General features: G+C 69.9%; 48 protein-coding genes (1 of these 48 running past the window's edge). 36 read left to right on the top strand and 12 right to left on the bottom strand.

Annotated features, from left to right (window positions below):
• The 5 genes in view from ABT001_RS11040 to ABT001_RS11020 are tightly spaced (at most 51 nt apart) and all read left to right on the top strand, a layout consistent with a single transcriptional unit that may run on beyond the window.
• Positions 1–791, top strand: partial view of an ABC transporter permease gene (locus ABT001_RS11040; RefSeq protein ID WP_351275327.1) — the 3' portion only. The gene continues 199 nt to the left of window position 1, outside the view; the window shows 791 of its 990 coding nt (coding positions 200–990); its start codon lies beyond the left edge, outside the window; its stop codon occupies positions 789–791.
• A complete protein-coding gene (locus ABT001_RS11035; protein WP_351275325.1) occupies positions 788–1,888 on the top strand; it encodes an ABC transporter ATP-binding protein in 1,101 nt (366 codons plus the stop codon). Before ABT001_RS11040 ends, ABT001_RS11035 begins: the two co-directional genes overlap by 4 nt.
• Positions 1,885–3,126, top strand: coding sequence for an ABC transporter ATP-binding protein (locus ABT001_RS11030; RefSeq protein WP_351275323.1), 1,242 nt, complete (start codon positions 1,885–1,887; stop codon positions 3,124–3,126). The genes ABT001_RS11035 and ABT001_RS11030 overlap by 4 nt, the downstream gene beginning before the upstream one ends.
• 18 nt (positions 3,127–3,144) lie before the next feature.
• Entirely contained in the window at positions 3,145–3,816 is a 672-nt protein-coding gene (locus ABT001_RS11025) for a trimeric intracellular cation channel family protein (protein WP_351275321.1), read from the top strand.
• A 51-nt stretch (positions 3,817–3,867) separates the two neighbouring features.
• Entirely contained in the window at positions 3,868–4,734 is an 867-nt protein-coding gene (locus tag ABT001_RS11020) for a thioesterase family protein (protein ID WP_351275319.1), read from the top strand.
• 12 nt (positions 4,735–4,746) lie between these two features.
• Here ABT001_RS11020 and ABT001_RS11015 read toward each other — a convergent pair whose 3' ends face one another.
• Both ABT001_RS11015 and ABT001_RS11010 read right to left on the bottom strand, forming a co-directional pair.
• Positions 4,747–5,580 (bottom strand): alpha/beta fold hydrolase, encoded by an 834-nt coding sequence (locus ABT001_RS11015; protein ID WP_351275317.1) that lies wholly within the window; start codon positions 5,578–5,580, stop codon positions 4,747–4,749.
• A gap of 10 nt (positions 5,581–5,590) precedes the next feature.
• Complete coding sequence (locus ABT001_RS11010; RefSeq protein ID WP_351275315.1) at positions 5,591–6,217, bottom strand: TetR family transcriptional regulator; 627 nt, start codon at positions 6,215–6,217, stop codon at positions 5,591–5,593.
• Positions 6,218–6,322: 105 nt separating this feature from the next.
• Between ABT001_RS11010 and ABT001_RS11005 the strand changes: the two genes are divergently transcribed.
• Positions 6,323–6,478, top strand: a complete 156-nt coding sequence (locus ABT001_RS11005; protein WP_351275313.1) for a hypothetical protein — start codon at positions 6,323–6,325, stop codon at positions 6,476–6,478.
• A 15-nt stretch (positions 6,479–6,493) separates the two neighbouring features.
• Complete coding sequence (locus ABT001_RS11000) at positions 6,494–6,784, top strand: DUF4190 domain-containing protein (protein ID WP_351275311.1); 291 nt, start codon at positions 6,494–6,496, stop codon at positions 6,782–6,784.
• Between the two features lie 23 nt (positions 6,785–6,807).
• Here the strand turns inward: ABT001_RS11000 and ABT001_RS10995 are convergent, their stop codons facing one another.
• Complete coding sequence (locus ABT001_RS10995) at positions 6,808–7,401, bottom strand: TetR/AcrR family transcriptional regulator (RefSeq protein ID WP_351275309.1); 594 nt, start codon at positions 7,399–7,401, stop codon at positions 6,808–6,810.
• A gap of 147 nt (positions 7,402–7,548) precedes the next feature.
• On the opposite strand from ABT001_RS10995, the gene ABT001_RS10990 reads away from it, so the two are divergent.
• Entirely contained in the window at positions 7,549–9,369 is a 1,821-nt protein-coding gene (locus tag ABT001_RS10990; protein ID WP_351275307.1) for a serine/threonine-protein kinase, read from the top strand.
• A 132-nt stretch (positions 9,370–9,501) separates the two neighbouring features.
• Positions 9,502–10,671 (top strand): cysteine desulfurase family protein, encoded by a 1,170-nt coding sequence (locus tag ABT001_RS10985; RefSeq protein WP_351275305.1) that lies wholly within the window; start codon positions 9,502–9,504, stop codon positions 10,669–10,671.
• On the opposite strand, the gene ABT001_RS10980 is transcribed toward ABT001_RS10985, so the two are convergent.
• Positions 10,664–11,356: an N-acetylmuramoyl-L-alanine amidase gene (locus ABT001_RS10980; protein WP_351275303.1), complete on the bottom strand. Its 693-nt coding sequence runs from the start codon at positions 11,354–11,356 to the stop codon at positions 10,664–10,666. The genes ABT001_RS10985 and ABT001_RS10980 overlap by 8 nt on opposite strands.
• 61 nt (positions 11,357–11,417) lie before the next feature.
• Here ABT001_RS10980 and mnmA point away from each other — a divergent pair, with 61 nt between their 5' ends.
• The 5 genes from mnmA to ABT001_RS10955 all read left to right on the top strand — a co-directional run bounded on the left by mnmA (position 11,418) and on the right by ABT001_RS10955 (position 18,686).
• Positions 11,418–12,548 carry a tRNA 2-thiouridine(34) synthase MnmA gene (gene mnmA, locus ABT001_RS10975; RefSeq protein ID WP_351275301.1) on the top strand — a complete coding sequence of 377 codons (1,131 nt, stop codon included), beginning with the start codon at positions 11,418–11,420 and terminating at the stop codon, positions 12,546–12,548.
• 112 nt (positions 12,549–12,660) lie between these two features.
• Complete coding sequence (locus ABT001_RS10970; protein WP_351275299.1) at positions 12,661–13,929, top strand: AAA family ATPase; 1,269 nt, start codon at positions 12,661–12,663, stop codon at positions 13,927–13,929.
• On the top strand, positions 13,926–14,759 hold the full coding sequence (locus tag ABT001_RS10965; RefSeq protein WP_351275297.1) for an RloB family protein: 834 nt from the start codon (positions 13,926–13,928) through the stop codon (positions 14,757–14,759). Before ABT001_RS10970 ends, ABT001_RS10965 begins: the two co-directional genes overlap by 4 nt.
• Positions 14,760–14,866: 107 nt before the next feature.
• Entirely contained in the window at positions 14,867–17,467 is a 2,601-nt protein-coding gene (locus tag ABT001_RS10960) for a type I restriction-modification system subunit M (protein ID WP_351275295.1), read from the top strand.
• Positions 17,468–17,885: 418 nt separating this feature from the next.
• Positions 17,886–18,686 (top strand): restriction endonuclease subunit S, encoded by an 801-nt coding sequence (locus ABT001_RS10955; protein WP_351275293.1) that lies wholly within the window; start codon positions 17,886–17,888, stop codon positions 18,684–18,686.
• On the opposite strand, the gene ABT001_RS10950 is transcribed toward ABT001_RS10955, so the two are convergent.
• Together ABT001_RS10950 and ABT001_RS10945 are read right to left on the bottom strand one after the other, a co-directional pair.
• Entirely contained in the window at positions 18,681–18,893 is a 213-nt protein-coding gene (locus ABT001_RS10950) for a DUF397 domain-containing protein (protein ID WP_351275291.1), read from the bottom strand. The two genes, ABT001_RS10955 and ABT001_RS10950, sit on opposite strands and share 6 nt — an antisense overlap.
• A gap of 11 nt (positions 18,894–18,904) precedes the next feature.
• Positions 18,905–19,759: a helix-turn-helix domain-containing protein gene (locus ABT001_RS10945; RefSeq protein WP_351275289.1), complete on the bottom strand. Its 855-nt coding sequence runs from the start codon at positions 19,757–19,759 to the stop codon at positions 18,905–18,907.
• Between the two features lie 282 nt (positions 19,760–20,041).
• Between ABT001_RS10945 and ABT001_RS10940 the strand changes: the two genes are divergently transcribed.
• The 3 genes from ABT001_RS10940 (at position 20,042) to ABT001_RS10930 (ending at position 24,980) form a co-directional block, all read left to right on the top strand.
• Positions 20,042–20,509, top strand: a complete 468-nt coding sequence (locus tag ABT001_RS10940) for an ATP-binding protein (RefSeq protein ID WP_351275287.1) — start codon at positions 20,042–20,044, stop codon at positions 20,507–20,509.
• Positions 20,510–20,636: 127 nt separating this feature from the next.
• Positions 20,637–24,194 (top strand): type I restriction endonuclease subunit R, encoded by a 3,558-nt coding sequence (locus ABT001_RS10935; RefSeq protein ID WP_351275285.1) that lies wholly within the window; start codon positions 20,637–20,639, stop codon positions 24,192–24,194.
• A 51-nt stretch (positions 24,195–24,245) separates the two neighbouring features.
• Positions 24,246–24,980 carry a M48 family metallopeptidase gene (locus tag ABT001_RS10930; RefSeq protein ID WP_351275283.1) on the top strand — a complete coding sequence of 245 codons (735 nt, stop codon included), beginning with the start codon at positions 24,246–24,248 and terminating at the stop codon, positions 24,978–24,980.
• 33 nt (positions 24,981–25,013) lie between these two features.
• Here ABT001_RS10930 and ABT001_RS10925 read toward each other — a convergent pair whose 3' ends face one another.
• The 3 genes from ABT001_RS10925 to ABT001_RS10915 form a co-directional block, all read right to left on the bottom strand.
• On the bottom strand, positions 25,014–27,476 hold the full coding sequence (locus ABT001_RS10925; RefSeq protein WP_351275281.1) for a protein kinase domain-containing protein: 2,463 nt from the start codon (positions 27,474–27,476) through the stop codon (positions 25,014–25,016).
• Positions 27,477–27,735: 259 nt separating this feature from the next.
• On the bottom strand, positions 27,736–28,536 hold the full coding sequence (locus tag ABT001_RS10920; protein WP_351275279.1) for an alpha/beta fold hydrolase: 801 nt from the start codon (positions 28,534–28,536) through the stop codon (positions 27,736–27,738).
• Between the two features lie 61 nt (positions 28,537–28,597).
• Positions 28,598–28,933: a DUF427 domain-containing protein gene (locus ABT001_RS10915; RefSeq protein WP_351275277.1), complete on the bottom strand. Its 336-nt coding sequence runs from the start codon at positions 28,931–28,933 to the stop codon at positions 28,598–28,600.
• A gap of 106 nt (positions 28,934–29,039) precedes the next feature.
• Between ABT001_RS10915 and ABT001_RS10910 the strand changes: the two genes are divergently transcribed.
• The 13 genes from ABT001_RS10910 (at position 29,040) to ABT001_RS10850 (ending at position 45,756) form a co-directional block, all read left to right on the top strand.
• Complete coding sequence (locus ABT001_RS10910; protein WP_351275275.1) at positions 29,040–29,579, top strand: LOG family protein; 540 nt, start codon at positions 29,040–29,042, stop codon at positions 29,577–29,579.
• Between the two features lie 15 nt (positions 29,580–29,594).
• Positions 29,595–30,284, top strand: a complete 690-nt coding sequence (locus ABT001_RS10905) for an SDR family oxidoreductase (protein WP_351275273.1) — start codon at positions 29,595–29,597, stop codon at positions 30,282–30,284.
• Between the two features lie 34 nt (positions 30,285–30,318).
• The gene (locus ABT001_RS10900) at positions 30,319–31,344 is read left to right on the top strand and encodes a methionine synthase (RefSeq protein ID WP_351275271.1); all 1,026 of its coding nucleotides are present in this window, start codon (positions 30,319–30,321) and stop codon (positions 31,342–31,344) included.
• 38 nt (positions 31,345–31,382) lie between these two features.
• Entirely contained in the window at positions 31,383–33,578 is a 2,196-nt protein-coding gene (ligA, locus tag ABT001_RS10895) for an NAD-dependent DNA ligase LigA (RefSeq protein ID WP_351275269.1), read from the top strand.
• Positions 33,579–33,915: 337 nt separating this feature from the next.
• Positions 33,916–36,060 carry a putative bifunctional diguanylate cyclase/phosphodiesterase gene (locus ABT001_RS10890; RefSeq protein ID WP_351275267.1) on the top strand — a complete coding sequence of 715 codons (2,145 nt, stop codon included), beginning with the start codon at positions 33,916–33,918 and terminating at the stop codon, positions 36,058–36,060.
• Between the two features lie 157 nt (positions 36,061–36,217).
• A complete protein-coding gene (gatC, locus tag ABT001_RS10885) occupies positions 36,218–36,514 on the top strand; it encodes an Asp-tRNA(Asn)/Glu-tRNA(Gln) amidotransferase subunit GatC (protein WP_014153935.1) in 297 nt (98 codons plus the stop codon).
• 5 nt (positions 36,515–36,519) lie between these two features.
• Positions 36,520–38,022 (top strand): Asp-tRNA(Asn)/Glu-tRNA(Gln) amidotransferase subunit GatA, encoded by a 1,503-nt coding sequence (gene gatA / locus ABT001_RS10880; protein WP_351275265.1) that lies wholly within the window; start codon positions 36,520–36,522, stop codon positions 38,020–38,022.
• On the top strand, positions 38,019–38,261 hold the full coding sequence (locus ABT001_RS10875) for a hypothetical protein (protein WP_136329351.1): 243 nt from the start codon (positions 38,019–38,021) through the stop codon (positions 38,259–38,261). The genes gatA and ABT001_RS10875 overlap by 4 nt, the downstream gene beginning before the upstream one ends.
• 16 nt (positions 38,262–38,277) lie before the next feature.
• A complete protein-coding gene (gene gatB / locus ABT001_RS10870; protein ID WP_351275263.1) occupies positions 38,278–39,786 on the top strand; it encodes an Asp-tRNA(Asn)/Glu-tRNA(Gln) amidotransferase subunit GatB in 1,509 nt (502 codons plus the stop codon).
• Between the two features lie 171 nt (positions 39,787–39,957).
• Positions 39,958–42,069, top strand: coding sequence for a phosphocholine-specific phospholipase C (locus ABT001_RS10865; RefSeq protein ID WP_351275261.1), 2,112 nt, complete (start codon positions 39,958–39,960; stop codon positions 42,067–42,069).
• 191 nt (positions 42,070–42,260) lie between these two features.
• Positions 42,261–44,480 carry an MMPL family transporter gene (locus ABT001_RS10860; protein ID WP_351275259.1) on the top strand — a complete coding sequence of 740 codons (2,220 nt, stop codon included), beginning with the start codon at positions 42,261–42,263 and terminating at the stop codon, positions 44,478–44,480.
• Between the two features lie 25 nt (positions 44,481–44,505).
• On the top strand, positions 44,506–45,060 hold the full coding sequence (locus ABT001_RS10855) for a GNAT family N-acetyltransferase (RefSeq protein WP_351275257.1): 555 nt from the start codon (positions 44,506–44,508) through the stop codon (positions 45,058–45,060).
• Positions 45,061–45,111: 51 nt separating this feature from the next.
• Positions 45,112–45,756, top strand: coding sequence for a hypothetical protein (locus ABT001_RS10850; RefSeq protein ID WP_351275255.1), 645 nt, complete (start codon positions 45,112–45,114; stop codon positions 45,754–45,756).
• A 110-nt stretch (positions 45,757–45,866) separates the two neighbouring features.
• Here ABT001_RS10850 and ABT001_RS10845 read toward each other — a convergent pair whose 3' ends face one another.
• Positions 45,867–46,223, bottom strand: a complete 357-nt coding sequence (locus tag ABT001_RS10845) for a MerR family transcriptional regulator (RefSeq protein ID WP_351275253.1) — start codon at positions 46,221–46,223, stop codon at positions 45,867–45,869.
• Positions 46,224–46,414: 191 nt separating this feature from the next.
• On the opposite strand from ABT001_RS10845, the gene ABT001_RS10840 reads away from it, so the two are divergent.
• Entirely contained in the window at positions 46,415–47,323 is a 909-nt protein-coding gene (locus tag ABT001_RS10840; RefSeq protein ID WP_351275613.1) for an NADP-dependent oxidoreductase, read from the top strand.
• 46 nt (positions 47,324–47,369) lie between these two features.
• On the opposite strand, the gene ABT001_RS10835 is transcribed toward ABT001_RS10840, so the two are convergent.
• Positions 47,370–48,551: a PQQ-dependent sugar dehydrogenase gene (locus tag ABT001_RS10835; protein ID WP_351275251.1), complete on the bottom strand. Its 1,182-nt coding sequence runs from the start codon at positions 48,549–48,551 to the stop codon at positions 47,370–47,372.
• A gap of 149 nt (positions 48,552–48,700) precedes the next feature.
• Positions 48,701–49,657 carry an aldo/keto reductase gene (locus ABT001_RS10830; protein ID WP_351275611.1) on the bottom strand — a complete coding sequence of 319 codons (957 nt, stop codon included), beginning with the start codon at positions 49,655–49,657 and terminating at the stop codon, positions 48,701–48,703.
• Positions 49,658–49,790: 133 nt separating this feature from the next.
• Here ABT001_RS10830 and ABT001_RS10825 point away from each other — a divergent pair, with 133 nt between their 5' ends.
• The 5 genes from ABT001_RS10825 (at position 49,791) to ilvC (ending at position 57,589) form a co-directional block, all read left to right on the top strand.
• The gene (locus ABT001_RS10825; protein ID WP_351275249.1) at positions 49,791–50,741 is read left to right on the top strand and encodes a 2-hydroxyacid dehydrogenase; all 951 of its coding nucleotides are present in this window, start codon (positions 49,791–49,793) and stop codon (positions 50,739–50,741) included.
• Positions 50,742–51,004: 263 nt separating this feature from the next.
• Complete coding sequence (locus ABT001_RS10820) at positions 51,005–53,860, top strand: putative bifunctional diguanylate cyclase/phosphodiesterase (protein WP_351275247.1); 2,856 nt, start codon at positions 51,005–51,007, stop codon at positions 53,858–53,860.
• Between the two features lie 217 nt (positions 53,861–54,077).
• Positions 54,078–55,934: an acetolactate synthase large subunit gene (locus ABT001_RS10815; protein ID WP_351275245.1), complete on the top strand. Its 1,857-nt coding sequence runs from the start codon at positions 54,078–54,080 to the stop codon at positions 55,932–55,934.
• 22 nt (positions 55,935–55,956) lie between these two features.
• A complete protein-coding gene (ilvN, locus tag ABT001_RS10810; protein WP_099174327.1) occupies positions 55,957–56,484 on the top strand; it encodes an acetolactate synthase small subunit in 528 nt (175 codons plus the stop codon).
• A gap of 103 nt (positions 56,485–56,587) precedes the next feature.
• Positions 56,588–57,589, top strand: coding sequence for a ketol-acid reductoisomerase (gene ilvC / locus ABT001_RS10805; RefSeq protein WP_351275243.1), 1,002 nt, complete (start codon positions 56,588–56,590; stop codon positions 57,587–57,589).
• Positions 57,590–57,671 lie beyond the last annotated feature (82 nt).

Raw genomic sequence — 57,671 nt, 5'->3', positions numbered from 1 at the left:
CCCTCTACCTGCAGTACTGGAACTTCGTCAAGGGCATCGTCGTCGGCGCCGAATACCAGTTCGGCCCCGACCCGGTCACCTGCAACGCCCCGTGCTTCGGTTACTCCTTCAAGACCCACACCGAGATCTGGCCGCAGCTCGTCGACCGCATCCCGGTCACGCTGTCGCTGGCCGTCGGTGCCGCGGTCATCTGGGTCGTCTCCGGTGTCGCGATCGGTGTCCTCTCCGCGCTCAAGCGGGGATCGTTCTTCGACCGCGTCTCCATGGGCGTCGCCCTCGCCGGCGTCTCCCTGCCGATGTTCTTCACCGGTCTCGTCGTCCTGGCGCTGTTCGGCAACGGGGAGTACGTACCGTTCGCCGACAATCCGGTCGCATGGGCGGGCAGTCTCGTCCTGCCCTGGTGCACCCTCGCCCTGCTCTACTCCGCGCTCTACGCCCGGCTCACCCGGGCCGGGATGCTGGAGACGATGGGTGAGGACTACATCAGGACCGCCCGGGCCAAGGGGCTCAAGGAACGCAAGGTCGTCGTCAAGCACGGGCTGCGCTCGGCGCTCACCCCGCTCGTCACGATCTTCGGCATGGACTTCGCGCTGCTGCTCGGCGGCGCGGTCATCACCGAACGGGTCTTCTCCTTCCAGGGCCTGGGTGCCTTCGCCATCCAGGGCGTGACCACCGCCGACCTGCCCAAGGTGATGGGCGTGACCTTGGTCGCCGCCTTCTTCATCGTCATCTGCAACCTGCTGGTGGACCTCGTGTACGCCGCGATCGACCCCCGGGTGAGGCTCTCATGAGCGACGCAATCAAGAAGGACTCCCCGGCGGCGGACGCCGTTCCGGCCCCGCGCTCCGGCGACGGTGACGGCGACGCCAAGGAATTCCTCTCCGTACGCAACCTCAGCGTCCACTTCGACACCGACGACGGTCTGGTCAAGTCCGTCGACGGCGTCAGCTTCGACCTGAAGGCCGGTCAGACCCTCGGCATCGTGGGCGAGTCCGGCTCCGGCAAGTCCGTGACCTCCCTGGGGATCATGGGCCTGCACACCTCGGAGCGCGCACGGATCGGCGGCGAGATCTGGCTCGACGGCGAGGAGCTCATCGGCGCCGGTCCCGAGCGGGTACGCACGCTGCGCGGCCAGAAGATGGCCATGATCTTCCAGGACCCGCTGTCCGCCCTGCACCCGTACTACAGCATCGGCGCGCAGATCGTGGAGGCCCACCGGGTCCACAACAAGGTCGACAAGAAGACCGCGAAGAAGCGCGCGGTCGAGATGCTCGACCGCGTCGGCATCCCCGAGCCGCACCGTCGGTACGACGACTACCCGCACCAGTTCTCCGGCGGTATGCGCCAGCGCGCCATGATCGCGATGGCCCTGGTCAACAACCCGCAGCTGCTCATCGCGGACGAGCCGACGACCGCCCTCGACGTCACCGTCCAGGCGCAGATCCTCGACCTCATCCGCGACCTGCAGAAGGAGTTCGGCTCCGCGGTCGTCATGATCACGCACGACCTCGGCGTCGTCGCCGAGATCGCGGACAACCTGCTCGTGATGTACGCGGGACGCTGCATCGAACGCGGCAGCGCCGAGAAGGTCTTCTACGAGCCCCAGCACCCCTACACCTGGGGCCTGCTCGGCTCGATGCCGCGCATCGACCGGGAGCAGACCGAGCGGCTCATCCCGGTCAAGGGCTCGCCGCCCAGTCTCATCAACGTCCCGTCGGGCTGCGCCTTCCACCCGCGCTGCCCGTACGCCGACGTCCCGCCGGACAACATCACCCGCACCGAGCGCCCGGAGCTGCAGCTGGTCAGCGACGGGCACTACTCCGCGTGCCACATGTCGCGTGAGCAGCGCGACCGGATCTGGACCGAAGAGATTGCGCCGAAGCTGTGACTGATCTGAACAAGAAGACTCCCGCGTCCGCCGCGGCCGGGTCGGACGGGTCCGGGTCCGAGCCGCTCCTCAAGGTCGACGGACTGGTCAAGCACTTCCCGATCACCAAGGGCATCCTGAAGCGCAAGGTCGGTGCGGTCCAGGCCGTGGACGGCCTCACCTTCGAGGTGCGCCCCGGGGAGACCCTGGGCGTCGTCGGTGAGTCGGGCTGCGGGAAGTCGACCATGGGCCGGCTGGTGACCCGTCTGCTGGAGCCGACCGGCGGCAAGGTCGAGTTCCAGGGCCGCGACATCACCCACATGTCGGCCGGGCGCCTGCGTCCGATGCGCCGTGACATCCAGATGATCTTCCAGGACCCGTACGGCTCGCTCAACCCGCGCCACACGGTCGGCGGGATCGTCGGAACCCCCTTCCGGCTCCAGGGCGTCAAGCCCGAGGACGGCGTGAAGGCGGAGGTCCAGCGCCTGCTGGAGCTGGTCGGGCTCAACCCCGAGCACTACAACCGCTACCCGCACGAGTTCTCCGGCGGCCAGCGCCAGCGCATCGGCATCGCGCGGGCGCTCGCCCTGAAGCCGAAGCTGGTCGTCGCGGACGAGCCGGTCTCGGCGCTGGACGTGTCGATCCAGGCGCAGGTGGTGAACCTTCTGGACGACCTCCAGGAGGAGCTCGGCCTGACCTACATGATCATCGCGCACGACCTCTCGGTCATCCGTCACGTCTCGGACCGGATCGCGGTGATGTACCTCGGCAAGATCGTCGAGCTCGCCGACCGCAAGTCGCTGTACGAGGCGCCGATGCACCCGTACACGACGGCGCTGATGTCCGCGGTGCCGGTGCCCGACCCGCGTCGGCGCGGTGCCAAGAGCGAGCGCATCCTGCTCAAGGGCGACGTGCCGTCGCCGATCTCGCCGCCGAGCGGCTGCCGCTTCCACACCCGGTGCTGGAAGGCGACGCAGGTCTGCAAGACGACCGAGCCGCCGCTGCTGCAGCTCAAGACCGGACACCAGGTGGCGTGCCACCACCCGGAGAACGGCGAGGACCAGGCGCCCGGGGACGCACCGCTCGTCGCGGACGTCATCACCGTGAAGTCGACGGTGGCGGCTGCGACGCCGGAGCCCGCCGAGGAGGCCAAGGGTCCCGCCGCGCCGTCCGAGGGCGCGGAGGCCGAGCCGGAGGAGCCGAAGGACAAGCCGGAGGACAAGCCGGAGGACAAGCCGGAGGACAAGCCGGAGGCGTAGGACCGGCACAATTGCCCGGTGCTCAACGAACTCTTCACCCCCTCCGTCCAGCATGCGCTCGACATCGTCGGAATCTTCGTCTTCGCGATCTCGGGCGCCCTGCTCGCCGTACGCAAGAACTTCGATGTCTTCGGCATCGCGGTCCTCGCCGAGGTGACAGCGCTGGGCGGAGGGATTTTCCGTGACGTGATGATCGGCGCGGTTCCTCCGGCCGCCTTCACGGACCTCGGCTACTTCGTGACCCCGCTGTTCGCGGCGGGCCTGGTCTTCTTCCTCCACCCGCACGTGGAGCGCATCCAGGTCGGCGTCAACGTCTTCGACGCGGCGGGGCTGGGGCTCTTCTGCGTATCCGGCACGATCAAGGCGTACGAACACGGCCTCGGCCTCACCTCGTCCGCCGCCCTCGGGCTGGCCACCGCGGTCGGTGGCGGTGTGCTGCGCGACGTCCTGGCCAACGAGGTGCCCTCGCTGCTGCGCTGGGACCGGGACCTGTACGCCGTACCCGCGATCGTCGGCGCCGGCATGGTCGTCCTCTGCATCCGCTTCGAGACCCTCAACGCCTACACCAGCGGCGCCGCCGCGATCACCGCGTTCCTCCTGCGGCTGCTGGCCATGCGCTTCCACTGGCGGGCTCCGCGCGCCTACAACAGGCGCTCGGCCACGGCGGAGGAGACCCCGGCCGTCATCTGACGGCAACATAAAGCTACCGCTCAGTAATACGATCGGTGTACCGTGCATGCCATGGCACAGGCAACAGCGCAGGAGTCGCGCGCGGTACGGGCGACCATCGGTGACAGCGAGTTCGACCGCGACACCGCCGTCACGCTCCGGGAGGAAGGCGTCTACGACGCGAATCTCTCCGCGGGCTGGACGATCATCCACGCGGTCAACGGCGGCTATCTGCTCGCCATGCTCGGCCGCGCGCTCGGCGACGCGCTCCCGCACTCCGACCCCTTCTCGGTCTCCGCGCACTACCTCACGGCCTCCGTCCCCGGCCCCGCCGTGATCCGCACCCAGATCGTCCGCTCCGGCCGCACCCTCTCGACCGGTGAGGCCTCGCTCTTCCAGTTCGCGGAGGACGGCACGGAGATCGAGCGCATCCGGGTGCTGGCCACCTACGGCGACCTGGACGGCCTGACCGGCGAGGTCCGTACGTCGGCCGAGCCGCCGGCCTTCCCGCCCCTGGAGCAGTGCCTCGGGACGAGCGACGGGACGGCGCCGATTCCCGGCAGCTCCGCCATCACCGAACGGCTCGACATCAAGCTCGACCCGGCCACGGTCGGCTGGGCCGTCGGCGCACCGTCGGGCAAGGGTGAGATGCGCGGCTGGTTCGGGCTCGCGGACGGCCGCGACGCGGACCCGCTCTCGCTGCTGCTCACCGTGGACGCGCTGCCCCCGACCTCGTTCGAGCTGGGGCTCAAGGGCTGGACACCGACCATCGAGCTCACCGCGCACATCCGCTGCCGTCCGGCCCCCGGGCCCCTGCGCGTCTCCATCACCACCCGCAACCTCGCCGGCGGCTTCCTGGAGGAGGACGCGGACGTCTGGGACAGTGCGGGCCGCCTCGTCGCCCAGTCCCGCCAGCTGGCGCGCGCACCCCGCGACTGAGCCCCGCCGGGGTCATGGGGCCGTACGCAGGAAGCGCGTGAGGGCCGCGGTGAGCTCGGCGGGGGCGTCCTCCTGGACGAGGTGGCCGGCCCTGCCGATCAGCCGCAGCTCGGCGCCCGGGATCAGCCCCGCCAGCTCATGGCCGCGGGCGACCGGGATCCAGGTGTCCTCCGTGCCCCAGCAGATCAGCACGGGCAGTTCCAGCTCGCCGTAACGGTGCTGGATCTCGTCGGTGAACCGCTGGTCGTTCTGGCTGATCTGCCGGTAGAACGCGGGCTGCCCGGCCTCGGTGCACCAGGGGGCGACGAGCCGGTCCAGCACGGCTGGATGCAGCCCTCGGTGGCTCGCCGAGCCGACGTACTCGGTCACCAGCGCCCGGTGCAGGGCCGGTGACAGCTCACCGAAGACATCGGCCCGGCCGCCGAGCAGACGGTAGGCGGGCGATCCCCACGGGGCCAGCGCCACCGGGTCGACGAGGGCGAGGCGCCGGTAGCGTGCACCGTGCAGGAGGTGGGCGCGCAGGGCGACGCAGCCTCCGAAGTCGTGGGCGACCACAGCCGGTTCCTCCAGCCCCCAGTGGCCGAGGAGTTCGGTGAGCACCCGGGCCTGGGAGCGCAGCGAGACGTCCTGGCCGGCGTGCTGCGCGGAGGCGCCGTAGCCGGGCAGGTCCCATACGTGCACGCGGTGGTCCTGTGCCAGGCCCCGTGCGATCCCGCGCCAGACGTACGAGGAGAAGGGCGTGCCGTGGACCAGGACGACGGGCGGGGCCTGCTCGGGGCCGAGCACGTCCCAGCGCACTTCGCCCGAGGGGCCGGTGAAGGTTCGTTCCAGCGTCCAGTCGCTCATGGCGCCGACCCTACGGCCGGACCTCCCGCCAGTGGGCCCGGCCCAGTGTGACCAGGCGCAGCCGCCGCCGCGCCACCCGTACGACCTCCTGCTCGCCCTCCGGCCCGGCGTCCAGCAGCGCCGACGCGGTCAGCACCATGTGATCGACGTACAGCCCGCCCAGCATCAGCAGGTCCTCCCGCTCCCAGCCGGCCGACTCCGGCTCCCGGCCGAGGGCATGGGCGACCTCGTCCGCGAAGCCGCGCAGCTGGGCGGCGATGGCCTCGCGCACCTGCCGCACGCCGCCGTGCTGTTCGCGGGCGATGAAGCGGAAGTGGGCGGGCTGCGCGGTGACGTGACGGGCTATCAGGCCGACGCTGCGATCCAGTCGTTCCTCGCTGTCCCCCGTCTCGGCGAGGATCGCGCCGATCATGCCGTGCAGGCTCCCCAGGGTCTCCTCGACGAGGGCGACGCCCAGTGCGGCCGTGTCGTCGAAGTGGCGGTAGAAGGCGGTCGGAGCCACCCCCACCGCCCGGGTCACCTCGCGCAGGCCCAGGCTGCTCAGGCTCTGGTGCTCCAGCAGTTCCAGGGCCGCGTCGAGGAGTGCCTGACGCGTCTTCAGCTTCTGGGCCTGGCGGATGCCGGTGGTGTGACTCATGCCATTCAGTAAACAACCGTTCTCCGAGCTGTGGAAGGGAGTGCAGGGTCTAGACTCATGGGTCAGTGAACAGTCGTACTCTCAAAGCTCGCAGAAAGGCCGGACATGTTCGTCCTCGTCGCCGCCCTGCTCCTGCTGGGGGTCGTCCTCGGAGCGGTCGCGCACCTGCCGCTTCCCGCGACCCTGACCGCCGCGGCCGTGATCGGCCTCTGGCTGGCGGTCTTCGGAGTCCGTGAACGCGTCGCCCGCCGCACCCGCTGACGAAGGAGCCGCACCATGACGCTCACCACCGCCCGCCCCGCACCCGCCGTCCGGCGCGGTGCCTCCACGACCAGGGAGGCCGACGGGCTCGCCGTCGCCTCGTTCGTGCTCGGGCTGCTCGGCCTCCTGGTCATGAACATCCTGCTCGGCCCGGCCGCCATCGTCATGGCGGTCCTGGCCCTCGTCCGCTCCACCGCCCGCCGGGGCCGCGCCCTGCTCGGACTGGCCCTCGGCGTGGCCGACCTGGTCGTCCTCGCCGTGCTGGTCACCGGGAACGGCACCGTCTCCTGGAGCCTCGCCGGCTGACCGCCGCCCCGGGCGCGGTCGCCTCAGGCGCCTACCGATCGCCAGATCCGCTCCGGCAGGAGGCGCGCCGCCTCGTCGAGGTCGACGTCGTCGATGCCCGACAGCGACCGGCGGGCCACGGCGACGACGGGGCCCAGGACGAGGGACTCGATCAGCGGCAGGGGGAGCGCGGCGAGCTCCCCGGAATCCGTGTGGAGCTGGATCCAGAGCGCGACTCCCGAGACCCTGGCCTCCTGGGCGTCGCGGACCTCCCTGCCCCGCGCCATGCCCTTGCGGTCGGCGAGCGGCGAGTGCAGGAGCAGGGCGGGGCCGCGGTGCTCCTGGACGAACGCCAGATAGGCCCGCACGGCGGCGGCGATGCCCGCACGCGCGGTGTCCGCGCCCTGGAGGGCTTTCGCCAGCTCGCCCAGCAGCCGGTCCAGCCAACGATGGCTGAGTGCGCCGATGAGGCCGTCCAGGCTGCCGAAGTGGTGGTACAGGCTGCCCAGGCTGACCCCGCTCTCCTGGATGACGGCGTTGACCGTGAGTCCCTGCTCGCCGGAGGTGACGAACACGCGCAGGGCGGCCTCCAGGAGCAGATCGGACGTGACCTCGCCGCGGCGCTGCTTGGGGCTCATCGACTGACCGTCCCTGTGGTTCGTTGGCGGGGCTCTGCCGCGGGTGAATTTCTGGAGTGAGTTTCTAGAAGGAGCTTCCACTTCCAGTATCCACTGGTCAGACTTCCTCCGGAACGTAAAAGGCGTGAACGGGGAGTCGGTGTGGGCGTGTTGGACCTGACAGGCAGTGGAGCCAGGCCGCTGGAAGCGGATGACCCACGGCAGATCGGCGGCATCCCGCTCGCGGGCCGGCTCGGCTCCGGTGGCATGGGACGCGTGTACCTCGGCGTCCACGAGGACCGGTACGTCGCGGTCAAGCAGGTGCTGCCCTCGATCGCCGGCGAGGACCAGGACTTCGTCCGCCGCTTCGGTCACGAGCTGGACAACCTCGCCCGGCTGCCCGCCGAGGCCACCGCACCCCTGCTGGCCAGCGACCGCGACGCACGGCCCCCGTGGCTGGCGACCGCGTACGTTCCCGGCCTCACCCTGAGCAAGGCCATCGAGCTGCACGGGGGCGCCCTGCCCGCCGACACCCTGTGGCTCCTGCTGCGCGAGGCGGCGGCGGGGCTGGTCCCGGTGCACGAGCTGGGCATGGTGCACCGGGACCTCAAACCGTCCAACGTCATGCTGACGGTCGAGGGCGCCACGGTCATCGACTTCGGTGTGGCCCGGGCCACCGAGCAGAGTCAGCTGACCAGGAGCGGCATGGTGGTCGGCACGCCCGCCTACATGGCTCCTGAACAGGCCACGACGAGACGTGACCTGACCGGCGCCGCCGACGTGTTCGCGCTGGGGTCGGTCATCGCCTACGCGGCCTGCGGAACACCGCCCTTCGGCGAGGAGTCCGGCCCCGCCGTGCTGTACCGCATCGTGCACGAGGAGCCCGATCTGGAGGCGGTGCGGGCACTGGACCCCGCGCTCGCCGACCTCGTCGCGGCCTGTCTCGCCAAGGACGCCGATTCACGTCCCACGGCCTCCGATCTGGTGCGGCAGGCGGAGGGGCACGGGCCGTTCACAGCTCCCCTCTGGCCGGATTCCATCAGCGGGAACCTCGCGGAGAAGGCCGCCTTCGCGGCGCACGTCCAGAAGATCGAGCTGCCGGAGCCCGAATCGATCGAGACGGTGCGCCTCGGCGGGAAGGCCCGGCCGGAGCCCCGGGAACGCCGGCGGCGCACCCGCGTCTTCTTCGCCGTCGTCCCGGTCGTCGTGACGGTGGGCGGAGCGACACTCGCCGTCCAGCTCCTGCCCCACACCTTCGGCCCTGACGACCGCGCCGCCGGACCGACCCTCCCGGTCACCGCCCCGGCCTGGCCCGGGGCCTCCCCTTCGGGTGTGAGCCCGTCCGGATCGGCGTCGCCGGTGAAGTCGCCGAGGGCGGAGGAGAAAGACGAGAGGGCCGAGGGGGCCGAGGGGGGAGACAAGGCGAAGGACGGGACTCCGGCACCAGGCCCAGGAGGCGGTGGCGACGCCGGCGCTTCCCAGGACGGCACGGGCGGCTCCGGTGGCTCCGGTGGCAGCCCCGGCGGAAGCGGCTCCAGCGACTCCGGGGGCTCCGGTGCGTCCGGGGGCTCGAGTGCGTCCGGCGGATCCAGCACGTCCGGCGGCACCGGGTCAGGCGGCTCCACCACGCCCTCCGGGACCCACCGCTATCGCAACGGTGACAACAACAAGTGCCTCGTCACCGTGTACAGCGGCACGGACGACGGAGACTGCGCCGACCCGGGCGCCACCTGGACCGTCCGGGCCCTGTCCGGGGGAAGCTTCGAGCTCGTCAACAAGCAGGGTGGGCGGTGTCTGTCCGCGAACATGCTCGGCCAGGCCGTCTTCGTGGGCGCCTGTGACCAGGCCGCCGCACGCCGCTGGCGCGCGGGATCGGGGGGCAGCATCGTGAGCGTCTCCAACGGCGGCTGTCTCGACCTGGCCTTCGGCGGAGGCATCGCCGCGAGCACCTGCGCGGGGGAGGCGTCGCAACGCTGGACGGCGTTGTGACCGGGGCCTCCCGAGAGCTGTCCCGACGCCGGTCCGCGGTGCCGGACATCCCTGCCCGGGAGCGTCCGCGCGGCCCGTGACGCGATGCGCCCGGCACGCGTCGTTCCCCGGACTCGTAGAATCGTCTCCACCATGGCTTACCTCGACCACGCCGCGACCACGCCGATGCTTCCGGAGGCGATCGCGGCGATGACCTCGCAGCTCGCCGTCACCGGCAACGCGTCCTCCCTGCACGCCGCCGGGCGCCGGGCCCGCCGTACCGTCGAGGAGTCCAGAGAGACCCTCGCCGACGCGCTCGGCGCACGCCCCAGCGAGGTGGTCCTGACCTCCGGCGGCACCGAGGCCGACAACCTCGCCGTGAAGGGCCTCTACTGGGCCCGCCGCGACGCCGACCCCCGGCGGACCAGAGTCCTCGCCAGCCCCGTGGAACACCACGCCGTGCTCGACGCCGTGGACTGGCTCGCCGAGCACGAGGGCGCCACCGTCGAATACCTCCCGGTCGACGCGTACGGGCGGGTGCACCCGGAGGCGCTGCGCGAGGCGCTCGCCCGCGACCCCGACGACGTCGCCCTGGTCACGGTGATGTGGGCCAACAACGAGATCGGCACGATCATGCCGGTACGTGAACTCGTCGAGGTGGCGGGCGAGTTCGGTGTGCCCGTGCACGCCGACGCGGTCCAGGCGTTCGGACAGCTGGAGGTCGGCTTCGCCGCGTCGGGACTGGCCGCCATGACCGTCAGCGCGCACAAGATCGGCGGCCCGTTCGGCATCGGCGCACTGCTGCTCGGCCGTGACCAGACCCCCGTACCCGTCCTGCACGGCGGCGGCCAGGAGCGGCAGGTGCGCTCCGGCACCCTCGACGTACCCGCCGTGGCCTCCTTCGCCGTGGCCGGACGGCACGCCGCCGACGGACGCGAGGTCTACGCCCGCGAGATCGGCGCACTCCGCGACGAACTGGCCGAGGCCGTGCTGAAGGCCGTCCCCGACGCCATCCTCGGCGGCGACCCCGCCCCCGGCGGGCGGCTCCCCGCCAACGCCCACTTCACCTTCCCCGGCTGCGAGGGTGACTCTCTCCTGCTGCTGCTCGACGCCCAGGGCATCGCGTGCTCCACCGGTTCGGCGTGCACCGCGGGCATCGCCCAGCCCAGCCACGTGCTCCTGGCCACCGGCACCGACCCCGCGCTGGCCCGGGGCACCCTGCGCTTCTCGCTCGGCCACACCTCCACCCGGCAGGACGTGGAGGCGGTCGCCCGGGCCATCGGCCCCGCGGTCGACCGGGCCAGGACAGCGGGCCTCAGCTAGCTTGCGTCCCCTTGGTTCCCGCCGCCGACGCGGCGCGCACCAGCTTCATGTAGCGGGGCCAGTCCCAGTGCGGCCCGGGATCGGTGTGGTCCGTGCCGGGCACCTCCACGTGCCCGATGATGTGCTCGCGGTCCACCGGAATCCCGTGTCGCTCGCATATCTCGGCCGTCAGCCGCGCGGACGACTCGTACATCTTCGCCGTGAAGTCCTGCGGGCGGTCGACGAAGCCCTCGTGCTCGATGCCGATGCTGCGCTCGTTGAACGAGCGGTTGCCCGCGTGGTACGCCACGTCGAGCTCGCGGATCATCTGGGTCACCCGGCCGTCCTGCCCGACGATGTAATGCGTCGCCGCCTGGTGCGCCGGGTCCTGGAAGACACGGACCGCGCTGTCGAAGCTGCCCTGCGTGACGTGGACGATCACCCGGTCCACGCCGTAGTCGTCGGGGCGGTCGGCGCGCCGCAGATTCGCCTCGGAGGCCGCGACCCACTTCGCCGGGGCGTAGTCCAGCTCGCCCTCCTTGCGGGGCTTCTCCACGCCCGGCACCCGCCACCAGACGCGCTGGATCTCCTCCGCGGCCAGAGCGGCCGTACCCACGGCAGCCACGCCACCGCCGATGAGTAGTGTGCGTCTGCTGACGCCGCGCGATCCGCTTCCGGATCCACCGGCCTTTTTTCTGGTCCCCATGTCGTCGTCAACGCTTATCCGCGCGCATTCGGTTCCCGGGGCCCCGTACTCTGGATGAGCTATGACTCAGACTTCCCAGCGCCCCCTCCGTGTGCTCGCCGCGATGTCGGGCGGAGTCGACTCCGCCGTCGCCGCCGCCCGGGCCGTCGAGGCAGGCCACGACGTGACCGGTGTGCACCTCGCCCTCTCCGCGAACCCGCAGTCCTTCCGTACGGGCGCGCGTGGCTGTTGCACCATCGAGGACTCCCGGGACGCCCGCCGCGCGGCGGACGTCATCGGCATCCCGTTCTACGTCTGGGACCTGGCGGAACGCTTCCGCGAGGACGTCGTGGACGACTTCGTCGCGGAGTACGAGGCGGGGCGCACCCCCAACCCCTGCCTGCGCTGCAACGAGAAGATCAAGTTCGCCGCGCTGCTCGACAAGGCGCTCGCGCTCGGCTTCGACGCCGTCTGCACGGGCCACTACGCCACCGTCGTACTCGCCGAGGACGGCAGCCGGGAGCTGCACCGCGCCTCGGACATGGCCAAGGACCAGAGCTACGTCCTCGGCGTCCTGGACGAGAAGCAGCTCGCCCACGCGATGTTCCCGCTCGGTGACACCCTGACCACCAAGAACGAGATCCGGGCCGAGGCCGAGCGCCGGGGCCTGGCGGTCGCGAAGAAGCCCGACAGCCACGACATCTGCTTCATCGCGGACGGCGACACCCAGGGCTTCCTGGCCGGCCGCCTCGGCGGCCCGGCGGAGGGCGACATCGTCGACGAGTCCGGCGCGAAGGTCGGCACCCACGAGGGCGCCTTCGGCTTCACCATCGGCCAGCGCAAGGGCCTGCGCATCGGCCACCCGGCCCCGGACGGCAAGCCGCGCTACGTCCTGGACATCTCCCCGGTGAACAACACGGTGACGGTCGGCCCGGTCGAAGCCCTGGACGTCACGGCCCTCACCGCGATCAGGCCCCGCTGGTGCGGCACGGCCCCCTCCGGCCCGGGTACGTACACGGCCCAGCTCCGAGCCCACGGCGGCGAGACCGAGGTCACGGCCGAGCTGACGGACGGCACCCTGTCGGTCACCTTCACCGAGCCGGTCCGAGGCGTGGCCCCGGGCCAGGCGGTCGTGCTCTACGACGGGACACGGGTCGTCGGGTCCGCCACGATCGCTACGACGGTGCGCCGGGAGAGGGCGGCGGCCGGCTGACAGGCCGGGGCTGGCACGGCCGGTGCCGACGTCATAGGCTGCGCATGCGGATCGTCCGCAGGCGGTGTACGTACGACGGGGCCAGCCTCCCCGTCCTGTCGGGAGGCCGAGGGTGCTACTGCGTTTCCGGGTGGCCAATCACCGCTCGATCCGCGACGAGTGCGAGCTGTCGCTGATCGGCTCGGAACCCGGCGTGAGCGGTGGCCGTCCGACGGGACTCCGCCATGCGGAGCAAGAGGTGTCGGCGCTGCCGGTGCTGGGCGTCTTCGGCGCCAATGCTGCAGGCAAGAGCAACATGCTCAGCGCCCTGCGTGACATGCGTGCCGCAGTCCGTACCTCGTTCGCCGACTGGGCGAAGACGCCGGGGGTACCCCGGAAGCCGTTCAAGCTATCCCCTGCTTATGCGGAAGAGACCAGTCTCTACGAGGTGGATCTCACCCTGGGACGCAGCCGCACGCGGTTCACATACGGTTTCGAGCTCTCGGACGAGCGTGTCGAGGCCGAGTGGCTGCACGCCTACCCGCAGGGCAGACGCGAGCTCTGGTTCGACCGGGAGGCAGGGCGCCCCGAAGGAGAAGGCGGAGAGTTCGTCTTCGAGGGCGAGGGCTTCAAGGGCCGCCGCGAGGACCTGGTGGCGCTCACCCGCCCCGACGCTCTGTTCCTGTCCACCGCCGCCACACTGAACGATCCGCAACTCTCCGCGCTGCACCGGTGGTTCCTCGACAATCTGTGGCTCGTGACACCCGGCGCGGACGTCGAGCACCGGACCAGGTGGACGCAGGAGCTCATCGAGCAGAGCGCGAACGAGGCGTACCGCGAACGCATCATCAGCTTGCTAGCTGTCGCCGACCTTGGTGTCACCGGCATGGACATCGACCACGAGTCCGGTGCCGTCAGGTTGAGGCACCGTACAGCGGACGGCACGGAGACCTCGCTGGACTTCCTCACCGAGGAGTCCTTCGGCACGCACGCCTGGTTCGCCTTCCTCGGACCGATGCTCACGGTGCTCGACAAGGGGGCGGTGCTGCTCGTGGACGAGCTGGACTCCAGCCTGCACCCGACGCTGGCGGCAGAGGTCGTACGGATCTTCCAGGACCCGAAGGCCAACCCGCGGAACGCACAGCTGATCTTCACGACGCACGACGCCACCCTGCTGGGCAGCGAGGTGCTGGACCGGCCGCTCGGCCGGGACCAGGTCTGGATCGCGGCCAAGGACCGGTCGGGCGCGACGGAGGTGTATCCGCTGACCGCCGCACACCCGAAGGACGGCGAGAACCTGGAGCGCGGCTATCTGCGCGGCCGGTACGGAGGTGTGCCCCGAGTCAGCGCGGGGGAGATCGCCCGCGAACTGTCCTGGCAGGAGGAGAAGGCAACAGCGTGAGCACCAGGGGTGGGCAGCAGCAGGGACAGCACGACGACCGGGGACAGGTGGACGAGCCGCCCCGGCGGAAGCGTAAGAGCCGCAAGGGTGAGGGGAAGTCTCTCGCGCCGCCCGAGCCGCCGCCTCCCGAGGACACACGAGCGCAACGGGTGCTCTACATCGGTTGCGAGGGTGAGTCGACCGAGCCGGACTACCTGAACTACCTCAACGAACGGTTCGGGGACGGCAAGCTCACCGGCGGACGGCGGTTCAAGATCTGGCCGGTGTACACCAACAACGGGTACACACCGGCCAGGGCGGTCGCCGCTGCCCAGGACCGGGCGGGGGAGGACGAGGCCTGGGCCCTGTTCGACCGGGACGGGCACCACGACATCGCCGACGCGGTGAAGCTCGCGACCGAGCAGGGCACGGAGGTCTGCTTCTCGCACCCCTCGTTCGAACTGTGGCTGCTGCTCCACTTCCAGGACTTCAGCGGCCGGCGCAGCGGGAAGAACAAAGATGTGGTCGAGGCGCTGAGAAAGGCCGACCCGGCATACGCGAAGTTCGATGATAGAGGCAACAAGAGCATCAAGGACAAGCGGCGCACGGCACTGGACGACAAGGAGTCGGGTGCCGTCAGCCGGGCACGGCGCATGGTCAAGCAGTGCGAGCACGACAGGTGCGAGGTCAAGTCCACCCGGAAGGACCGCTACCGGTGGCCCGGCGCTCCCGAGCGCCCCGATCCGCTGATTCCGCAGTCGGGCCACGCCCCTGACTGCCCGGTCCTCGACCGTGATCCGTCCACCGATGTCTGGCGCCTGCTGGTGAGCCTGGAGATCGTGGACGCCTGATCGACGGGTAGCGCCCGTTCAGGCCGATCGTCATCGCTGGACCCTCGTGGCGCCTAAACTTCCGTAGCATCCCGATCCCCCTCACCGTACGTACGAAGGAATGGCGCGTGGCCAGAATCACCCTGCCCGAGCTCGAACGGCACCTGTATTCGGCCGCCGACATCCTGCGCGGACGGATGGACGCCTCCGAGTACCGGGACTACATCTTCGGGATGCTGTTCCTGAAGCGGGCCTCCGACGAGTTCCAGCCGGAGTGGGATCGGGTGTACCGCGAGCACCTGGACCGGACGAAGGACGAGACGAAGGCGCTGAAGCGGGCCAACGACCCGGACTCGTACACCGACGTCTTCTACGTGCCGCCCCGTGCACGCTGGTGGAAGGGGCCCCACCGCGACCTGGAGGACCCGGAGAACCCGGCGCCCGGGATCCAGACCCTCACCAGTCGGGTCGGTGAGCGGCTCGACCAGGCGATGGTCGCGCTCAGCGAGGGCAACGACCGCTTGGCCGGCGTCACCACGCACATCAGCTTCAACGAGATCATCGGCACGAAGCCGCGCTTCACCGACGCCGAACTCTCCCAGCTGGTCCGCCACTTCACGCTCTACCGGCTGCGCAACGAGGACTTCGAGTTCCCCGACATGCTCGGCGCGGCCTACGAGTACCTGCTGGGGGAGTTCGCCGATTCCGCAGGGCAGAAGGGCGGGGAGTTCTATACCCCGCGCGCCGTCGTACGCATGATGGTCCGGCTCGTCGATCCGAAGGCCGGGGAGTCCGTCTACGACCCGTGCGCCGGCTCCGGCGGCATGCTGATCGCCGCCCGTGAGCATGTGGAGGAACACGGCGGCGACCCGAGGCACCTGTCGGTCAACGGTCAGGACAAGAACGGCCCCTCCTGGTCCATGGCCAGCATGAACATGGTGCTGCACGGCATCCGGGAGTTCGACCTCCAGCACGGCGACACCCTCACCGAACCGCTGCACTTCCAGCCCGGCACGAAGCAGCTGCGCCGGTTCACCAAGGTTCTCTCGAACCCGCCGTTCTCCCTGAACTACGACGCCTCCCTGGTCGCGAAGGCGGACAAGGACCACGGGGCGCGGATGAAGCACTGGGCGCCGGAGGGCGGCAAGAAGGCCGACCTCATGTTCGTCCAGCACATGGTGGCCGTGCTGGAGGAGCGGGGAGTGGCGGCGATCGTCATGCCGCACGGGGTGCTGTTCCGTGGTGGCAAGGAGCGCGACATCCGCGAGCAGCTCCTCAGGGACGACTGCATCGAGGCGGTCATCGGCCTCGGCCGGAACCTCTTCTACGGGACGGAGATCCCGGCCGGCGTTCTGGTCCTCCGCCGTCCGCATCGCAAGCGCCCTGACCGCGCGAAGAAGGTCTTGTTCATCAACGCCGACCGGGACTATACGGCGGCGGGCCGGAAGAACGAGCTCCGCCCGGAACATGTCGAGAAGATTGTCACCACGTACCAGCAGTGGCGCCAGATCCCGCAGTACTCGCGGGAGGTCGAGGTAGAGGACCTGCTGGCCGCCGAAGCCAACCTCAACATCCGGCGCTGGGTGGATAACTCGCCGCCCGCCGAACCCCAGGACGTGCGGGCGCACCTGTACGGCGGCGTTCCGGTGACCGAGGTCGCGGACCGGGCCGAGCTGTTCCGTTCGTTCGACGTGGACGCGACGGAGCTGTTCGCCGTACGGGACGGCGACCCGGACTACTACGACTTCCTGCTGGAGGGGCCGGAGGTAACGGTACGGCGGATTCCCCTGTTGGCGGCGGAGAAGGAAGCCGAGCTGGACGAGGTGTACCGCGCGTGGTGGAAGACCCACGCGCCGCTCTTTGCCGGGCTGGCGGCCGACCGTGAACTGATGAAGCTGCGGAGCGGGCTCTTGGACTCGTTCAAGAGGGACATCGGCGCGGTGAGGGTGATCGACGAGTTCGCAACGGCTGGCATCATCGCCGACTGGTGGGCCACCAACCGCTACGACATGGAGGCGCTGGCGGCGGGCGGATTCGAGCGCGTGCTGACCGGCTGGGTCGACTCGGTCGAGGCGATTGTCGAGCCCGTGATCCCCGACGGCGACACCACGACGCGTAGGACGACGATCACAGCGGACGACCGCCGCCGCGCCATGGACCAGCCCGTGGTGCGCGTGCTGATCCCGGAGTTCCTGGACGCGGTGGTGGCGGTGGACACGGTGGTCACTCAGGCCGACGTGGCGTACAAGACGGCGATGGAGAAACTGGCCGAGGCGAAGGGGCCGGAGCCGACGGACGGGGACGAGGGCGCGGAGGAGGCTGCGGAGGGCGCGGACGACGCCGAGCCGGAGGAGGACGCCGCGCCGGTGGCCTCCCCGGAAGAGACCGCAGCGCTGACCCGAGACGTCGCGACCCGCAAGAAGGCCCTGGCAGTGGCCCGGAAGAAGCGGAAAGCGCTGGACGAGGTCTTCCTCCGTCAGTTGCGGGCTGCGCGGGATGTGGTGCTGGCGGAGGAGGGCGGCCCGGAGCGGGTGGTGCTGGAGGTCCTGGACACGGACCTGTCGGGGCGCCTGGACTCGGCTACGGCTGCGCGGAGGCGTGAACTGGTGGCGGCGTTCCGGAACTGGGCGGAGAAGTACGCGGTGTCGCTGACGGACCTGGAGGCGGAGAGCGACGGGGCTGCGGGTGAGCTGGGGTCGTGGCTGAAGGAGCTTGGCTATGCACGCTGACGAACGCTCGAAGAGCCCTCGGATCGTGCCTCTCGGGAGTGTGCTGAAACAACGACCGCAGAATGGATACTCACCGAGTGAAGTGCCGAGGTGGACCAGGCTCCAAGCGCTAGGGCTGGGCTGCCTCGAAGCTCATGGATTCTCACCACGCCAGTTGAAGAATGTTCCGGACACGCCGCTTGCTCGCCGCTCCCAGTTGGAGAGCGGTGACTTGCTGATGAGCCGGGCCAATACGCGCGAGCTCGTTGGACTTGTGGGACGGTTCTCTGACGTCGGTACCCCATGCATTTACCCGGATCTCATGATGCGGTTGCGGCCCGATTCCCGCAGGTGCCTGCCCGAGTATTTGGAATTGGTGCTGAGATCAGAGTCAGTGCGTCGGGCAGTGCGAGGTGGCGCCCGAGGTACCAGCGACAGCATGGTGAAAATCAGCGCCCCGCTCGTGGAGGGGCTTCGCATCCCGCTGCCTGCTATCGAGGAGCAGCGCAGGATCGTCGCCGTGCACGCTGCCTTCGAGCGGCGGATCGGTGCGCTGGAGCAGATCCTCAGCAAGTTGCGAGTAGCGCGGGAGGCGCTTTCCGCTCAAGCTCTGAACCGGAGCCCAGAGGCAGGCTGGCGCATTTCATCCCTGGACGAGGTGGCCACCGTGGCAGCGGGGGTAACTCTGGGGTCTGAGCCTGTCGGCGAAGGAACCGTGAAGCTGCCTTATCTCCGCGTGGCGAACGTCCTCGATGGCCGTATCGACACGGCGGACGTCAAGGCGGTCCGCATCCTTCGCTCGCAGTATGCGCGTTTTGCCCTCAGAGAAGGTGACCTGCTCCTTACCGAGGGAGGGGATCTCGACAAGCTGGGGCGAGGAGCGGTCTGGGAGGGGCAGATCAGTGAGTGTCTGCACCAGAACCATGTTTTCCGGGTGCGATGCGGTGAGCAGATGTTGCCGGACTTTCTCGCCCTGTACACCTCGTCAGTGCAAGGCCGGGCCTACTTCCAAAGTGTTGGCAAGCAGACGACTAATCTCGCTTCGATCAACTCAACGCAGGTGAAGCGAATGCCGGTGCCCGTGCCGTCGATCCTGGAACAGGAGCGCATACTGGCTCCGATCCGTGCGACACGCGACCGCACTCGGGCGATCGCGAAACAGGTCGCGAAACTGCGCAAGGTTCAGTCGGGCACCTGCGAGGACTTGTTGGCCGGCAGGTCGAATGCCTTGCGGCTATGACTGTCCTGAGCTACACGGTCCTGCGTGGCTCGCCTTCATGCTGAGCAGTAGTGCACGCAGAGCATGCTTGTTGGTAGCCAGGAAGGTGTCCGGGCACTCGCTCTCGCGTAGCGCGACGCCACTGCCGTCAGCCAGTGCGGTGACCTCAACGCAGTTGTTGCCGCCACCCCCGCAGAAAGACGAGCGCTGCCAGTCATGTTCGGACACAGTGCGGCCTCTCAGAGTTCGCGAGCGATTGACCGGATGAGATCGCGCGACTCATCAGGAGTGAGGGCGGAACTCTCCATCAGGTGGAGAAGGGAACGATAGTTCGTCAACGGCGTCGGCGCATCGATGAAGTGACCTCCGAACGACGTATCGAGTTGGACCGTGTCGAGCTGGGTAACTGGCCCTTCGGTGTACAAGATCGACTGGCCGGCGCCGTGGAAAGCTCCCGCGTGGAACGGGATGACGAGCAAGGTCACATGTGCCAGTTCGGATACTTCTGCGAGGTAGTCGAGCTGTCGACGGGTGACCTCGCGGCCTCCGAACGCAAGCCGAAGCGCGGCCTCGTGGATGATGCCTAGGTAGGGAGTCGGTCTCTCGCCAGTGACAACGGCCTGGCGGCCCATCCGGTGCGCCACGCGTAGCTCGACCTCCAGCCTCGGTAGCCGAGGCACAGCGAACTCGAAGATGGCCCGGGCGTGATCCTCGATCTGGAAGAGGCCGGGCAGGTGCACTGTCTGGGCTGTTCGGATGCGCGTGGCGAAGTGCTCCATCTCGGAGATGTCCAAGTGGCCGTCCGGAAGCTTGCCCCGGTACTCGTCCCACCAGTGCTTGGCGCGGCGACCACCTGCCATCTCCGCAAGAGCGTCGATCAACGCGGAGTCCCCGCAGCCGTAATGGCAGGCGATCTGGCGCACACGGTCCGCGCTGAGACCGGTGCGTCCCGCCTCGATGTTGGAAATCATGGTGCGGTCGGATCCGAGAAGCGTCGCGGCTCCTTGGATCGATACGCCTGCTTGTTCACGCATGCGGCGGACTTCAGTCGCCAAACGACGCTGACGCCCGGTGGGGGCACTCCGTTGGGCCATGGGTCCTCTCTCGTATGCCCGCACAGTCTTGCAGGGCTTGAGTTCTGTGGTCCAACGCGAAATATGCACTCACTCGTTCGTGGAAATCTACTCACATGTGAGTCGAAGTCCTCTAGTTTATGGGCTGCGCCACACGTCGCAGCATGGAAGCGCACCAGTCCACCCTGCCCACCCGGGAGGCAGGCCCGGACAGGCATTGCCACCGTCGCTCGCGGCACAACTCCTCAACCACCCCTGGCGCACGCCCGCTTCATCCGCTCGCACGCACCCCAGGAGGTGCCCGTGAGGACCGAACCCGCGCTCCACGCCCCGTACGAGGACCACCACCCCGCACCCATCCCGTTCGCCGACCCCTGGAGCTACGAACTCTCCTTCCCCCGTGACCCGCGCGGCCCCCGCATCGCCCGTACCACCCTGCGGGCCATCCTCGACGCGCACGAACTCGCCGAACTCAGCTACCGCGCCGAGCTGCTGGCCTCCGAGCTGACCACCAACTCCGTGCGGCACACCCAAGGCCCCGCAGGCGTGCGACTCCAGTGGCGGCACCCCGTGCTCAGGATCAGTGTCTGGGACCTCAGCCCTGACTTGCCCAAGCCGCACACACCGGCCGTCGGGCCGGACGTCGAAGCCGGGCGGGGGCTGGCCATCCTCGAACTCGTCGCCGACCGCTGGGGTGGTTGCGCCATAGGGGAAGGGGAGCTGGGGTCCGGTGGCAAGACCATCTGGTTCGAGCTGGCGCTCACCAGCTGACGGCAGACCCTGCTCAGCCGCCCACCCTTCTGCCCCTGGTCGATCCGGTGCCCACCGGTAGAGTTCCGCGTACACCCATACGGGTGCGGGTGGGACGTACGGTGACGGGCGCGCGGGGAGACCAGGGATGGGTCAGTCGGAGTACGACAGGACCGAGAAGCCGCTGACCGAGCAGCTGGCCGCCATGGGGTGGACGCACCTCCAGGGCGGCCCACCGCACGGCACGGTCACCGACCCGGGCGCGTCCGGGCGGCAGAGCTTCACGCAGGTCGTCTACGCGCAACGGTTCCGGGACGCGGTGGCCCGGATCAACCCGGGGCGTGACGGGAAGTCCTGGCTGTCCGGTGCACAGCTGGACCACCTCCTCGCACGGGTCCAGGGCACGGCGCCGGGGTTCGGGCGCCGAGGACACGGCGTCGCGGGCAACTTGGACGCGACCGAACTCCTGCGCAAGGGGATCAACTCCAAGACCGTCCCGGGCTGGACCAAAGGCGATCCCGAGCACATCAGACTCGTCGACTGGGGTGGCGAGTTCGAGAACGGCAACGACTACCTCGCGGTCTCGCAGTTCCGGGTGGAGCGCAAGAACGCCGGAGACGCCGTCCCGGACGTCGTGCTGTTCGTCAACGGCCTGCCCTGGGTCGTCATCGAGTGCAAGGCCCCCTTGGTCTCCGCCCGGCAGGAACAGTGCGCGGCGCCGGACGCGGCCGTCGAGCAGGTCATCGGCTACGCGGGTGTGGAAGCTCCGGCGCCCGTCGCGGAGTTCGTACGGTTCGCCCAGGTGCTGATCGGGACGGACCGGGACCACGCCGAGCTCGGCACCGTCACCGCCGACTCGCTGCGCTTCGCGCCCTGGCGCACCACGCTGCCCGCCACCGAGGACCAGGTGCGTGAGGAGACCGGCAGGCGCAGCGGCGCCCCGCTGAGCGACCAGGACGTCCTCGTGGCCGGCGTGCTGCGGCCTGCACACCTGCTCGCCCTGGTCAGGGACTTCACCACCCAGGCCGGGAGCGGTCCGCGTACCGTCAAGATCATCGGTCGCTACCCGCAGTTCAAGGCGGTACACAAGCTGTCCGGGCGTCTGCTGGAGCGACGCCGGAAGATCGCGGCGGGGGAGCCGGTCGACCAGCGGGGCGGGGTCGTCTGGCACACCCAGGGGTCGGGCAAGAGCCTCACCATGGCGTTCCTCGTACGCCATCTGCGCAGCACACCCGGGCTCGACGGGCACAAGGTCGTCGTGGTCACGGACCGGCTCGATCTGGAGAAGCAGATCAAGGGGAGTCTGGCCGCGAGCGACCAGAAGATCCACCGGGCGACCAGCGTGGCGCAGGCACGGACCCACCTCGCCGTCGACGTGCCCGACCTCGTGCTTGTCACGTTGCAGAAGGCGCGCAGGGACGACACGGAGTACGACGGCCGGGAAGAGAAGCTCCCCGAAGGGGACGACGGCGAAGGGCATCTACACAACAGTGTCCAGAACCCGAGTCCGGACATCGTCGTCCTGATCGACGAGGCCCACCGGGGCCAGGATCGCTGGCAACACGCGCGGCTGCGCGCCATGCTGCCGAACGCCACGATGGTCGGCTTCACCGGGACCCCGATCCTCAGCAAGCACCGGAAGACCACCGAGGACATCTTCGGCAGCTACGCCGACACGTACACCCTGCGCGACGCCGAGCGGGACGGGGCTGTGGTCCCGGTGCGGTACGAGGCGTACAGCGTCCCGCTGGAAGTCATCGAGAAGGCGGCGCTGGACGCAGAGTTCGACGAGAAGGTGCCCGCGGACCCGGAGCAGCGTGAACGTGTCCTGGAGAAGTTCGCCCGGCGCAAGGAGATCCTCGAAGCGCCCTCGGTGATCGAGGCGAAGGCCGACCACATGCTGCGGCACTGGGCGCGGACGGCGCTGCCGGACCGCTTCGGCGCCCAGCTAGCCGCCGTTTCCCGGCTCGCGGCGGTGCGCTACCGGGATGCCCTCCTCGCGGCGCGTGACCGGCTGGTGGCACGTATCGACGCCCTTCCCCAGGATCTCGTCCACGATCCGATCGCCGCCTTCGAAGCCGAAGGGGAGGAGCGCGAACTGCTGGATCTGGTCGCACACCGGAACGTGCTCAAGTCCATCGACGCCGCCGTGGTGATCTCCGAGGCCCAGCCGAACAGCGGGCGCAAGGACCCCGAGGAGTGGAAGTGCTGGACGTCGAAGTCCCGGCAGGACGACTTCATCGGGCGCTTCCAGAAGGGCATCGGTGATCCGTTGGCCGCTGCCGAGGACCCCGCCTGGGAGGCGGCCACCCACGGGACCTCGGCCTCCGGACTGGGCACGCCCGGCGGGACCGGGGAGGTCTGGCACACGGACGGGCAGGAGCCGGGACAGCCGACAGCCGAGCAGGAGGAGCCCGGCGAGGGACCCATGGCCTTCCTGGTCGTGCAGTCGATGCTGCTCACCGGCTTCGACGCCCCCGTCGAGCAGGTGCTCTACCTCGACCGTGCGCTGTCCGGAGCGGGTCTGCTCCAGGCGGTGGCCCGGACCAACCGCCCGTACCCGGCGAAGCGTTGGGGGCAGGTCGTCGACTTCATCGGCATCGGCCCGGAACTCGCCCGTTCGCTGGGTGAGTACGAGAAGGCGCACCTGCGCGAGCTGTACGGCTACGACATGTCCGTCGACCACCTCGACAGGAAGACGTTCACGGGAGAACAGCCCGTCCGGGGCCGGCTGCTGCTCCAGGCCGACGAGGCGGCCGAGGCCCTGCTCGCAGATCTGCGCACCTGCGTCTCCGACTTCCTGGGAGGTCTGGGCGTCACGTCGCTCACGGTGGAGGAACAGCGCGAGAATCTGCTGGCCACCCTTGAGGACCCGCTGCTGCGCGGGGATTTCGACGAGCTCGCGCGTGACTTCCTCACCGCACTCAACGCCGTACTGCCGAGCCCCGAGGCGCTGCGGTACGAGACGTTCGCCCGTCTGCTCGGCGAAGTCCAGTACCTGGCACGTCGCCGCTACCTCGACGGGCGCGACGACTTCAGCCCGCGCCGCTACGGTGCCAAGATTCGGCAGCTGATGGCGCGGCACCTGCGGGTGACGGAGATCGAGCAGCGGATTCCGCCCGTCGAACTCACGGCCCCCGATTTCATGGAACGGGTTAATGCCAACAGCGACGCGCGTGCCCGGGTCTCCTACATGACCGGTTCGGTCAAGCTCCGGATCGCGGCCGAGATCGGCACGGACCGGGCCCGCTACACCCGGTTCAGCCGACGCCTGGACGAGATCGTGCAGCGCATACGGGACGACTTCGAGAAGGCCGCTTCCGACCTGGCGCAGCTGGTCGGCGTCATGAACGCGAGTGAGGAAGAGGGCCCCGGTGCCGGCGCCGGACTGGATCCGTGGACCGAGCGACCGGTCCACGGACTGCTCGTACAGGAGCTGGAGGGTGGCGCGCCGATCCCGCTGGGTGTCGATCTGATGGCAGCCGCCCGTGCCCTCACCGTGGAGATCGCCGGCCACGTGCGTTCTCCGGACATCGAGCACCTCCAGGACACGCGGGACCGGGTCCGCAAGCTGCTTCGTGCCAGCCTGGAGACGCACGTCGCCCTTGACTGGGAGGACACCGGGCCGCTCGCCGGGCACCTGGTGGAGTTGGCGGTCGAGCGCCGTGCCGAGTTCCTGCGGCACCAGGAGCAGAACGGGCGCTGAGCAGGGGGGTGCCTCGGGGAATCCGAGCCGCGGAGTGGTAGGAATGCCCGCGTGAGTACTCCCGTCCACCAGGCGATCGCGTCGCTCCCCGTGCCGGGGGAGTGGACGTGGCAGGTCGTCGTGCGGCCCCGGCGGCGCACTCTGGGCATCGAGGTGGACGAGAGCGGGGACGTCCTCTTCGCCGTACCGCCAGACGCCGACCCGGCCGCAGTCGCGCGGGCCGTACGGACGCGGCTGCCACGCCTGGCGCGCGAGGTGCGGCTCAGGCGGACCAGGCCGGACGAGCCGGTCAAGGAACTCGTCGGCGGCACTGGCTTCACCTACCTGGGACGACGCCACCGGCTGAAGCTTCTGCCCCAGGAAGAGGGCAGCCGAGTGCGGCTGTACCGGGGCTGGCTGGAACTTCCCCGGCCGCAGACGGCCGGGGAAGGCGCGCACCGGATCGCCCAGTGGTACGAGGCATGCGGCACCCGGTGGCTCGCCGGGCGGATCCCCTCGTACGCGTCACGTGTCGGGCTGCCCACACCCCCGGTCAAGGCCTGCGACCTCGGCTCCAGGTGGGGGGCGCTGGGGCAGGACGGTGGCATCACGGTGCACTGGGCTGTCCTGCAACTTCCGCCGCCCCTGGTGGACCTCGTCCTGGTCCACGAACTCTGCCACCTGCGTGCGGCCGGTCACGGTGCGGCCTTCCGGCGGGAGCTACGGCTCGTGCTGCCGGACGCCGACGCGCGCGAAGAGCTGTTCGCGAGGGTGGAGCCGGGGTTGTGGCGCGGGGCGATCCGGTAGAGGAGTCGGAGCAGTGGACCGCGTAAGGGCTTCCTAGACCGCCTCCCGCGCGACTGTCGGCGTAATGGTTTCGTCTTGCTCCAGTCGCCGCGCTGAACTCAGTGCTTGTGCTGCGGTTGTGAACCGGTCCGCAGGGACAGGTGCCGTCATTTTGGTCAGCAGGGCGGCCAGCCCGGGGTTGAGGTCGCGATGGGCCATCTCTCGCAGATCCGGCACGTTAGTCGGCTGTCCCTCGACGCCCAGTACTGCTTGGAGGACGCTCAAGCCGAGCTGGTATATGTCGAGCTCAGGACTCCAGACGTTGCCGAGGCCTTCAGGCGGCATGTAGCCGTCTGTCATGCTGCGAGTCACGATATCTGTGGCCGCGCGCACGGAGATGTTGAAGTCAATCAGCACGGCACCCCGAGAAGTGATCATGATGTTTTCGGGTTTCACGTCACGGTGGACGAAACCGTGACGTGCCAGTTCCAGTTCGTTCATCTGCTCCTGTGTGATTTCGCTGAGGGCGCGAAGCTGGCGTACGCGATCGTCATCCGGGTGAAACGCGACCATGGCGGAGAGTAGTTGCGTGAGCCAGGTGATGGCTTCGCTCTCCGAAGCTCGGGTCGATCTGGTGCAGAAATCACGTAGGGTGCATCCGGTGAGAAGCTCCATCACCATGAACACCACACCACCATCGCTCGTGCCGTGATCCAGTACCTTGACAACACTGTCATGGTTGATGTCTTGGAGCGGAGCGAGTTCTCTCTGCAGGGCACTGAGAAGGCTGTTCTTGAAAACCTTGAGGGCCACCAGTTCGCCATGGGGGGAGCGTGCCGAGTAGACGCTCGCAAACCCGCCCGGGTGACCGATTATTGCAACTACTTCATAGCCTGAGAGGACCTCTCCGGGGCGCAAGCCATGGGATGCCTGTGGGGAAGCAGCAGCCTTTTGCTTAACCCTGCGTTGAAGGGAGGTCTGAACCAGTTCGATCTCGATCTTTGTGCACTGCTGGGGGGCTTCGCACAGACCGTAGCCCGTCAAGTGCGCGGTGTCGGAGGGGAAGGCCTCGGCATACTCGCGATATTCGCCGAGGCGAGCTTCCGCGAGCAGCTCCAGAAGGAAGTATTCGTTGGGGTACTGCTCCTCGAGGATGGCGACTACCTGGCTCAGGAGCGAACTGCGCTCTGTGAAGAAGCTGTCGACCGCCCCGCGGACGTGCTCTGCCGTGACGATGGCTTCGGCTTCAAGTCGCGGGATGGATCGGTGGACCAGAGAGGCGAGCGCCCGGACCAGCGCAGGGTGCCCGCCCGTTGCGGAGAAGACTCGCTCAACTGCTTCGGAGCGCCAAATCAACCCCATTCTCTGCCCGAGGTCGACCAGGAGACTGCGAACGTCCTCGGCGGGAAGTGGCTTTAGATAGCTGATGGAGAAGTAGTTGTAGACGGGGCTTTCTACACCTTCGATCGAGTTGCGTTCGAAGATGCTGGGGTTCGTGCCAGTGACAAAGAAGCTGAGCCGGTTGGGGTACTGCTGATCCAATCCCCGCAGGAGTCGCCAAGCTCGGACGAAAGCGTTTCCCCATTGCGACCCGGGGGCGATGGGGGACAGCAACTCGATCTCGTCGAACATCAACACCAATTTGCGTTTTCGCTGAGAGAAGAGGAGGCGCATGTCGTGGTCGAAAAGCTCGAATACGTGGGATGCGTCAGGGATGGCTGAGAAAAGGCGGTACTGACCGAACAGTTGAAAGCCTTCGACTCGCCGGATTTGTCGATGTGAGTCGTAGATGGATTCTCCGAGGTTCCATAGAAGGTGCTCGGCTGTTTGTTTGATGGCGTCGATGCGCTCGACGTCGACGTGTGCAACATAGACAGCGTCATCATTGCGTAGCGCGGTCTGCAGGCGATACATCAGAGAGGTTTTGCCAATTTTGCGTAGACCGAAAATTCCAACGTGGCCGCCCCCGCTGCGCAGTCTTGTGACGATCTCCTTTACGATAACCTTTCGGCCGAAGAAGTCTTCTGACCGATGGACGGCGGAAGGCAGGTCGTACAGGTCGCGTGAGTACAGTCGATTTTTCAGCGAAGCGATGAAATCTTTTTCGCCGTAAGGCTTGAACTGTGAAAATTCTGAAACGCTAAAGCCGAGGAAGATGGTGTCAAGGGTTTCGGCGGTCTCCATGGCATGCTGCTGAGTGTTTGGGTCATGTGTGATGACGATCGAGAAATCCTCACACAGGCGAGGCCGCTCCTGCAGGATTACTTCTGCGGCCTGTGTAATGGTGCGTGCCTGGAATTCAGCGGACTGTACCGCCCATACAAGTACCTCTCTCGCTGTACCGAAGGACTGGCGCAGCGTTCCCGGCAGCTTCAAGTACAGGGCCCAGCGGGAGCCGTTGGCCTCTTCTTTCACCCAGACGATGATGAACCCAGCTGTGCGAAGCACGGTTGCGACACGTGACCGTAGGTCGCTCTGCTGCAAGAAGTCGGTGATTCGCTTCTCGTCGATTGCCATGACATCCCCTCACGCCCTCGCGACGGCCTGATGGGCCGTCAGCCCCCACTCAGCTATATACACCCCACCTGAAGGCGATGGTGGCGGTTTGCGAGAAGTGCGTGGCTTTGCTTGCTCCTGGATCCGCTGGCCTGATCGCCGGATGGATCCAGTGTCAAGGCTTCAGGCCTCGGCCCAGAGCAGGCCAGTGCATTGGCCTCGGGCGGGCGTCGCCCCGCCGCGCGTCCGACCCCTGTACGGACGCGGCGGCGAGGCGGGTTCAGGAGGCCCAGCGCAGGAACACGTCCGTGGCGAAGAAATCCGACAGCACCGGCGCGATCACGTGCGGTGCCAGTTCGCGGGTCTGGCCGGTCAGTGTGCGGTGCCTGGCCCGGGGGATCGCGGCCGCGAGCGCGAGGGTCGTCTCGTGCGCCCGCGCCGTGCTGAAGCCGCCGGTCACCACCAGGGTGCGCGCGGTGATCGAGGCGAGCCGGCCGGCCGGGACCGAGCCGTCGCCCAGCAGGGCGTCGTCGTACGCGAGGGTGTGGGCCACCGCTTCCAGGCCGGGCCACAGCGGGGCGCGGCGCATCCGGGTGATCGTCTCCTGCGGTACTCCGGTGCGGGACAGGTAGAGCTCGACGGCGCCGCCCCGGTCGCCGTTCTCCAGCAGCCGGTGCAGCAGCGTGGTGCAGCGGGACTTGTGCAGGAGGCCGTCGGCGCCCGGTGTGTACGGCGGTTCGTAGACCGCGAGCAGGTCCACGGGCAGCCCCGCCGCCGTCGCCTCCAGGGCCAGGGCCCCGCCCGACAGCATGCCGAAGAGCGAGACGCGCTCTCCCGCCGCCGCCGCCACCGCCGTCAGGTCCTCGATCTCGCGACGCGGTGTGTACGGTCCGCCGTGGCCGCTTGCCCCGCGACCCCGGCGGTCGTACGTGACGACCGTGAAACGCGGGGCCAGCAGGGCGGCCAGCGTTGCCTCGTCCGCCGAGGTGCTCAGGGCGCCGCCGACCAGGATCACCGGCGGCCCGTCGCCGCGGCGACGGTACGCGATCGACGTGCCGTCACGGGAGAGAGTCTTGTCCATGTGAGGGTGGACTGCGGTGCCGCCCGGAACTCATCGCTGCGGTGAAAATCTTTTTTGACGGTCAGTCGGGGACGACCTCCGTGGCGTAGAAGCAGAAGTGGTCCTTGATCGCGGCGACGTTCTCCCTGGGCTCCGGATAAGCCCAGACGAGGTCCGCCGCGCCGGGCAGCGACCAGTACGACGCGTCTCCCTTGAAGGGGCAGTGGGTGCGGGTGTCCGAGGCCGTCAGCAGGCCCGTACGGACGTCCTCGGGCGGCAGGTAGTACCGGTCCGGGCAGCCCGTCTCGCGCAGCACCAGCGGGCGGCGGCTCTCGGCGAGCACCTGCCCGTCGAGCACCGCGCGCACATGCACGGCCGTGGGTTCGACGGTGATGGTGTGTCCTGTGGTGGAGGTCATACCCGGTTCAGCGGTGGGGGAGGCCGGTTTCTTCCCGGCCCGTCCTCCGGCCCCGTTCCTCCCGGCCCGCTCCCTTCGACCCCGGGGCCGGTCGTACGGTGTCCGCATGAACATCTGTGTCTTCCTCTCCGCCGCCGACCTCGACGACCGCTACACCGTGCCCGCCCGGGAGTTCGCCGAACTGCTGGGCCGGGGCGGGCACACGCTGGTCTGGGGCGGGTCGGAGAGCGGGCTGATGAAGCTCGTGGCCGACGGCGTGCAGGAGTCCGGCGGGCGGCTGGTCGGGGTGTCGGTGGACTTCCTGGCGGCGAAGGCGCGGACGAACGCCGACGAGATGGTGATCGCCAAGGACCTGGCCGAGCGCAAGGCGCTGCTCCTGGCGAAGTCCGACGCGATCGTGATCATGGTCGGCGGGACGGGCACGCTCGACGAGGCGACGGAGATCCTGGAGCTGAAGAAGCACGGCAAGCACACCAAGCCCGTCGTCCTGCTGAACACCGCCGGTTTCTACGACGGCCTGCGCCAGCAGTTCCAGCGCATGGAGGACGAGGGCTTCCTGCCGGTCCCGCTCACCGAGCTGGTCTTCTTCGCCAAGGACGGCGTCGGGGCGCTGGCCTACCTGGAGGAGTCGGCCGGCCTGCGGTGATGCGAGCATGAGGGCATGCCTACTCATCTCATCACCGGCGCCGGTTCCGGCATCGGCGCGGCCGTCGCCCGCCGTCTGCTGGAACGCGGCGACGAGCTCGTACTGCTGGCCCGGGACGCGGGGCGCGCCAAGGAACTGGCCGCGCTGTACCCCGGGGCCCGCACGGTCGTCGGCGACCTCGGCAACCCCGACCGGCTCTCCTGGGCGTTCGGGCAGCAGCCGATGCCCGAACGGCTCGACTCGCTGCTGCACATCGCGGGCGTCGTCGAGCTCGGCAGGATCGGCGACCTCACCCCGAAGTCCTGGCACCACCAGCTCAACGCCAACCTAGTCGCCCCGGCGGAGCTGACACGCCTGCTGCTGCCGCAGCTGCGCGTCGCCCAGGGCCACGTCGTCTTCGTGAACTCCGGCGCCGGGCTCGTGGCCCACGCCGAATGGGGTGCGTACGCCGCCAGCAAGCACGGGCTCAAGGCACTCGCCGACTCGCTGCGCCACGAGGAGCACGGCAACGGCGTCCGGGTCACCTCCGTCTACCCGGGCCGCACCGCCAGCCCGATGCAGCTCAAGGTCCACCAGCAGGAGGGCAAGGAGTACGACGCCGCCCGCTGGATCGACCCGGAGTCGGTGGCCACCACGATCCTGCTGGGCCTCGACCTGCCGAGGGACGCCGAGATCAACGACCTGACGGTCCGCCCCGGCCGTTGAGGTCCCGCGTCCCCGGGCCCGTAGGCTTTCCCGCGTGAGCGAGAAGAGCGGTTTCAGCGCGAGTGCGGCCACCGGGATCGGTTCCATGCCGGGGGGAGACGCCCGGGAGGCGGCCAAGACCGTCACCGGGTCCTTCGCCGACGGCCAGGGCATGCCGTATCTGGCGGAACTGCCGGCGCGGGGCCCCGGCGCGGACATGATCGGGCGGACCGTCGGTCTGCTCGTCGAGATGTACGGCCATGTCGAGCCGAGCGGCTGGCGGATCAGCGACCGCCCCGGGCGCGACACCCGCCGGGCCCGTTCCTGGCTCGGTGAGGACCTCGACGCGCTGGAGGAGTTCACCCAGGGGTACGAGGGGCTGCTCAAGGTCCAGGCCGTCGGACCCTGGACCCTCGCGGCGGGGCTGGAGCTGCGGGGCGGCGAGGCCATGCTCGGTGACCCGGGTGCCTGCCGCGACCTGGCCGGCTCGCTGGCCGAGGGGCTGCGCTCGCACCTCGCGGAGGTGCGGCGCAGGATCCCCGGCGCCGAGGTGGTGCTGCAGCTCGACGAACCTTCGCTGACCGCCGTACTGCTGGGGCGGGTCAGGTCGGCGAGCGGCTACCGCACCTACCGTGCCGTGGACCGCCAGATCGTGGAGGGGACCCTGCGCGACCTGCTGGCGGTGAACGGCGGCGGCCCGACGGTCGTCCACTCGTGCGCCCCCGAGGTGCCCTACGCGCTGCTGCGGCGCGCCGGGGCGGGAGGGATCTCCTTCGACTTCTCCCTGCTCACCGAGCGTGAGGAGGAGGCGATCGGGGAAGCCGTCGAAGGCGGTACCCAGCTCTTCCTCGGCGTGGTTCCCGGCCTCGACGCCGCCTCGGACGCATTGTCGGACCCGGGCGGTAGCGTCGAAGGGGTCAGGACGTTGTGGAGCAGGCTGGGGCTGAATCCGGGGACTCTCGGCGAGTCGGTCGTGATCACCCCTTCCTGCGGGCTGGCGGGAGCGTCACCCGCGTACGCGCGCGCCGCGCTCGCCCACTGCGCCCGGGCCGCGAGGTCGCTCGCGGACAACCCTGAGTGACGGGTCGAGAGCTGACGGGGCAACGGGAGGAACAGGCGATGGCCGTCGAAGAGCAGGCGCAGCAGCTGACCGGTGTGCCGGTGGAGGTGCGGGAACAGCACGCGCTTCTCGCCGAGCAGATCGAGGAGCACCGCTTCCGGTATTACGTGAAGGACCAGCCGGTCGTCGACGACGCCGAGTTCGACCGGCTGATGCGCGCCCTGGAGGCCATCGAGGACGAGCACCCCGAGCTGCGCACACCGGACTCGCCGACCCAGAAGGTCGCGGGCCCCTACACCACGGATTTCACCTCCGTGGAGCACCGTGAGCGTCTGCTGTCCCTGGACAACGCCTTCGACGACCTGGAGCTCGCGGCCTGGGCCGAGCGGGTGGCCAAGGACGTGGGCGGCGGCGGGTACCACTTCCTGTGCGAGCTCAAGGTCGACGGCCTCGCCGTCAACCTCACCTACGAGCACGGCAGGCTGACCCGCGCGGCGACCCGCGGTGACGGGCGCACGGGGGAGGACATCACCCCCAACGTCCGTACGATCGCGGAGATCCCGCTCCGCCTCAAGGGCGACGACGTCCCCGCGCTCGTCGAGATCCGCGGCGAGGTCTTCTTCCCCATGGAGGCATTCGAGGGACTCAACGCCCGGCTGGTCGAGGCCGGCGACAAGCCCTTCGCCAACCCGCGCAACGCGGCGGCCGGATCGTTGCGGCAGAAGGACCCCAAGGTCACGGCGGGCCGCCCGCTCCACATGGTGGTGCACGGCATCGGTGCCCGGGAGGGCTTCGACATCGACCGGCTCTCCGAGGCGTACGACCTGCTGAGCACCTGGGGCCTGCCGACCGCCAGGCACAACAAGGTGGTCGAGTCCCTCGACGAGGTGCGGGAGTTCATCGCCTACTTCGGCGAGAACCGCCAGTCCGTCGAGCACGAGATCGACGGCGTCGTCGTCAAGCTTGACGAGATCCCGCTCCAGGGCAGGCTCGGTTCCACCTCGCGCGCGCCGCGCTGGGCGATCGCCTGGAAGTACGCGCCCCAGGAGGTCAACACCAAGCTGGTCAACATCCGGGTCGGCGTCGGACGCACCGGACGGGTCACGCCGTACGCCCAGGTCGAACCGGTCGAGGTGGCGGGGTCCGAGGTCGAATTCGCCACCCTGCACAACCAGAACGTGGTGAAGGCCAAGGGGGTCCTCATCGGCGACACCGTGGTGCTCCGCAAGGCGGGTGACGTCATCCCGGAGATCCTGGGACCGGTCGTCGATCTGCGCGACGGCAGCGAGCGGGCGTTCGTCATGCCGTCCGCGTGCCCCGAGTGCGGGACGGCACTGCGCCCCATGAAGGAGGCCGACATCGACCTCCGCTGCCCCAACGCCCGCTCCTGCCCCGCCCAGTTGCGGGAGCGCCTGGCCTATCTCGCCGGCCGTAAGTGCCTGGACATCGACCACTTCGGCTATGTGGCCGCCGCAGCCCTGACCAAGCCGCTGGAGCCCGCCGAGCCACCGCTGCTGGACGAGGGGGACCTCTTCGGCCTGACGGTGGAGCAGCTGCTGCCCATCCGGGCGTACGTCCTGGACGCGGACAGCGGACTGCCCAAGCGCGATCCGAAGACGGGCGAGGAGAAGATCGCCACGGTCTTCGCCAATCAGCAGGGCGAGCCGAAGAAGAACGCGCTCGGCATGCTGGAGGGCATCGCGGCGGCCAGACAGGCCCCGCTCGCCCGGATCCTCACCGGCCTCTCGATCCGGCACGTGGGACCGGTGGCGGCCGTCGAGCTGGCCCGGCAGTTCCGGTCCGTCGACCGGATCGACGAGGCGTCCGAGGAGGAGCTGGCCGCCGCCGACGGGGTGGGCCCCATCATCGCCGCCTCGGTCAAGCAGTGGTTCGCCGAGGACTGGCACCGCGAGATCCTGCGCAAGTGGCGGGAGGCCGGGGTCCGGATGGAGGACGAGGGAGCGGGCGAGGACGAGGGCCCGCGACCGCTGGAGGGACTCACCGTCGTGGTCACCGGCACGCTGACCGCGCACACCAGGGACGGAGCCAAGGACGCGCTCCAGAGCCGTGGGGCGAAGGTCACCGGATCGGTGTCCAAGAAGACCTCCTTCGTGGTGGTGGGCGACAACCCCGGGTCGAAGTACGACAAGGCGATGCAGCTGAAGGTGCCCGTCCTCGACGAGGAGGGCTTCGCCGTACTCCTCGAACAGGGGCCGGACGCGGCCCGGGAGGCCGCTGTCCCCGCCGAGGCGTGAGGGACACAGCTACGAGGCGTGATCGACGCGCGATCGAGACGGTGATGACGCGTGGTCATGCGCGAGGAGGGAAGAAATCGGACGAGGTGGACGGCAAGGGGACCGGGAGACCCGGTCCGGCCCGCCCGCATCACCCGTTCGGCGCTCATCGGACCGCGAGAGGTGCCGGAGCCGCATTCGGGCAGGACCTGCAGAGCGCTGCCCGTGGAGGCCCCTGTCGGCCTAGTGTTGAACGAGCACCTGCCGTGCCCGGCCGCGTGGTGGGATTCGGGTCGTGGTGGCATGGGAGCGGGGGCCGCCACAGGACATCGGCACCGCCGGCTGTGAGAGGGACGGAATGAAACCGACCGAGAACGCCGCACCGGTGTCGCGGCTGCATGGTTTCGTGGGCCTCACGTCCAGAGTGGGCGTCCTCGTCGTGGCGGTCGCGGCGGTCCAGCTCGCGACCGGCTTCTACCGAACGGTCCACGACGGCCACGCGCTCTTCCCCGGCGGCACCGCGGGCTGGTCGCTCGCCCTGCTCACCGGCATCATCGTGGGCCATCTGGTCGCCCTCGGGCGCGACCGTTGGTGGGGCGGCACCGGTTCCGGCGCCGCCCTCACCCTTTCCGTCCTGCTGCTCTACGGCTGGGTGGCCGCCGGTCTGGTCAGCCTCGTCGTCGTGGTGCTCGTCGGCACGGCCAGACGCCACCGGTGGTGGCAGGGGCTGCTGCACGGGGCGGTGGACATCATCGGTATCGGGGCGGCCGCGCTCGTCCTTTCCGCGTTCGGCGAGATGCCGAGCGTCGAGGCACCCTGGCGCCCGCTCCACTGGGGCATCGGCGCCGCGCCTGAGGTGCTGCTCGCCGCGGTCGCGTACCTCCTCGTCACCCGCTTCCTGCTCTGGTACGCACGGGCGTCCCAGAGCGGCGGGCTGCCCTCGATCGCGCGCACCGCACTGCTGCGCCAGGGTCTCGTGGCGGTCGCCCTGCTGGGCATCGCCCCGCTGATATGCGTGGTCGCTTCGGCCAAGCCCGTGCTCCTGCCGCTCTTCGCGGTCCCGCTGATCGCCCTGGACTCCACGCTCTGGATCGCCCGCGCACGCGCCGAGGAACAGCTGAGGGATCCGCTCACCGGCCTGCCGAACCGTCAGTGGCTGCTGGAGAGGACGTGGACGGCGCTGGAGGAGGCCGACAGCACGGGCACCAGGTCCGCGCTCGTCCTCATCGACCTCGACCGTTTCCGGGCCGTCAACGACACCCTCGGTCATCTCGCCGGGGACCGTCTCCTGCTCCAGATAGCGGAGCGGCTGCGGCTCGCCCTGCCGCGCGGCGCGGAGGCCGCGCGGCTCGGCGGCGACGAGTTCGCCGTGCTGCTGCCGACCGCTGACTCGGCCACCAGCGCCCAGCGCATCGCCCGCCATCTGGTCGCCGAACTCTCCTCGCCCCTCGACCTCGACGGGCTCACGCTGGTGCTGGAGGCGAGCGCGGGGGTCGCCGTCCACCCCGATCACGCGCTGGACGCCGAAGGGCTGCTGAGGCGGGCCGACGTGGCGATGTACCAGGCCAAGCGTGACCGCACGGGTGTGGAGGTCTACGAGTCCAAGCGGGACAGCAACACCCCGGACCGGCTCGGCCTGCTGGGCGACCTCCGCAGGGCCCTGGACGCCCGTGAGGTGGAGCTCCACTACCAGCCCAAGGTCCGGTTCGACGGCCAGGTGGCCGGCCTCGAAGCACTGGTGCGCTGGGTGCATCCGGAGCGGGGCAGGGTCCCCCCGGACGAGTTCATCGCGATCGCGGAGTCCTCCGGGCTGATGCCCCACCTCACCGAGTACGTGCTGGAGACCGCGCTGGCCCAGGTGGCCCGGTGGCGGGCGCAGGGGCTGTTCGTCCCCGTCGCGGTCAACGTCTCGCCGCGCGATGTGCACACCCCGGGCTTCGCGGGCAGTGTCGCCGCACGCCTCGCCCGGCACGGCGTCCCGGCCGGTGCGCTGCAACTGGAGATAACCGAGCACGTCCTGCTGGAGGACCCGCAGCGAGCCGCCGACACCCTGGCGGGGCTGACGGGCCACGGCGTGAAGATGTCCCTCGACGACTTCGGCACCGGCTACTCCTCCCTCGTTCACCTGCGGAAGCTGCCGGTCAGTGAACTCAAGATCGACCGGTCCTTCGTGGCCCGGCTGGCCGTGGACCACGAGGACGCCGAGATCGTCCGCTGCACCATCGACCTGGCCCACTCGCTCGGGCTGATCGTCGTCGCCGAAGGCGTCGAGGACGACGAGACCTGGGAGCGGCTGCGGGACCTGCACTGCGACGCCGTCCAGGGGTGGCTCGTCGCCGCCGCGATGCCGCCGCAGGAGACCACCGCGTGGCTGCGGGCGCGGGGCGAGCACGGCTGGCGGCGGCCGGCGGAGCGCGAGGCGGCGGCCGCGCCGGTGGCGGCCCCCGAGCCGGCGCCCAGATCCACGGGCCGCGCGCTGAACCCCGGCACGGCCACGGCCTGAGACACGGTGCGGGCCCGGCAAGGTGCCGGCGACGGACCGCCCGATGGTCGCTTTGTCCGTAATCGGTGACCGTGCTCGATCCACCCGCCCCGGAGGTGTCCGGCGACCCCATAGGATTGGGGGCCGGAACCACACACCAAACCCTGAGGATCGCTGCATGCCTGGCATCACGCGCGAGGAGGTCGCCCACCTCGCCCGGCTGGCGCGTCTGGAGCTGAAGGGCGAAGAGCTCGAACACTTCGCCGGTCAGCTCGACGACATCATCGGCGCGGTCGCCCGCGTCTCCGAGGTCGCCGACCAAGACGTACCACCGACCTCCCACCCGCTGCCGCTGACCAACGTCATGCGCGCGGACGAGGTCCGTCCGTCGCTCACCCCCGAGCAGGCGCTCTCCGGCGCCCCGGCCCAGGAGCAGCAGCGTTTCAAGGTGCCGCAGATCCTGGGGGAGGACTAACAGCCATGACGGACATCAGCACCATCATCAAGCTCACCGCGGCCCAGATCGCCGCGAGGATCGCCTCCGGCGAACTGACGGCCGTCGAGGTCACCGAGGCCCACCTGGCCCGGATCGACGCCGTCGACGAGAAGGTCCACGCCTTCCTGCACATCGACCGCGAGGGCGCGCTCGCGCAGGCCCGCGCCGTCGACGCCAAGCGTGAGGCGGGCGAGAAGCTCGGCCCGCTGGCCGGCGTCCCGCTCGCGCTCAAGGACATCTTCACCACGCAGGACATGCCGACCACGGTCGGTTCGAAGATCCTGGAGGGCTGGGTCCCGCCGTACGACGCGACCCTCACCAGGAAGCTGAAGGCGGCCGACGTCGTCATCCTCGGCAAGACCAACATGGACGAGTTCGCCATGGGGTCCTCCACCGAGAACAGCGCCTACGGCCCCACCGGCAACCCCTGGGACCTCACCCGCATCCCCGGCGGCTCCGGCGGCGGCTCCTCCGCCGCGCTGGCCTCCTTCGAGGCACCGCTCGCCATCGGCACGGACACGGGCGGCTCCATCCGCCAGCCCGCCGCCGTCACCGGCACCGTCGGCGTCAAGCCCACCTACGGCGGCGTCTCCCGCTACGGCATGGTCGCCTTCTCGTCCTCCCTCGACCAGGGCGGCCCCTGCGCCCGTACGGTCCTGGACGCGGCGCTGCTGCACGAGGTCATCGGCGGTCACGACCCGCTCGACTCGACGTCCATCGACGCGCCCGTCCCGCCGGTCGTCGAGGCCGCGCGCAACGGCTCCGTACAGGGCATGCGCGTCGGCGTCGTCAAGCAGTTCTCCGGCGAGGGCTACCAGGCCGGTGTCGTCCAGCGCTTCGAGGAGTCGGTCGAGCTGCTCAAGTCGCTCGGCGCCACGGTCGTCGAGCTGGACTGTCCGTCCTTCGACCTCGCTCTTTCGGCGTACTACCTGATCGCGCCGTCCGAGTGCTCCTCGAACCTGGCACGCTTCGACGCCATGCGGTACGGCCTGCGGGTCGGCGACGACGGCACGCGCTCCGCCGAGGACGTCACCGCCCTGACCCGCGAGGCCGGTTTCGGCGACGAGGTCAAGCGCCGCATCATCCTCGGCACGTACGCGCTCAGCTCCGGCTACTACGACGCGTACTACGGCTCGGCGCAGAAGGTCCGCACCCTCATCACCCAGGACTTCGAGAAGGCGTTCGAGCAGGTGGACGTCATCGTCTCGCCGACGACGCCCACCACCGCCTTCCCGATCGGCGAACGCGCCGACGACCCGATGGCGATGTACCTCGCGGACCTGTGCACCATTCCGACCAACCTCGCCGGCAACTCCGCCATGTCGCTGCCCTGCGGCCTGGCCCCGGAGGACGGCCTGCCGGTCGGGCTGCAGATCATCGCCCCCGCCATGAAGGACGACCGGCTGTACAAGGTCGGAGCAGCCGTCGAGGCCGCTTTCGTGGAAAAGTGGGGGCACCCGCTGCTTGAGGAGGCTCCGTCACTATGAGCGCAATGGCTAAGAAGGCCAAGAACTTCAAGAAGTCCAAGTCCGGCGTCTACGTGTCCCTGGGCACCACCGCCTTCGGCGCGCTCAGCGTCGTCAAGCAGGCGAGGATGGCCCGCCAGGACAACGACACGCTGCGGCTGATCGACGCCGCCGTATCCGCCGCCGCGATCGTGACCGGACTCGCGATCCTCTACCGCGAGCTCAAGCGTCTCGGCGACGACGACGTCCTGCTGGGCTGAGAGGGAAAGTTTCATCGTGACTGTCATCGACCTGGAGTCGTACGAGGATGCCCTCGCGACGTACGACCCCGTCATGGGCCTCGAGGTCCATGTGGAGCTCGGCACCAAGACCAAGATGTTCTGCGGGTGCTCCACCGAGCTCAAGCAGGACGCCAACTCGCAGACCTGCCCGGTCTGCCTCGGACTGCCGGGCGCGCTCCCGGTCGTCAACGAGATCGGCGTCGAGTCCGCCATCAAGATCGGGCTCGCGCTGAACTGCGAGATCGCCGAGTGGTGCCGCTTCGCCCGGAAGAACTACTTCTATCCGGACATGCCGAAGAACTTCCAGACCTCCCAGTACGACGAGCCGATCGCCTTCGACGGCTATCTGGACGTCCAGCTGGAGGACGGCGAGATCTTCCGCGTGCAGATCGAGCGCGCCCACATGGAGGAGGACACCGGCAAGTCGACGCACGTCGGCGGTGCCACCGGCCGCATCCACGGCGCCTCCCACTCGCTGCTCGACTACAACCGCGCGGGCATCCCGCTCATCGAGATCGTCACCAAGCCGATCGAGGGAGCCGGCGCACGCGCCCCCGAGGTCGCCAAGGCGTACGTCGCCGAACTCCGCGAGCTCATCAAGGCGCTCGGCGTCTCGGAGGCCCGGATGGAGATGGGCCAGATGCGCTGCGACGTCAACCTGTCGCTGCGTCCCCACGGCACCGAGAAGTTCGGCACGCGCTCCGAGACGAAGAACGTCAACTCGCTGCGTTCCGTCGAGCGCGCCGCCCGCTTCGAGATCCAGCGTCACGCCGCGGTGCTGAACTCCGGCGGGACGATCGTGCAGGAGACCCGGCACTTCCACGAGGAGGACGGCTCCACCACGGCCGGCCGCATCAAGGACAACGCCGAGGACTACCGCTACTTCCCCGAGCCGGACCTGGTGCCGGTCGCCCCCGCCCGCGACTGGGTCGAGGAGCTCCGCAAGGGGCTTCCCGAGCTGCCCCGGCTGCGCCGCAAGCGGCTGAAGGAGGAGTGGGGTGTCAACGAGCACGACATGCAGTCCATCCTCAACGCGGGCGCGGTCGACCTGATCGTCGCCACGACGGACGAGGGCGCACCCTCCGACCAGGCCCGCAAGTGGTGGATGGGCGAACTCGCCCGCAACGCCAACGAGACCGGCCGCAGCCTGGACGAGCTGCCGGTCACCCCGGCGCAGGTCGCCCGGGTGGCGGAGCTCGTCGCCTCCGGCGACCTCAACGACAAGCTGGCGCGCCAGGTCCTGGAGGGTGTCCTCGCGGGCGAGGGCGACCCGGACACCGTCGTCGAGAAGCGCGGCCTGAAGGTCGTCTCGGACGAGGGCGCGCTGGGCACGGCCGTCGACGAGGCCATCGCGGGCAACGCGGCGATCGCCGACAAGATCCGTGGCGGCAAGGTCGCCGCGGCCGGTGCGCTCGTCGGCGCGGTCATGAAGGCCACCCGAGGCCAGGCCGACGCGGCGCGTGTGCGTGAGCTGATCCTGGAGAAGCTCGGCGTCGAGGGCTGATCCACCCGAGAGGCCCTTGGGGCGGTGCACCCGGTGACCGGGCGCACCGCCCCTTTCCGTGCACCGCGACAGCGGCCCGGAGGACGTTCACCGCCAGTCCGTACGACTGTCTTCCCGTAGTCACCCGGCGTGATTAGTTTCCAGCCGTAGATACGGAATCGGGAGGCTCACTTGACCACGGACATGTCACGGCGGCGGCTCTTCGCGCTCGGGGGCGGTGCCCTCGGCGCCGCTGCGGCGGGGTCGTTCCTGCCCCCGTCGCTCCAGGCGGCGATCGCCGCGCAGCCCGCGGCCGAGCGGTCCGGTGGCGCGGGGCTGGACGCCGTCGAGCACGTGGTGATCCTGATGCAGGAGAACCGTTCCTTCGACCATTACTTCGGGACCCTGCGCGGGGTACGCGGCTTCGGCGACCGCAACGCGATCGAACTCCCCTCCGGCCAACCCGTCTTCGAACAGCCGGGGCCGCTGGGCACGACCGTGCTGCCGTTCCCCGTCCGCGAGGCCGCGGAGACGCAGAAGAAGGACCTGCAGTACATCGGTGACCTCGACCACTCGTGGAGCGGTGGCGCCAGGGCGTGGGCAGGCGGCTGGATGAACGGCTGGGTCACCGCGAAGACCGCCGCGACCATGGCGTACTACGACCGCGGGGACATCCCGCTGCACTACGAACTCGCCGACACCTTCACGGTCTGCGACGCCTACCACTCCTCGATCCACACCTCCACCAGCCCGAACCGCAACCACCTGTGGAGCGGGAAGACGGGCGACGAGCCGAGCGGCAAGCGGGCCGTGGGCAACGACGCGTACAGCGAGGGCACCCACCCCGGATACGACTGGGGCACGTACGCCGAGCGGCTGGAGAAGGCCGGGCGGAGCTGGAAGACGTACACCGAGTGGGAGAACTTCACCGACAACCAGATCGAGTTCTTCACCACCTTCAAGGCCATCGCCCGCAAGGCGCTGGCGAAGACCGACGGCCACACCTACATGGAGTCCTTCTACGCCACCGTGCGCGACGCGGACGATGCCGCCGAGCGCGAGCGGCTGCTCGGCCTGCTCGACGAGGGCGTCGCCGGCCTCACGGCGGCCGAGCGCAGCCTGTTCGAGCGGGGGCTGCGACGGGTCGAGACGGGCACGCTCGCCGACGAGTTCGCGAAGGACGTGGCGGCGGGGACGCTGCCCGAGGTCTCCTACATGGTCCCGTCGGCGGTCGACTCCGAGCACCCGAGCGTCTCCTCGCCGGTGCACAGCGCCACGGTCGTCTACAAGATCCTGGACGCACTCGGCAAGCACCCCGATGTGTGGCGGCGCACCGTCGTCCTCATCAACTACGACGAGAACGACGGCTTCTTCGACCACGTGCCGCCGCCGGTCGCCCCCGAGGAGGTGACCGAGGAGCACTGGGAGGGCAAGCCCACCGGCCTCGGTGTGCGGGTCCCGCTGCTGGTCGTCTCCCCGTGGTCGGTCGGCGGATACGTCTGCTCCGAGGTCTTCGACCACACCTCCGTGATCCGTCTCCTGGAGCGCTGGACGGGCGTGGAGGAACCCAACATCGGTGACTGGCGGCGCCAGGTCACCGGCGACCTCACCTCGGCCTTCGACTTCACCCGTGCGCGGCGGCAGCCCCGGACGGAACAGCCCGCCGCGATCCCGCCGTTCGGCGGACGCTGGCGTCCGGAGCCGCCCGCCGTCCAGCACATGCCCGTCCAGGAGGCGGGCGTCCGCCCGGCACGGCCCCTGCCCTACCAGCCCGACGCGCAGGCGAAGCGCGTGGACGGCGGGCTGCGCCTCGACCTCAGCAACACCGGCAGGTCCTCCGCGCACTTCACGCTCTACCCGTACGCGGGGGAGTACACCACCCCGCAGCACCGGGACGTCAGGGGCGCGGCGCGCTGGACGGTGCCGCTGACCGGTGAGGGGTACCGCTTCACGGTCACCGGCCCGAACGGCTTCCGGCGGGAGTTCGAGGGCGCGTCCGACGGCGGCGCGGAGCTGACCTCCCGTATCGACGCCCACGAGCGGGACGTGCACCTCACGGTGCGCAACACCGGCAGGCGGACGCTGACCTACACCGTGCGGCCCCTCGGCTACGTCGACGAGGACGACCTGCGGAACTGGACCCGGACGGTCAAGGTCAAGCCGGGGCGCAGCCGCACGGTCGTGCATTCGGCGGCCGACGCCCAGGGCTGGTACGACCTGGAGGTGACGGCCGACGAACCGGGCTCCTTCCGGCGCCGGCTGATGGGCCACATCGAGAACGGCAGGGCGAGCGTCTCCGGCTGACGGACGGCGGCCGACGACCGGGAGGCGGGGGCCCGCCGCACGGCGGAAGGGCGGAGCCGAGCCGTGTGACCATGGCCACGAAAGCGACAAAAGGCCATGAACGGCTGACAGAGTGAGCCTCTCAGGTCACGTGACTTCGCGGGATATCCACCTATGTCCCCTGCGGTCCATGAACCCCGGGAGTCCGTCCGTTGGCCGCCATCGCACGCTGGTGCCTCAGGCACCGCCTCGCCACCGTCCTCATCTGGCTGTTCGCCCTCGGGGGAGCGGCCACCGCGGCGGGGCTGGCGGGCTCCGCCTACTCCAACGACTACGAGGTGCCGGGCACCGAGTCGGGCCGTGCGGGAGAGCTCCTCCAGGCAGGGTTCAAGGACCTCGGAGGGGAGACCGGCACCATCGTCTGGCACACCTCCGGCTCCACCGTCCGCGAAGCGGACGTCGAGCGGACGGTGACGAGGACGCTGAACGCCGTCTCCGCCCTGCCCGGTGTCGGTGACGTCACCGGGCCCTACGGAGCGACGGACACCGGGCAGATCAGCGCGGACGGACGCACCGCCTACGCCACCGTCACCTTCGACCACCGGGCCGGCGCGGTCCCGCCGGAGCAGGCGCAGGCCGTGGTCGACACCGCGCAGGGGGCCACGCGTGAAGGTCTCCAGGTCGAACTCGGCGGGACCGCCGTCGCGCTCACCGAGGCGCCGGCCCTCCACATCGGCGAGGCCGTCGGGGTGGTGGTCGCCGCGGTCGTCCTCTTCCTCGCCTTCGGCTCACTCGCCGCGAGCCTGCTGCCCATCGCCACCGCCCTCGTCTCCGTCGGCACGGCGTACGCGGGCATCGTGCTGCTCGGCCACGTCATGACCGTCGCCGACTTCGCGCCGATGCTCGGCATGCTCATCGGACTCGGCGTCGGCATCGACTACGCCCTCTTCATCGTCACCCGGCACCGGCGTGGACTGCGCCGCGGCCTGTCCGTGTCCGAAGCGGCGCAGAACGCGGTCGCGACGACGGGGCGCGCCGTCGTCTTCGCCGGAGCCACCGTCTGCGTCGCCCTGCTCGGCATGCTGGTCCTGCGGCTGGGCTTCCTCAACGGCGTCGCGATCGCCGCGTCCCTCACCGTGGTGCTGACCGTCGCCGCCTCCGTGACCCTGCTGCCCGCGCTCCTCTCGTACATCGGGACGCGGGCCCTGAGCCGGCGCGAGCGCGCGTTCCTCGCCGAGCACGGCCCCCGGGACGACCGGCCCACCGGCTTCGCCGCCCGCTGGTCGGCCGTGGTCGAGCGGCACCCCCGGCTGCTCGGAGCGGTGGCAGCCGCCGTCATGGGCGTACTCGCGGTGCCCATGCTCTCCCTGCACCTGGGCACCTCCGACCAGGGCAACAACCCCACCACGGCCACCACCCGGCAGGCGTACGACCTGCTGGCCGACGGCTTCGGCGCCGGCGTCAACGGGCCGCTGACGATAGCCGCCCGCCTGGACGGAGCGGACGACCGCCCGGCCCTCGACGCCCTGCCCGCGGTCCTGCGGACCACCGACGGCGTCGCCTCCGTGAGTCCGGTGACGTACAACAGCGGCGGCGACATGGCTTTCCTCACCGTCGTCCCCGAGACCTCGCCGCAGTCGCAGCGGACCAGCGAACTCGTCGACCGGCTGCGGCACGACGTCCTGGCGCGGACGGAGGACGCGACCTCGCTCCGGACGTACGTGGGCGGGGTGACGGCCGGTTACGACGACTTCGCCGAGATCATCATCGGCAAGCTGCCGCTCTTCGTCGGGGTGGTCATCGGGCTCGGCTGCCTGCTCCTGCTGCTGGCGTTCCGCTCCCTCGCCATCCCCCTCAAGGCCGCCGTGATGAACGTCGCCGCCGTGGCCGCCTCCTTCGGTGTCGTCGTCGCGATCTTCCAGTGGGGATGGGGAAGCGAACTGCTCGGCCTCGGCAGCGCGGGGCCCATCGAGCCGTTCCTGCCGGTGATCATGGTCTCCGTCCTCTTCGGGCTGTCGATGGACTACCAGGTCTTCCTCGTCGGCCGGATGTACGAGGAGTGGCTGGAGACGGGTGACAACCGTCGCTCCGTGCGGGTCGGCCTCACCGAGACCGGCCGGGTGATCAACTCGGCCGCGGTGATCATGATCTCCGTGTTCCTCGCCTTCGTCCTCAGCGGCGACCGCGTCATCGCGATGTTCGGGATCGCGCTGGCCGCCGCCGTCGCACTCGACGCCTTCGTCCTGCGCACCCTGCTGGTGCCCGCGCTGATGCACCTGCTGGGCGGCGCGAACTGGTGGCTGCCCGACCGGCTGGACCGGCTGCTCCCGCGCATCAGCATCGAGCCGCCGGACCGCACCGCACCGCGTGCGAAAATCCCGGGGGAGCGCACCGACGACGACAGCCGGACCGTCGCCCGGAGCCTCCACTGAGACGGCACGACGACGAGGAGAGCCCGTGTTCACGGTGTCACTGGGGGACGACGGGGCGCAGCTCCGCCCGATCGAGCCCTGGCAGGCCGAGGAGTTCCTGGCCCACATGGACCGGGCGCGCGCCCTGGTCGACCCCTGGATCCCGTTCGCCGCGGCGGCCACCGACCTCACCTCCGCACGGGCACTGCTCCAGCGGTACGCCGACAAGCAGGCGGCCGACACCGGCCGGCTCTACGGAATCTGGCTGGACGGCACGCTGGTCGGCGGCGTCCTGTTCCGGATATTCGAGGCGGAGGCCGGCAACTGCGAGATCGGCTGCTGGCTGGAGCCCGCGGCGGAGGGCCGGGGCCTGGTGACCCGGGCAGCACGGAAGCTGATCGACTGGGCCTTCGGCGTACGCGGCATGCACCGGGTGGAGTGGATCGCGTCCTCCGGGAACACCCGCAGTGTCGCGGTGGCCGAGCGGCTCGGCATGACCCGCGAAGGTGTGCTGCGCGAGGCGTATCCGTACCGCGGCAGGCGTCACGACACGGAGATCTGGGCCGTCCTGGCCCCCGAGTGGGGCAAGGGGCGGGGCTGAGGCGCCCGGTGTTAAGGAGGTTCTCATGCGGGCCCCCTAGCGTGACGGCGCATGAAGACCTCCCCCACAACCGCGACCACTGACGAGACCGAGAAGAAGGCGGCCGAGGGAACCGCCACCGAGCCGGACACGACGCAGCAGGCGGACGCCACGGACGACGCCGCGCCGGGCGTGATCACGCCGGACGTGACCGCGATGGACGTGGCCGCGACCGACGCGGCGGCGGAGGACGGCCTGGAGACCGATCTGGAGCCCGACCCCTACGACGAGGCCGAGGCCGCCGCGGCCGCCGGGGTCGGAACGGGAGCCGCGGCCGTCGTGGCCGCCGCGCTCGGCGTCGTCTCCCTCTCGGGCGCGTGGACCGGCCGCGTCGTCGCCGAGCGCGAGACCCTGCTCGGCCAGATCAAGACCTCCGCGGGCGGTGGCGGAGCCTCCCAGCAGATCGCCGAGATCTACGGCGACGCCTGGCACAGCACGGCCCTCGTCAACGGCATCTTCGCGCTGCTGGCCCTGCTCGTCGGCGTCTTCGTCCTGGTCCGGCCCTCCTTCGGCGCCCCCTCCCTCCTGCCCCAGGCCGGCTGGGTCCGCTCCGTCGCGGTGGCGGGCATCGCGCTGGGGGCGCTCGGACTGCTGATCTCCGTGGGCATGTACTTCGACCTCTTCCTCGCGATGCCGTCCGCGACAGCCGGGGGCTGAGCACCCCGAAGACGGGACCCGCGGAGTGGGGGGCACGGCGGCGAGCCGTGCCCCCACTGGCGTTCCGCACGGGAGAGCGGGCGCCGGCTCGGGAGCGGCGGGCGGGCTGATCAGTCCCGCACCACACTCGCCGCGGTCACGTTCTCGATCACGCGGCCGAGTTTGGTCTCCGCCCGGGTCAGGTCCTGGATGCGTGCGGCGATGCGGTCGCGTTCGGTGATGAGCTGGTCGAGCATGGCGGGGGTCGCGACGCCGGTGCTCACGCACGGCAGGAGTTCGACGACCGTACGGCTGGAGAGGCCGGCCGCGAACAGGTCCTGGATGAGCTGGACCCGCTCCAGCGCTTCGTCGGGGTAGTCACGCTGCCCACCGGGCGTCCGGGCCGATTCCAGGAGGCGCTGCTCCTCGTAGTAGCGCAGGGCCCGCACGCTGACCCCTGACCGCCTGGCGAGCTGTCCTATGCGCATGGCGCAGGTCACTCTCTTCCCACTCGTACCTCATGTCGACGTCGGATCCAGGCTAGCGCCGCGGCAGTCCGTACCGGCTCCGGGCCGGCCTGGCCCACTGCCGACTTGCACCTCACGTCAACGTCAGGTTCTAGAGTGGCGAGCGCCGGACGAACACGTCATTCCGGCCCGTCGAGGTAAGGCAGAGCATGATGCGCGCAGCCCGGTTCCACGCATACGGCGCAGCGGAGATCCTGGTGATCGAGCAGGCCCCCGACCCCCACCCCGGACCCGGTGAGATCCGCGTCCGCGTCGCCGCGGCCGGCGTCAATCCCATCGACTGGAAGCTGCGCTCCGGCGCCCTGCGCCAGGTCTTCCCCCTGGATCTGCCCGGTATCCCCGGGCGCGACGGCGCCGGTGTGGTCGACGAGATCGGCGACGGGGTGCGGGGGGTGAGCATCGGCGACCGGGTCTTCGGACTGGGCGGTGTCACCGGGGCGACCGCGGAGCTGCTCGTCCTCTCGGCCTGGGCGCACACCCCCGCCGCGTGGAGCGACGAGCAGGCCGCCGGTGCCGGTCTCGCGTCAGTGACCGCGCTGGGCGGACTGAACGCGCTCGGCTCCCTCGACGGGCGCACCCTCCTCGTCGAGGGAGCCGCCGGAGGCGTGGGCAGCGCGGCGGTCGAGATCGCCCTGGCACGAGGTGCTGCCACCGTGATCGGGACGGCGAGCGAACGCAACCACGAGTTCCTCGCCTCTCTCGGCGCCGTTCCCACGACCTACGGCCCCGGCCTCGCCGAGCGCCTCACCGCCCTCGCACCGCACGGCGTCGACGCCGTGCTCGACACCGCGGCCTCCGGCTCCCTGGCCGACCTCGTCGCGATCGCGGGCGACCCGGAGCGCGTCGCGACGGTCGCCGACCATGCGGGCGGGCAGCGCCTGGGTACGCATGTGGCCAACGCGGTGAACGACTCCGGCCTCCTGTCCGTGGCGGCGGAATTGGGCGGGCAAGGCCGCTACACACCCCGTATCGAACAGACCTACCCCCTGGAACGGATCGCCGACGCCCACGCGAACGCCGAGCGCGGACGCACCCGCGGAAAGATCGTGATCCGCATCTGAGACCGGGCCCGACCTCGCGGGAGACGGTGAGCCGTGGCGGGGGCCGTCAGCGCACCTTCAGGAGCAGGATCCTGTCGTCGCCCGGCTTGGCGGAGCCACGGCCGTCCGTGTTGCTCGTGACCAGCCACAGCCTGTCGCCACCCGCGGCGAGCACCGTGCGCAGCCGGCCGTACTTCCCTTCCAGGAACGCCTGGGGGTCGGCCGACGGCTCCCCGTCCGCCTTGCCCGACAGCGGGATCCGCCAGAGCCGCTCACCCCGCAGTCCGGCCATCCAGACCGACCCCTCCGCGTACGCGATACCGCTCGGCGAGGCCTCGGAGGTCTTCCACTGGGCCACCGGGTCGACGAACCCCGCTTCGCCTTCCCTGCCCTCGACGTCGGGCCAGCCGTAGTTCTTTCCCGGCTCGATCAGATTCAGCTCGTCCCAGGTGTTCTGGCCGAATTCCGCCGCCCGGAGCCGCTTCCCGCCGTCCCAGGCAAGACCCTGCACATTGCGGTGCCCGTACGAATAGACCAGGGAGTCGGCCTCGGGGTTGCCGTGCACCGGCTCGCCGTCGGGCGTCATCCGAAGGATCTTGCCCGCGAGCGAGGACCTGTCCTGGGCGAGACCGGTGTCACCCGTCTCGCCCGTGCCCGCGTACAGCATGCGGTCGGGCCCGAACGCGATCCGCCCGCCGTTGTGGATGGAGCCCTTCGGGATGCCCCGCAGGATGGTGTCCGGGGCTCCCAGCTGCCGGCCCGCGGGTTTGTCCTCGTCGTACTGGAGGCGGGCGATGCGGTTGTCCGACTCGGTGGTGAAGTACGCGTAGACCAGATGGTCCGCCCCGTAGGTCGGCGCCACGGCGAGGCCGAGCAGACCGCCCTCACCCGCCGGCGCGACCCCTGGCACCGAGCCCAGCAGGGTCTTCTTGCCGCTCTCGCCGTCCACGCGGGTGATCGTCGCCTCGTCACGGGAGGCGACGAGCAGATCGCCGCCCGGCAGCGCCGCGAGCCCCCAGGGGGACGCGAGACCGTCCGTGAGCGTCTTCACCACCTCGACGGAGCCCTTCGCCGGGGGCGGGTCCGCCGTCGGACCCGCCGGGGCCGGGGAGGAGGACGTGGCGTCCGCCGGGGGCGATGAGGCGCCCTCACCCGCCGCCGGGCCGACGTCGGACGAGCAGGCGGACAGCAGGAGCGAGGCCGAGGCGAGCAGGGCCACCACCCCCTTGCGCAGCACGGGAGTTTGCACAGCACCGATCCTTTCGACGGTCGCACGCCTACTGTTCCTACGCCGCCGCACGGCAACGGGTTCCCGATCTCCGCCCATTGTCCCGCCGAGGGGTCAGCCACGAGCGGTCAGCCACGAGGGTTCAGCCACGAGCGGTCACCCGGGTGGGGTCAGTCCCACGACCCGCGGGCCCGCGGCAGTCCGGCCACCTCGGCCATGTCCTGGTCCGTGAGCACCAGCCCCGCGGCGCCCGCGTTCTCCACGGCCCACTCCTCGCGCTTCGCGCCTGGCACCGGCACCACGTGGCGTCCCTGCCGCAGGACCCACGCCAGAGCCACCTGGGCCGGGGTGGCGCCGTGCCGCTCCGCGATCCTGCGCAGCCCCGACACCACCGGCTGGTTGGCCGCCATCATCTCCGCGGTGAAACGGGGGTGCCTGGCCCTCGGATCGTCCGGCTCGAAGCCCTGGCCCGGCTTGAGGGTGCCCGTGAGGTAGCCGTTGCCCAGCGGCATCGCCGCCAGGACACCCACGCCACGGGCCGCGCACCACGGCAGAAGGTCCTCCAGCGCCTGGGGCGACCACACGGAGAGTTCCGCCTCGACCGCGCTGACGGGGAAGACCTGCTGTATCCGCTCCAGCTGCCGGATGGTCCCGTCGTGCATCCGCGCCCCCGGCCTGCGGCCCGCCCGGGCGCCCACCGCGCACAGCCCGAGCGCCCGGACCTTGCCCGCGGTCACCAGGTCCGCCATCGCGCCCCAGGTCTCCTCGACCGGGATCTCGGGATCCGCCCGGTGCAGCTGGTAGAGATCGATCACGTCGGTCTGGAGCCTTCGCAGAGAGGCGTCACAGGCCCGGCGCACATAGCCGGGGCGGCCGTTGGCCACGACGTGCTGATCGCCCACCAGCAGCCCGCACTTCGTGGAGAGGAAGGCTTCGGACCGGCGGCCCTTGAGCGCCCGCCCGACGAGCAGCTCATTGGTGAAGGGCCCGTACATGTCGGCGGTGTCGAGCAGTTGGACGCCCGCGTCCAGCGCGGCGTGCACGGTCCGCACCGAGCGGTCACCGCGCTGCTGCGACGTGCTGTAGGCCCAGCTCATCGGCATGCACCCCAGCCCGACCGCACCCACGGCGAGCGCCGCCGCACCGATAGTCCTGCGCTCCAACTCCCCGAACCCTCCCTCGGCCCCGTGATCAACGGAGCCCACCAGCACCCCCAAAGTAACCTCTGCCGCTCCATGCCCTTCGCATAGCCTCCTGACCATGACTTCTACATCCACTGCCGACGTGTGGCTGCCGTTTCCCGCCGATGAGATCGACGGCCTCCCCGAGGGTCTCAACTACCGTCTCTGGGACGGTGACCGGGACTACCCGGCGGACCCCTCCGACTGTGCGTTCTATGTCGTTCCGTACATGAAGGGCCCGGAAATCGCGGTCCGTCCGCTCAAGGAGATGCGGTTGGTCCAGGTCGTCCAGACCCTCTCCGCGGGCATCGACCACGTGGAGCCCGCGCTCGGTCTGCTGCCCTCGGGGGTGCGGCTGTGCAACGCCAAGGGTGTGCACGAGGCGTCGACCGCCGAGCTCGCACTCGCCCTGATCCTCGCCTCGCTCCGCGGCTTTCCCGGGTTCACGCACGGCCAGGACAAGGAGGAGTGGCGGTCCGGCTTCTATCCGGCGCTCGCCGACAAGTCCGTCCTCGTGGTGGGCTACGGATCGATCGGCGCGGCCATAGAAGACCGGCTCGCGCCCTTCGAGTGCGCGCGGGTGGTGCGCGTCGCGCGCTCCGCACGGACAACCGCACGCGGCCCCGTACGCGCGATCGACGAGCTTCCCGCCCTGCTCCCCGAGGCCGACATCGTCATCCTGTCCACCCCGCTGAACCCGTCCACGCAAGGGCTGGTGGGCCCCCGTTTCCTCGCCGCCATGCGGGACGGCGCGCTCCTCGTGAACGTCGCGCGGGGCGCCGTCGTCGACACCGGGGCCCTGCTGTCCGAACTCGAGTCCGGGCGGCTGCGTGCGGCGCTCGACGTGACCGATCCCGAACCGCTGCCCGCCGGCCACCCCCTCTGGCATGCTCCCCACACGCTGATCACTCCGCATGTGGGCGGCAGCACCTCCGCGTTCCTGCCCCGGGCCAAGCGGCTGCTGGCGGGACAGCTCACCCGGTTCGCCGCGGGAGAGCCGGTGGGCAACCTCGTACGCACCACCGGCTGACCACGTTCCGGAGCGCCGCGGACGCACCGTGTTCCGACAACACCCCAGGTCGTCACGGAGAGTAGAGAACTTATGGCCCTGCGTGACGACTCTGGTGTATCGTCCACAAGAGGGCTGCGCCGTGGAAAGGACGGCGCCGGGGAGGAAGTGCAACGCGAGGGGGCGACGGGCATGTTCGGGCAGGGGAGAGACGATCCGAGGCAGCGGCGCGGGCAGGTGAGGCCGGCGGCGAGGGCTCCCGGTTCAGACGGTGGAGCCCTCCGGTGAGCGCCCTCGGGGCCTTGCTCGCCCGGCAGCCGGCCGTGGGGCGGACGGCGGGGCGGGCCGTGGGGCTGCGCTCGCAGCTCGCCCTCGCCGCCCTCTGCGCCGGATACGCGGTGGGCGCCGCCTTCGGCTGGGGATCGCCCGAGGTCGCCCTGTTCATGGGGGACTTCGGCCTCAGCGTCGCCGCGATGATCGCCGCGGTCTCGTGCTTCCTGCACGCCCGCACGAGCGGAAGCCCCTTCAGATCCGCATGGCTCCTCTTCGCGCTCTCCTCGGCCATGGCCGCCGGAGGCAACGCCGTCTGGGGGTGGTACGAGGTGGTGCTGCGGCGCGAGGTCCCCACCCCCTCCCTCGCGGACCTCTTCTTCCTCTGCTTCGCGCCGCCCGTCGTCGTCGGGATGCTCGTCCTGGCCAAGCGGCCCGTCACCCGGGCCGGCTGGGTCTGCCTGGCGCTCGACGCGTGGCTGATCGGCGGATCCCTGCTGACACTCTCCTGGAGCCTCGCGCTCGCCAACACCGCGCACACCGCGAACGCCGCGGGGGAGAGCGTGGCCAGGGCGGCGCTCTCGCTGGCCTACCCACTGCTCGACATCGTGCTGGTCTCCATGATCCTGGCACTCCACTTCCGGCGGTCCGGCATGAACCGCTCCGCGGTCAACACCGCCATCGCCGGCCTCGCCCTGACGGTGCTGTGCGACGCACTTTTCACCGCCCCGCTGCTGCGCTCGGCGTACCGGTCGGGCCAGCTGCTGGACGCCGGCTGGTTCGCCGGTTCCCTGCTCCTCGCGTACGCCCCCTGGGCCGCCCGTCGCTATCAGGACAACGCTGTCGAGGCCCCGTGCCCGGCACAGCGGACCACGAGCCGGCCGATCGCCGGGTCCCTCGCCGCGCTCACGCCCTACCTGGCCGCGGCGGTCTGCACCCTCGGCATCCTGTACAACGTGGTGGAGGGGCGCAGGGTCGACCGTGTCGTGGTCCTCACCGGTGTCACGGTCGTGCTCGCCCTGGTCCTCCGGCAGGCCATCATGCTCCTCGACAACGTCGCGCTCACCCAGGAACTGGCCCAGAAGGAGAACCACTTCCGCTCCTTGGTGCAGGGGTCCAGCGACGTCATCATGATCGCCGAACCCAGCGGAGCGCTCCGATACGTCAGTCCCGCGGCGGCCGGTGTCTACGGGCGCGACGCCGAGGACATGGTCGGTGCGGAGCTGTCGTCGATCATCCATCCCGACGACCTCGGGGGAGTCATCCACGAACTCCGGCGCTTCCTCGCCGCGCCGTCCCGCGAGGAGCCCACCACCCGGATCGAGTGCCGCTTCAGATCGGGTACGGGTGACTGGCTCCACGTCGAGTCCACCGTCAACCGTCACCAGGGCGGCCTGCTCCTCAACAGCCGAGACGTCACCGAGAGGGTCAGGCTGCAGGCGCAGCTCCAGCACAACGCCGAGCACGACCCCCTCACCGACCTGCCGAACCGCGCCCTCTTCACCACCCGTGTCGGCCAGGCCCTCGGGGGCCGCCGGGCCGGGGACCCGGGCACGGCCGTGCTCTTCGTCGACCTCGACGGCTTCAAAGCGGTCAACGACTCCATCGGGCACCAGGCGGGCGACGAACTCCTCGTCCAGGCCGCACGCCGCCTCCAGGAGTCCGTGCGCGCCTCGGACACCGCCGCACGCCTCGGGGGCGACGAGTTCGCCGCCCTCATCGTCGGCGACGGCACCCGCGACCAGGCCGCACGGGAGGACCAGGTCCATCAGATCGCCGACCGGCTGCGCCTCAGACTCTCCCAGCCGTACCGGATCGGTACCGGCGAGGTCCGGGTGGCCGCCTCCATCGGGGTCGCCTTCGCCGAGCCCTCCATCACGCCGAAGGACCTCATGCGCAACGCCGACCTCGCCATGTACCGTGCGAAGGCGGGCGGCAAAAACCGGGTCGAGCTCTACGCCCCCCAGATGCAGGCCGACGTCGTGCGCCGCTCCGAACTCGCAGCCCGGCTCCGCACGGCCCTGCGCGACGGCGAGTTCGCCCTGCTCCACCAGCCCGTCGTCCACCTGGCGAGCGGCACGGTCGCCGCGGTCGCCGCCCAGGCCCGCTGGCGCTCGTCCCAGGGCATCCTCTTCACCCCCGCCGAGTTCCTCCGCGTCTCCGAGGGCAACGACCGTGCCGCCGAGCTCAGCACCTGGCTGCTGGAGAAGGCCGTCGAGCAGGCAGCCGACCGGGCCAGGGCCGGGCACCCGGTCACCGTCTCCGTCCGCGTGTCGGCCGCCCGGCTGCTGGACCGGGCGCTGCCTCCGCGGTCCGTGGAAGCGGTCCTGACCCGTCACGGGCTGCCCTCCGGCGCCCTGATGATCGACGTGGCCGACAACGACCCCAGGATCCCCTTCGACGAGCTGGAACAGCGGCTGGTCGCGCTGCGCCGGCTCGGCGTCCGGATCGCACTCGACGGCTTCGGCAGCGGGTACGCCGCGCTCAACGCCCTGCGCCGGCTCCCCATCGACGTACTGAAGCTGGACCGGTGTCTGGTGGAGGGCGTCGTCGAGTCGGCGAGGCTGCACAAGATCACCAGCGGGCTGCTGCGCATCGCCGGGGACCTCGGTATGCAGTCGGTTGCCGACGGGGTGGACGTGCCCGAACAGGTGCGCGCACTGCGCGCCATGGGGTGCACCCACGGTCAGGGGATGGCCTTCGCCGGACCGCTCGACGAATACCGGCTGCGGCGCACCCTGATCCGGGGGAACTACCCCGTTCCGGGACCCGTCCCGGGCCTCGTCCCGGCCGGCCGGCCGGTGCTCGCGGGCAGCACGGTCCCGCTCCAGGGGCGCTCACATGATGAGACGCCCGTCCCACCCACTTGACACCGAATGCGTGCCGGAGAGAGGGTCAATGCCATGCGCACCCGAATTCTCGTACTTGGAAAGCGCGTCGGCTGAAGCAGGGTCACTCATGGACACCCCGCAGACCGCACCGGCGCGCTCCCCTCGCTTGCCTCACGGCACGAGGGGTTTTTTGTTGCACCGGGACCTTGCAAAACACCATAAAAACACCGCATAAACCCTCAGCTTCGAGAAGAGAATGCCGATGACCGAGCAGGCAACCGGGGCCCCGCACCCGCAGCCGCGGGCCCGTAACGGCGGACCGTCCTCCGCCTCCGTTGAGCACCTCACGGGCGCGCAGTCCCTCATCCGTTCTCTCGAGGAAGTCGGCGCCGACACCGTATTCGGCCTCCCGGGTGGCTGCATCCTCCCGGCGTACGACCCGCTGATGGACTCCACCCGGGTCCGCCACATCCTGGTCCGTCACGAGCAGGGTGCCGGCCACGCCGCCACCGGTTACGCGCAGGCGACCGGCAAGGTCGGTGTCTGCATGGTCACCTCGGGCCCCGGTGCCACCAACCTGGTCACCCCGATCGCCGACGCGGCCATGGACTCCGTGCCGATGGTCGCGATCACCGGCCAGGTCGCCTCGGCGGCCATCGGCACGGACGCCTTCCAGGAAGCAGACATCTGCGGCATCACGATGCCGATCACCAAGCACAACTTCCTGGTCACCCGCGCCGAGGACATCGCGCACACGATCGCCGAGGCCTTCCACATCGCCTCCACCGGCCGCCCCGGACCGGTCCTCGTCGACATCGCCAAGGACGCGCTGCAGTCGAAGACCACCTTCAGCTGGCCGCCTACGATGGACCTGCCCGGCTACCGCCCGGTCACCAAGCCGCACGCCAAGCAGATCCGCGAGGCCGCCAAGCTGATCACCCAGGCCAAGCGCCCGGTGCTCTACGTCGGCGGCGGCGTCATGAAGTCCGGCGCCACCGCCGAGCTGAAGGTCCTGGCAGAGCTCACCGGGGCGCCCGTCACCACCACCCTGATGGCGCTCGGTTCCTTCCCCGACAGCCACCCGCAGCACGTGGGAATGCCCGGCATGCACGGTTCGGTCACCGCCGTCACCGCGCTGCAGAAGGCCGATCTGATCGTCGCGCTCGGAGCCAGGTTCGACGACCGCGTCACCGGCAAGCTGGACAGCTTCGCCCCGTACGCCAAGATCGTCCACGCGGACATCGACCCGGCGGAGATCGGCAAGAACCGCGCCGCCGACGTCCCGATCGTCGGCGACGCCCGCGAGGTCATCGCCGACCTCGTCCAGGCGGTCCAGGCCGAGCACACCGAGGGCAACACCGGTGACTACGCCTCCTGGTGGAAGGACCTCAACCGCTGGCGCGAGACCTACCCGGTCGGCTACGACCTGCCGGAGGACGGCAGCCTCTCACCGCAGCAGGTCATCCAGCGCATCGGCGAACTCGCCCCCGAGGGCACGATCTTCGCGGCGGGCGTCGGCCAGCACCAGATGTGGGCCTCGCACTTCATCCAGTACGAGCAGCCCGCCACCTGGCTCAACTCCGGCGGCGCCGGGACCATGGGTTACGCCGTCCCGGCCGCCATGGGCGCCAAGGCCGGCATGCCCGAGCGCGCGGTCTGGGCGATCGACGGCGACGGCTGCTTCCAGATGACCAACCAGGAACTCACCACCTGCGCGCTCAACAACATCCCGATCAAGGTCGCCATCATCAACAACGGCGCGCTCGGGATGGTCCGCCAGTGGCAGACCCTGTTCTACAACCAGCGGTACTCCAACACCGTGCTGCACTCCGGCCCTGACGCGGACGGCAACGCAGCCAAGGGCACCCGCGTGCCGGACTTCGTCAAGCTGTCCGAGGCCATGGGCTGCTACGCGATCCGCTGCGAGGACCCGGCCGACCTGGACAAGGTCATTGCCGAGGCCAACGCGATCAACGACCGCCCGGTCGTCATCGACTTCATCGTCCACGAGGACGCCATGGTCTGGCCGATGGTCGCCGCCGGCACCTCCAACGACGAGGTCATGGCGGCGCGCGGTGTCCGCCCCGACTTCGGCGACAACGAAGACGACTGAGAGACAGAGAGAGACCGACTCCATGTCCACCAAGCACACGCTCTCCGTCCTGGTCGAGAACAAGCCGGGTGTACTCGCCCGTATCACTGCCCTGTTCTCCCGGCGCGGCTTCAACATCGACTCGCTCGCGGTCGGTACCACCGAACATCCCGACATCTCACGCATCACCATTGTCGTGAATGTCGAGGGTCTGCCCCTGGAGCAGGTGACCAAGCAGCTCAACAAGCTGGTCAACGTCCTGAAGATCGTCGAACTCGAGCCCGCCGCAGCGATCCAGCGCGAGCTCGTCCTGGTGAAGGTCCGCGCGGACAACGAGACCCGCTCCCAGATCGTCGAGATCGTCCAGCTGTTCCGCGCCAAGACCGTGGACGTCTCCCCGGAGGCCGTCACGATCGAGGCGACAGGGGGCGCGGACAAGCTGGAGGCCATGCTCAAGATGCTGGAACAGTTCGGCATCAAGGAGCTGGTCCAGTCCGGCACCATCGCCATAGGGCGCGGCGCGCGCTCGATCACCGACCGTTCTCTGCGCGCACTCGACCGCTCGGCGTAAACCATCGGGCCATCTCGCCGCTCGTATGGCGAGACCCGGCAACGTACCTCACGCACCCGCCGTACGGTGGGACGCAACACCTGCACACCAAGGAGAAGACCCAGTGGCCGAGCTGTTCTACGACGACGATGCCGACCTGTCCATCATCCAGGGCCGTAAGGTCGCGGTGCTTGGTTACGGCAGCCAGGGGCACGCCCACGCGCTGTCGCTGCGTGACTCGGGTGTCGACGTCCGTGTCGGTCTGCACGAGGGCTCCAAGTCCAAGGCCAAGGCCGAGGAGCAGGGCCTGCGCGTGGTGACCCCGTCCGAGGCCGCCGCCGAGGCCGACGTCATCATGATCCTCGTCCCGGACCCGATCCAGGCCCAGGTCTACGAGGAGTCCGTCAAGGACAACCTCAAGGACGGCGACGCGCTGTTCTTCGGCCACGGCCTGAACATCCGCTTCGACTTCATCAAGCCGCCGGCCAACGTCGACGTCTGCATGGTCGCACCCAAGGGCCCGGGTCACCTGGTCCGCCGCCAGTACGAGGAAGGCCGCGGCGTGCCGTGCATCGTGGCCGTCGAGCAGAACCCCTCGGGCAAGGGCCTGGAGCTCGCCCTCTCCTACGCGAAGGGCATCGGCGGCACCCGCGCCGGCGTCATCAAGACGACCTTCACCGAGGAGACCGAGACCGACCTGTTCGGTGAGCAGGCCGTCCTCTGCGGTGGCACCGCCGCCCTCGTGAAGGCCGGTTTCGAGACGCTGACCGAGGCCGGTTACCAGCCGGAGATCGCGTACTTCGAGTGCCTCCACGAGCTGAAGCTCATCGTCGACCTCATGTACGAGGGCGGCCTGGAGAAGATGCGCTGGTCCATCTCGGAGACCGCCGAGTGGGGCGACTACGTCACCGGCCCGCGCATCATCACGGACGACACCAAGGCCGAGATGAAGAAGGTCCTCGCCGAGATCCAGGACGGCACCTTCGCCAAGGCGTGGATGGCCGAATACCACAACGGTCTGCCCAAGTACAACGAGTACAAGAAGGCCGACAGCGAGTCCCTGCTGGAGACCACCGGCAAGGAGCTCCGCAAGCTCATGAGCTGGGTGGACAACGAGGACGCCTGAGTTCTCGCCGAGGGGCGTCGAGGACGGCGGCATCGAGCTGTACGTCGCCACCCAGTGGCTGCACTCGGACCTCAAGCAGATC

The sequence above is a fragment of the Streptomyces sp. NPDC002793 genome (assembly GCF_040295485.1).
Taxonomy (GTDB): domain Bacteria; phylum Actinomycetota; class Actinomycetes; order Streptomycetales; family Streptomycetaceae; genus Streptomyces.
This window is presented reverse-complemented; position numbering and strand designations above follow the sequence as displayed.

Coding starts and splice junctions, on each gene's coding strand:
- ABT001_RS10935 (WP_351275285.1), top strand. CDS start 20,637: ATGGGTCAGTCGGAGTACGACAGGACCGAGAAGCCGCTGACCGAGCAG.
- ABT001_RS10910 (WP_351275275.1), top strand. CDS start 29,040: ATGAACATCTGTGTCTTCCTCTCCGCCGCCGACCTCGACGACCGCTAC.
- ilvN (WP_099174327.1), top strand. CDS start 55,957: ATGTCCACCAAGCACACGCTCTCCGTCCTGGTCGAGAACAAGCCGGGT.
- gatC (WP_014153935.1), top strand. CDS start 36,218: ATGCCTGGCATCACGCGCGAGGAGGTCGCCCACCTCGCCCGGCTGGCG.
- ABT001_RS10980 (WP_351275303.1), bottom strand. CDS start 11,356: ATGGGGACCAGAAAAAAGGCCGGTGGATCCGGAAGCGGATCGCGCGGC.
- ABT001_RS11035 (WP_351275325.1), top strand. CDS start 788: ATGAGCGACGCAATCAAGAAGGACTCCCCGGCGGCGGACGCCGTTCCG.
- ABT001_RS10850 (WP_351275255.1), top strand. CDS start 45,112: ATGAAGACCTCCCCCACAACCGCGACCACTGACGAGACCGAGAAGAAG.
- ABT001_RS10875 (WP_136329351.1), top strand. CDS start 38,019: ATGAGCGCAATGGCTAAGAAGGCCAAGAACTTCAAGAAGTCCAAGTCC.
- ABT001_RS10905 (WP_351275273.1), top strand. CDS start 29,595: ATGCCTACTCATCTCATCACCGGCGCCGGTTCCGGCATCGGCGCGGCC.
- ligA (WP_351275269.1), top strand. CDS start 31,383: ATGGCCGTCGAAGAGCAGGCGCAGCAGCTGACCGGTGTGCCGGTGGAG.
- ABT001_RS10915 (WP_351275277.1), bottom strand. CDS start 28,933: ATGACCTCCACCACAGGACACACCATCACCGTCGAACCCACGGCCGTG.
- ABT001_RS10945 (WP_351275289.1), bottom strand. CDS start 19,759: ATGGCCCAACGGAGTGCCCCCACCGGGCGTCAGCGTCGTTTGGCGACT.
- ABT001_RS10815 (WP_351275245.1), top strand. CDS start 54,078: ATGCCGATGACCGAGCAGGCAACCGGGGCCCCGCACCCGCAGCCGCGG.
- ABT001_RS11000 (WP_351275311.1), top strand. CDS start 6,494: ATGACGCTCACCACCGCCCGCCCCGCACCCGCCGTCCGGCGCGGTGCC.
- ABT001_RS11010 (WP_351275315.1), bottom strand. CDS start 6,217: ATGAGTCACACCACCGGCATCCGCCAGGCCCAGAAGCTGAAGACGCGT.
- ABT001_RS10995 (WP_351275309.1), bottom strand. CDS start 7,401: ATGAGCCCCAAGCAGCGCCGCGGCGAGGTCACGTCCGATCTGCTCCTG.
- ABT001_RS10985 (WP_351275305.1), top strand. CDS start 9,502: ATGGCTTACCTCGACCACGCCGCGACCACGCCGATGCTTCCGGAGGCG.
- ABT001_RS10845 (WP_351275253.1), bottom strand. CDS start 46,223: ATGCGCATAGGACAGCTCGCCAGGCGGTCAGGGGTCAGCGTGCGGGCC.
- ABT001_RS10890 (WP_351275267.1), top strand. CDS start 33,916: ATGAAACCGACCGAGAACGCCGCACCGGTGTCGCGGCTGCATGGTTTC.
- ABT001_RS10840 (WP_351275613.1), top strand. CDS start 46,415: ATGCGCGCAGCCCGGTTCCACGCATACGGCGCAGCGGAGATCCTGGTG.
- mnmA (WP_351275301.1), top strand. CDS start 11,418: ATGACTCAGACTTCCCAGCGCCCCCTCCGTGTGCTCGCCGCGATGTCG.
- ABT001_RS10955 (WP_351275293.1), top strand. CDS start 17,886: ATGGTGAAAATCAGCGCCCCGCTCGTGGAGGGGCTTCGCATCCCGCTG.
- ABT001_RS10920 (WP_351275279.1), bottom strand. CDS start 28,536: ATGGACAAGACTCTCTCCCGTGACGGCACGTCGATCGCGTACCGTCGC.
- ABT001_RS11020 (WP_351275319.1), top strand. CDS start 3,868: ATGGCACAGGCAACAGCGCAGGAGTCGCGCGCGGTACGGGCGACCATC.
- ABT001_RS10925 (WP_351275281.1), bottom strand. CDS start 27,476: ATGGCAATCGACGAGAAGCGAATCACCGACTTCTTGCAGCAGAGCGAC.
- ABT001_RS10825 (WP_351275249.1), top strand. CDS start 49,791: ATGACTTCTACATCCACTGCCGACGTGTGGCTGCCGTTTCCCGCCGAT.
- ABT001_RS11005 (WP_351275313.1), top strand. CDS start 6,323: ATGTTCGTCCTCGTCGCCGCCCTGCTCCTGCTGGGGGTCGTCCTCGGA.
- gatA (WP_351275265.1), top strand. CDS start 36,520: ATGACGGACATCAGCACCATCATCAAGCTCACCGCGGCCCAGATCGCC.
- ABT001_RS11015 (WP_351275317.1), bottom strand. CDS start 5,580: ATGAGCGACTGGACGCTGGAACGAACCTTCACCGGCCCCTCGGGCGAA.